This window comes from Acetobacterium sp. (assembly GCF_030652775.1).
Classification (GTDB): domain Bacteria; phylum Bacillota; class Clostridia; order Eubacteriales; family Eubacteriaceae; genus Acetobacterium.
On record NZ_JAUSPS010000049.1, the window covers coordinates 1 to 57,671 of the forward strand.

The following is a 57,671-nucleotide window of genomic DNA, read 5'->3' on the forward strand; positions in this document are numbered from 1 at the left end:
AAGTGATAATGGTAGCCACCAGTACCGCCGAAGTCGCCATGATATCGTTGCGGCTGTCAATGGCAGTTGCCATCAGGGTCAGCGAATTAATGGTTTTTCCGATTTTTCGATAAAATAAGCATTGCCACAGCTTGATTAAAATCGCCACAACCAAAACGACCACACTGATCATGCTGAACTGGGGCATATCCGGATGAAGAATTTTATCAACGGAACTTTGAATTAGCTGCAGCCCTAGAAACAGAATGATAAAAGAAACCACCAGACCGGATATGTATTCCATCCGCTGGTGACCAAAGGGATGGTCGGCATCTGCCGGTTTGCTGGACAGTTTAAACCCCATCAGCATCACCAGGGACGAACCGGAATCGGATAGATTATTGACCGCATCAGCGGTGATGGAAATGCTGTTAAATAGCAAGCCCACGGTTATTTTGATGATAAACAGCAGTAGATTTGACCCAATCCCCATAATACTGGCCAGTTTTCCGTAGTTCTCCCGAACACGGGAATTACCGGTATTTTCATAATTTTTAATCATTTTTTTTATTAATATATTTGTCACAAAGCTATTACCTTTCTAGCTTAATTTGGAATAATTTGATTCACGCATTGCATTTGATCCTACGCCTGAAGCTCAGCATTGCCAACCGTTGATTGGTTCTTGCTGGTCAAACTGACCCGCAAATTTCGGTGAAATAGTCTATCCGAACATTATACCCTAAAATCATCAAATCACCAAACAAAGAGAAAAAAATCCCGGTTTTTCGGGATTTTCGTCGTTAAGCGCTCATTTTAAAACATACTTTAAGGATTCAATGATGCTGTGGGCAGTCAGGGTACTCTGACCAAAGTTTGCGGCATAGTAATCACCGGCCTTGCCGTGATAAAATACCCCGGCTCGGGCAGCTTCAAACAGATCGACGTTTTGCCCGGCAATACCGGCGATCATCCCAGCCAGCACATCGCCGCTGCCACCGGTGGCCATGCCTGGATTTCCAGTGGAATTAAACCAGATTTCGCCATCGGTTCCAAAAACCATGGTTCGATAGCCTTTTAATACCACCACCACCTGATATTCCATGGCGAATTTCTGAGCGTAGCCGATGGGATCTTTTAAAATATCTTCCCGGGGCACATCGATGAGTTTGGAAAACTCGGCGAAATGAGGGGTGATAACCACCGGGGTTTGCGACTCTTTTAAAACATCCCTCACCACCGCCAGATGATGAAGGCCATCAGCATCAATCACCACCGGCAGGCTTCCTTCCAGCAAATGCTCGAGAATAAAGCTGTAATTCTTAGCCCGGCCAATACCCGGTCCGATTAAAATCACCTTTTTGCGATCATGTTTGATATCATCCGAGGTGATATTACAGTCATAGGTTTTGATCAGGGCTTCTGCCGGTGCCCGGGCGACCACCGGGATATAAATATCCTGGGGCACATAGCAGGTCACCAGACCGCCGCCACTTTTCAAGGCTCCTTCAATCGACATAATCCCGGCACCGCTCATACCCTTGGAGCCGGCGATCACAACCACGGAACCGTAATCATATTTATGGGTATTCTTTTTTCGTTTCTGGGGAAACTTCAGATCACTTTCCTGGGTATAGTGTTTTTCATTGGGAATACTGTTTTCATCAACTCCGATATCAATCAGGACGGTGTCGCCGGTGTAATCCGGGCCGTCGTTTAACAGACAACCGGTTTTGTAATTCTGAATGACAATCGTTTTATCGGCAAAAATGGCGTTGCCGATATTAAGACCAATATCCCCCCGTAATCCCGATGGAATATCAATCGCTATTTTCACTTTGTCAAAATCATTGACGATATCAAAGATGCGATGATACTTTTTCGGAGTTTCTTTGTCCACCAGACCAGTCCCGAAAATTGCGTCAACAACAAGGGTGGCACGTTTCATGATCAGACTCAGATCCTCTAAATCCACATCTTTCAGTAAGGTACGGATGGGGATATTTTTTTCTTCTAATCGTTTCAGACTGATGCGATTATCCTCCGACAGCTTTGTTTCGTCTTCGGTCAAAAAAAGATGGACGGTATAACCATCTTCGATCAAGGCTCGGCCGATGACCAGCCCATCACCGCCGTTGTTACCCGGTCCGCAGAGGATGATAACCTGGGCATCTTCGTCAAGATCTCCCTTTATAATATCGGCACAAGCATAACCGGCTCGTTCCATCAGTTCAATGCTGGGTGTACCGGCGGCTACGGTGTGGCGATCCATAACAGCCATTTCTTTTGGTGTTACTACTTTCATTTCTTTCCTCTTTTCCCATGTGTGAAAATAATCTATTGATTATTTGTCATTATATCAAATAGAAAACATTTGTAAACCATAAAAACACTCGCTGCCAATGAAGGCGGCGAGTGTTTCATGTTTACCATTATCTTAATGCATCCAGTACTTTGATGGTTTTGGCATCAATTTTTCCAGTTTCGTTAAGGCCGTTGGCTTTTTGGAAAGCCTTAACCGCTGTTTCGGTGGCATCATCAAAGGTTCCAGTGGCTGATTCAGCGGCCAGATATTTTTGAGTCACTAAAATTTGCTGATAGGTTTGCAGCACCTTGCCGCTATCACCTTTTTCAAATTTAATATCTTCAGCTACCAACGAAATAATGGTGGAACGATCCAGCTTGCCGGATTGTTCCAGACCCTTCATCGCCTGATAGGTTTTAATCGCTGTCTGCACCTCTTCGTTTAATTGATTGGAGGGCTGACTGATCAAAAATCCCAGTGAATATAAAATCTGCTGATATTCCAGGATCTCAGCATTGGTATCGCCAAGAGCATACTCAGTAATCACAATAGTGGTTCCATCATCTGTCTTAATTTCACTTGTCTTCTGGTCATCATCATCTACCTTATCCGCATTGATGGTCAGGTTTGCCGGCTCCATGCCCACCGCAATGGAAAAAACATCAGCAATCCCTTTTTCTTCAATGGAAAGCTGATCGGCTGCCGAATAGACGTCTTCGATAACAAAAGATGAGGTTAAAAAAATCAGGAAAAGTGTAAAAACAATGTAAAGAATCACATCTTTAAACCGTTTAAAGGGAGTTTGCTTATTCATCATCCTCACCTGTCCAGTTGTGCCATACTGCCTGAACATCTTCGTTGTCATCAAACATATCAATCATTTTTAACATTTTTTTGATTTCGGTCGCATCGGTCAGCTCAACTTCGGTGGCCGGGATCATTGCGATCTCGGCCGAGGCCAGCTCATAACCTTCATTTTTCAGGGCATCACAGACCTGCCCAAAATCGGCCGGTTCGGTACTGATTTCGTAGCCTTCATCGGCGGTTTCAATATCTTCCGCACCGGCATCCAGGGCTAGCATCATCAGGGCTTCTTCATCAATATCATCCGTTTTTTCGATCATAATCTGACCTTTTTTGGTAAACAGGAATCCCACACAACCACTGGTACCCAAATTTCCGCCATTTTTATCTAAGGCGTGGCGGACATCTCCAGCGGTTCGGTTTTTATTATCGGTCAAGGTTTCAATAATCACCGCAACCCCACCTGGTCCGTATCCTTCATAGGTAATTTCTTCATAAACGCTGCCCTGTAACTCGCCGGCACCTTTTTTAACGGCCCGATCAATGTTTTCATTGGGCATATTAGCAGCCTTCGCTTTGACAATGGCTTCTTTCAGTTTTGCATTCATTTCCGGATCGCTGCCACCCTCCCGGGATGCAACCGCAATATACTTTGCTAACTTGGTAAAAATTTGACCACGTTTCGCATCTGCTTTTCCTTTTTTGTGTTTAATAGTCGACCATTTTGAATGTCCAGACATCGACAACCTCCTTGATTTATATATCATTTACAATTTGTTATTATAACATATTGTCCTTTTTTCACAAACATGTTTTTTGTTTCTTAAACCTCAGCCTCAATTTTATTCACTTCAGATTCCAGTTCTTTTCTTAATAGAATCAGCTGGATGATATCCTCCTGGGCAAAAAGATCGTCAAAGATCTTTTCATAGTGGGACGCCTTTTTGCCGTGGTTCAGCTTATATAAATGTCCGATATTGTCCAGAATACTGGTGACTAAACTTGATTTGAGACCAAATAGCCGCTGCGCACTTTGAATTTCTTCCCGGATCGATGACATTTCCCGATCCACATCGTTCACAGCATTGGCAGCATTTATCAATCTTGTTTTGATGTCTTCCGGAATGTTTTCTTTGTATTTATAATTTAAGGAATGTTCAATAATGGACCAGAAATTCATGGCCAGGGTACGGATCTGAATTTCCACTAAAATAGACTGATTTCCAGACACGCAAAAAACCGGGTAGCGGATGATCAGATGATAGCTTTTATACCCACTGGGTTTAGCTTCACTGAGATAATCCTTTACCTTAACAACTTCCATATCACAATTGGTTCTTTTTCTGATCAGCTCGACGACTTCGTAAATATCATCCTCAAACTGACACATAATCCGAATCCCGGCGATATCCTGAATCGTTTCTTCCAAGGATTCAATATCAACGCCATAGTTATGGATTTTTTCCAGAATGCTGGCCACGCTCTTGACCCGGCCATAAACCGACTCAATCGGAGAATATTCGCCAATTTTTTCGTACTGCTCTTTTAAACTTGTAAATTTTAAAACGATCTCATCGACTGCCTGATGATAAGGGATGAGAAATTCCTGCCAATATTTAGTTCCCAAGGACTTTACCTCTTATTATTCATCCCAGCGAATTTTCTTCCCTGGTAATTATTTTCCTGCTTCATGCGAGCTTCTAGCTCATCTTTAATTTTCCACCAGCTAGTGTTCCAGTTGGTAATAACTGAGTCTTCTTCTGGAACCCGACCAATCAGTCGCTGAACAACAATCTCCGGATCTAAATACTCCAAAAATAAGATTGCCCGGGTGATATAATCATCCTTTGTCAGAAGCATCACCTTTTTTTCATCATACCACTTTTTTAAAACGGTATTTTTTTCAATGTATAAACTATGACATTTTACAAAATTAGTTCCTTTTTGGGAAAGAATCTTTGCCCCGTTGATAACGTCTTCTTCCCGGTCCCAAGGCAAATCCAGGATCATATGCGTACAGCTTAACAAACCAGCTGCTTTGATCCGATCGATCGCCTTTTCATAGTCAGCCAGGGTATGTCCCCGCTTTATAATTTTCAGGGTTTCTTCATTGACGCTTTGCAAACCCAGTTCGATGGTCACGTCGATGGCCTGTTCTTTTTTGATCGCAGCTAGAAAGTGGAGTTGTTCATCGGTGATACAATCCGGGCGGGTCGAAATGGAAATCTCCACCACATCCGGACGGATGGCTTCCTGAATCCACTTGCAAAAATCTGGAAATGCGCAGTAGGTGTTTGAAAAACTCTGAAAGAAGGGGATAAATCGTTTTGCATGATAGCGTTTTCCGATATAGGCGATATTCCTCTCGATTTGCTCCCTGACGGACAGCTGGTCGGACAAGGTTTCATTTCCACCGCCTTTGGTGCCACAATACACACAGCCCCCGGTTCCTTTTGAGCCATCACGGTTGGGACAGGTCACCGGAATATTAACCGGAATTTTATATACTTTTTCCCCGTACCGTTCTTTAAGCCAAACCGAATAGATATTATACAGATTTTCTGTCATTATTTTTTTTAATTTCCTTAATTAATTAGATTAAATAGACGAACCCTTTTATTACTAATCAGGTTCGTCTGAAACTTTTATATTAATTTCGTGACACATTCGGGCAATTCTTCTTTTTCACAGCTTAAACTGAGAACGAACTTTATTTCATGTTTTTCGTTAATCTGTTGTATTTTCTCGACGATTTTGCAAATGTCCGCTGGGGTTTGATAATCAATCAGTCTCAATGTATTATCAATAAAAACTATTTTTACATCATAGTTCTCTGCAATGACCCCGCTGATAAAGCCAAATAGTTGATCTGATCCGACGATGCCAAACTCCTCCAGGTTTGTAAATCTGATTTTAGTATCTACTTTTACTCGATATTTGTCTCTGTCGTTAAGAAAAATGATATCCCCTTCGCAAGTCTCCAGCTCAGTGTTTGCCATGTCAATCATTTTTTTTGTTTTGCCGCTTCCTTTTGAACCGTATACAAATTCAATCATTTTAGACACCTCATTTCATATTGATAAGTTCATTATAAGGGTAAGTACCAATAATTTCAATCATTTTTAAAGAAATCAGCATAACATTTCAAAATATTATGCTATAATAAATAAAATTAGCCTTAAGGAGGTCATCGTTTGAATAGTTCGGAAAATTATGAATCCCTTGTATCCCTTTTTGATAAACAGTTAGCATTCGCTCAGAACCTTCAAAAAAAGATTATTCCTTCCCCAGGGTCTTTTGTTTCGGATCATTATCAATTTTACAGTTATCTCAAACCTTTTCGCAAAGTTGGTGGTGATTTTTATGATTTTCATTTTCTGGACAATGGAAAAATCAGTCTTTTAATCGCTGACGCAACCGGCCATGGTATCGACGCCGCAATGATCACCAGCATGATAAAACTGAGTTATTCCTATACTATGAAAGATAATCAGATCAATCAGTCTCCCAGCCTGGTGTTAAAACAGATTGAATCCGATATCAGTCAGCAAATGGATAATACCTTTTTTACCGCCATCGCCCTGATATTAGACCCTAAAGAAGATATTTTATATTTTGCCAATGCCGGTCACCCGGATGCCGTTCTCTTGAAAGCCAACCAAAAGATTGAATTACTCAAACCCAACCTCCCGATGCTGGGATTGCAGCAGTTTATGACGACTATGCACTATTTTGATATGCGTATCAATTTCTCCAAAGGCGATAAACTGCTACTCTTTACCGATGGTCTTGTCGATGCAAAAAATCCGAACCGGGAGGACTTTTCGATGGAACGGGTGGTGTCGGTCATTAAAAAGAATGCCGATTTGCTGATCAACATTTTAGGCAGTCATATTATTGATGCCTGCGTTGATTTCAAACAGGAACAGGCTCCCTCGGACGACGTCTGTATTTTGGGGATTGAGGTCGATGACTAGTTTTCTAATGGAAATCTAATCATATCTGACTAAACTAGTGGTATACGTTATTTGGAGATTTTTGAAAAAAATCTCAAGAAAGGACGGATTACCATGTTAGAACCTAAACGAATACTGATCTTAACCTGTTCCCACGGGTCGGGCCATAAAATGGTAGCCCAAACCCTTAAAGAGAGTTTTGAAGCTCGCGGGCATCTTGTCTCAGTCCAGGATCTGTTTGATAAAACTAATCCTACCCTCAACCGGATGATAGAAAAATCCTATCTGCTTTCCTATTCCATTGGCAGCAGTTTTTACGAACGCGTTTATTACGACGTGGAAGAATATGCTCATAATAAATTTATGTACAACCTCTGGCATTTCACCAGTAAAGCATTGTTGAAAATGATCGCTGAATTTAAGCCAGATTGTATCATCAATACCTACGGCTATACTATTTCATCGATCCTTAAAGAAGAAAACTACCCACACATTAAGCTTTTTACGGTAGTCACTGATTTTTGCATCCCCAAACCATGGATCCATCAGGATACCGACCGCTACTATGTGGCCTGTGACAACGTTGAAAACACTTTGGTATGTGAAGGGATTCCCCAGGAAAAAATCTTAAAAACCGGAATTCCCATCCGCGACGCTTTTTATGCCCGGGGCAACCGTAATACCATCATTAGTAAGTATAATCTGGATCCCCATAAGAAAATCCTGATTATTTTTGCCGGAACCTATGGGGTTCTTAAAAACATCAAAGAGATCTGTCATCGCACCGATCTGATGGAAAATCTTCAGACCATTGTCATTTGTGGCAAAAATCAGAGCCTCCAGCAGGAGCTTGAAATGGAAGATTTGCCAAATACCCGGATTTTTGGTTTTGTTCCCGATATTCATGAATTTTATTCCGTCGGTGATTTGATGGTAACCAAGCCCGGGGGTATTACCCTGAGTGAAGTGGTGACCAAAAAAATTCCCGTGATTTTATATAATCCCACCCCCGGCCAGGAAGGCGAAAATGCCGATTGGTTTAAACAACAGGGTGCTGCCGTTGTTGCCAATAATTTTAATGAGCTCATTCTTGCCATTGATGCCCTCAAGGAAAATGAAATCAAACGTTTCTCAATAAAAAACAGTCTGGGTAGAATCGACAATGGTCATGCAGCCAGCCTGATCACCCAAGACGTTTTAACCCAGTTGAATATGCCTGACGTGATTCCTTACCTGACAGAATCCATTTAAACACAGCGAAAGATCTTTTTAAGCTTCTTCGTTTACTATTGACCTATCAATTAAGCGTTACTGTTGGTCTGAGTTGTAAGAACTTAATCTTAAAAGATAACCGATTGAAAAGAGGAATTTAATGTGAAACCACGAATTATCAGCGACAGCTCATGTGATTTGCCCAAAGATTTTCTAGAAAAGGACGGTATTGATTTTTCACTTGTTCCTTTGAAAATAATTGTCGGCAATCATGAATTTATAGATGATGAAACCCTGAATACCAAAGAACTGATTGCCGCCATGAAGGCCGAAAAAACAGCAACCTCTTCTTCCTGCCCGTCCCCCGAGGATTTTGCGGCTGAGCTGCGAAAGAACAAAGAAAGCTATGTGATCACCATGACCTCCGGCTTAAGTGGCACCTATAACAGTGCCCGGGTAGCCAAAAACATGGTTCTTGAAGAAGATAACTCCCTGAAAATAAGCCTCTTTGATACCCATTCAACCTCGCCAGTGATGATTTTGATGGTGATGAAGCTCCGCGATCTCATCAAAGCTGGTGAGATGGATTTTGACACCATCAGTGAAAAGCTGGCGCTCTACCTTGAGTCCTTGAACCTGCGCTTTTTACTTCAGGATTTATCCAACCTGGTTAAAAGCGGACGAATGAACCGGGTGGCTGGCGCTGTGGCTTCGGTTCTCTCGATTATGCCAATTTTCAGATCCGATGATAAGGGTGAAATCCAGCTGGTAACCAAGGCTCGCGGCATTAAAAAAGCGCTGTCCGGTCTTGCCAACATGGTGGAGGAAAAGGTCAAGACTCAACCGCAGTTTCCCGTGGTCATTACCCACTGCAACAACTTAAGCCAGGCCGAAACGCTCAAAGATCTGCTGGAGAAACGGTTTGATCTCAAAGAAATTTATATTTTCCCAATGCACGGCTTAACGACTTACTATTCCAATGATAAAGGCCTATTAATGGCATTCTAATCTTTACCTTAACTTTTGTATAATGCATCACTTAAAAAAAAGACTTAAACCTGATCATTTGGTTTAAGTCTTTTTGTCTTTTGTTTATTCTTTTGCTTGGATCTAATCCGCCCGGCGGTACTCATCCATGGCCTGGTTTACCAGTAAATCGGCCTGATTGTTATAAGGGTTTTCCGCATGACCCTTAACCTTATGAAAGGTCACCTTGTGGCTGTTGACCAACTGATCCAGTTCCATCCAGATTTCTTTGTTTTTTAAAGCCCCGGCTTTTCCCCGGGTCCAGTTCTTCGCCTTCCATCCACCAATCCAATTCTGCAGATAGGCGTTGACAACATAGGCCGAATCACTGTAAATATGCACTTCGCAGGGCTCCTTTAACAGCTTTAAGCCTTCAATCACGGCCACCAACTCCATCTGGTTGTTGGTGGTGTTTTCATAGGCCCGCTTGTACTCTTTGGTCACGTTTTTCTCGGGATAAATCAGTACGCCGCCGATGGCGCCGAGATTTTCCCCTTCCTGGCCATTGCCGCGGCAACCGCCATCGGTATAGAGATGAATAACTTTCATCGTTGCTATTTTACCACGATGTTGAAAATCTTTCCCGGGACGTATATCTCTTTGACAATGGTTTTACCCTGGGTATAGGCGACAATGTTCTCCTGCGCCAGAGCAATGGCCTTGGCTTCGTCCTTATCGGCGTCAACGGGAATGGTAATGGTTCCCCGGACCTTACCGTTGATCTGAACGGCCATTTCAATGACATCATCCACGGTTTTGGCTTCGTCATATTGGGGCCAGGCCGCATCATCCAAGGTTCCGCCCATTTCCAAATTCTGCCAGATTTCAGAACTGATATGAGGTGCCACCGGATAGAGCAATTGCAAAAACGTCTTAAAAGCATCCCTGGTAATCGAACCTTCCCGGTTGAATTCATTTAATAAGGTCATCAGAGCGGCAATCGCGGTGTTGTATTTCATTTCTTCAAAATCATCGTTAACTTTTTTTATGGTTTTATGTATAGCCGATTCCATAGTTTTGCCATAGCCAGCTTCCTCACTGACCATATCCTGAAGTTTCCAGACCCGATCGAGGAACCGTCGGCAGCCTTTGGCGCCGTTATCCGACCAGGGCGCAGATTTTTCATAATCCCCGATAAACATAATATAGGTTCTCAGAGTATCGGCGCCAAATTCTTCAATGATGACGTTGGGGTTAACCACATTACCCTTGGATTTCGACATTTTTTCGCCGTCGTTGCCAAGAATCAGACCCTGAGCCGTTCGTTTGGCATAGGGTTCGCGCACTGGCACACAGCCGATATCAAACAGGAATTGATGCCAGAACCGGGAATAGAGCAGATGTCGGGTAACGTGTTCCATCCCGCCGTTGTACCAGTCCACCGGCATCCAGTATTTGAGTTTTTCCGGCGAGGCAAAAGCTTCATCGTTTTTGTTATCAAAATAGCGTAGGAAATACCAACTGGAACCTGCCCATTGGGGCATCGTATCGGTTTCTCGTTCCGCCGGACCACCACACTCAGGACAGGTCGTTTCATACCATTCCGGAATGTTCGAAAGCGGCGATTTCCCGGTATCGGTAGGGGCATAGCTTTCCACAACTGGTAATTCTAGTGGCAGCTGATCCTCCGGCACTGCTACCATCCCGCATTTGGGACAGTGAACAATCGGAATTGGTTCGCCCCAATAGCGCTGACGATTAAAGGCCCAGTCCTTCATTTTATAATTAATGGTTCGTTTACCCAGTTTTTCCTGTTCCAGAAAATCGATCGTTTTCTGGATGGCATCCTTGACTTCCATGCCGTTTAAAAAGCCGGAATTGACCATTTCACCAGAATCAGTATTGGTATAAGCGGCTTCGCTGACATCCCCACCCTTAATGACTTCAATGATCGGTAAATCAAATTTTTTGGCAAAATCCCAGTCTCTTGTATCATGGCCGGGAACCGCCATAATGGCCCCGGTGCCGTATCCCATCATGACGTAGTCGGCGATGAATATGGGGATTTCGGTGTTGGTCACCGGATTAATGGCCTGAATGCCTAAGATCCGCACCCCGGTTTTATCCTTGGCCAGCTGAACCCGCTCAAATTCGGTTTTGCGTTTGGCCTGTTCCTGATAATCTACCAGTTCATCGAGATTGGTAATGACTTCTGACAGATCCTTAATCAGCGGATGTTCAGGTGCAATAACCATAAAGGTCGCCCCAAAAAGGGTGTCTGGTCGAGTCGTAAATACCCGCAGCGCCTTATCGTAGCCGGCAATCGTAAAGTCAACTTCGGCACCCACCGATTTGCCAATCCAGTTTTCCTGTTCCAAACGGATCCGGGGCAGATAATCGACGTCATCCAAACCTTTGAGCAGTTCTTCGGCGTAGTTCTTGATTTTCAGAAACCAGACGTCTTTTTCCATTTGCACGACTTCACTACCGCAGCGGTCACACTTGCCGTCGCGGAAATCTTCGTTGGACAGCACCACCTTGCAGCCGTTGCAGAAATTAACGTAGGTCCGGTCTCTAAAGGCCAGACCATGTTTAAATAACTGTAAAAAGATCCATTGTGTCCATTTATAATATTTAGGATCAGTCGTATCGATCTCTTTATCCCAGTCAAAGGCATAACCAATCCGTTTTAACTGATTGGTAAAGACGGCAATGTTTTCATCGGTCACTTCCCGGGGATGACGACCGGTTTGAATGGCGTAGTTTTCGGTGGGCAAACCAAAAGCATCCCAGCCAATCGGAAAGAGGACATTAAAGCCTTCCATTCGCCGTTTTCGGGCAATCACTTCCAGCGAAGTATAGGCGCGAACATGACCGACGTGGAGCCCCACGCCAGATGGATAAGGAAATTCAACCAACCCGTAAAATTTTTCTTTCTGTGAGTTTTCTTCCATCCGAAAGGTCTCATTTTCTTCCCAATACTGCTGCCAGTGCGCTTCTATTTTCTTATGCTCATATGTTGACATATTTCCTCCATTTACTCGTTGGTAACTTTTCTTTATATCAAACAACCTTCTAACAGATTTTCTCTATTTTGCTGGTTCGCAGACAGTTTTCTGCTGCGAAAAAAAAATCCGCTCCCTATAAGGGACGAACTTTTTCTTGTCTCCTAACGATCTTCATCCCTCATTATAAATAAGGGGGGAACCGCTGTCAATGATTTGTGCTTTTTTTTCGCTTATGGTATACTGTAAAGCAGAAAACTGCAAAGGAGCATTTATGTATCCCTTACTGAAAATTAACCAGAAAAAAATATTAGATAATACCAAAGCTATCATCAATCGGACCAAAAAACTGGGGGTTGAGGTCACCGCTGTCACCAAGTGTACCGGCGGCAACCTGGAAATTGCTCAGGCCTTCCTTGATGGGGGCGCCACCTCGATTGGTGATTCCCGCATTAAAAATCTCAAAAATCTGGCTCCGCTGGCCTGTGAAAAATGGCTGATCCGGGTTCCCATGCCCAGTGAGGTCAATTATACCGTTGCCTATGCCACCCTATCGGTAAACAGCGAAATGAAAACCATCCGGCTGTTAAACCAGGCGGCCAAAGCCCAGGGTAAAACCCACGGCATCCTCTACATGCTTGACCTTGGCGATCTTCGTGAAGGTCTTTTTATCGGCGATGGAAATCCGACAACAGCTGAAATCGAGTCATTGATATCAGCCTCATTCGCAAAACTGGATCAGGATCTTGAGGAAATTGGGGCGATGGAAAACATCTGCCTGCGGGGCATCGCTACCAACGCCACCTGCGTCGGTGCCACCATCCCCACCCCTCAGACCTTTGGCGCCTTTTTCAAGGTCAAAACAGTGATCGAAAAAAAATATCAGCTCCCCTGCGAGATCGTCTCCGGCGGTAATTCGAGTGCCTATTATCTGGTCGATAATGAAACCCTGCCCGCCGAAATCAACAACCTCAGACTCGGTGATGTGATCCTTTTTGGTCGCGAATCGGCCTATTATCACTGCTATGATTACCTCCATCAGGACGCCTTTATTCTGGATGTGGAAATCCTCGAGCTACAGGACAAACCGACCTACCCAGTGGGTGAAATCGGCCGCAACGCCTTTGGCGAAATCCCCGCCTTTGTGGACAAGGGGATCCGGCGACGAGCCATATGTGGCCTTGGGCGCCAGGACACCGACACTGATCATATCTTTCCGCTGGTTCCCGGACTGACGATCGTTGGTTCCAGCTCCGACCATCTGGTTATCGACGTCACCGACGCCGAGATCGCCTTTCAGGTTGGTGACATCATCAGCCTGCGCTGCGACTATGTGGGGGCGCTTCACGCTGCCACCTCCGATTATGTTGAAAAAATAGTTATCAACCAATAAATATAAAGAGAATTAGACAAGGAGAATTATTGATGAAAGACGAAACCACCTACCGGATCCCCTTTGACATTCTGGAAGCATTCATGACCGATGCCTTAAAAGGCATTGGAGTTCCTGAAGAAGACGCCAAAGTTTGTGCCGACATTCTGATCGCCTCAGATAAACGGGGGATTGATTCTCACGGGATCGGCCGTTTAAAACCGATCTACTATGACCGGATCAAACAAGGCATTCAAAATCCGGTCACTGAATTTGAAGTGGTTAAAGACACCTTCACCACCGCCGTCATTGATGGCCATGATGGCATGGGTCATGTGATTGCTAAAAAAGCCATGCAAATGGCCATTGACAAAGCTAAGATCTATGGCATGGGAATGACCGTGGTTCGGAATTCCACTCACTATGGTTTTGCCGGCTACTATCCGCTGATGGCCATCGAAAACAATATGATCGGGATGACCGGTACCAACGCCCGTCCGTCCATTGCCCCAACCTTTGGAGTCGAAAACATGCTGGGTACCAACCCGATCACCGTTGGTGTGCCTAGTGATGAACCCTTCCCCTTTGTCCTGGACTGCGCTACTTCGGTTTCTCAACGGGGCAAAATAGAAGTCTATGACCGCGAAAACAAAGATCTACCCGATGGCTGGGTCATCGACCGCCAGGGCAACAGCCGAACCGATACCAAACAGATCCTCATCGATTTAGTCAAAGGCGAGGCGGCTCTGACACCTCTGGGTGGCATCGGCGAAGACACTGGCGGCTATAAAGGTTATGGTTATGCCACCTTTGTGGAAATTCTCTCGGCCGCCCTCCAAACTGGCTCGTTCCTAAAAGGTCTGCTCGGTTTTGACGCCAACGGTAAGGCTCAACCCTACCATCTGGGGCATTTCTTTATCGCTATTAACATCGAAAACTTTACTGAGCCAGAATCATTTAAAAAAATCACCGGCGATATTTTGCGAGACCTGCGAGCCTCAGAAAAAATGCCCGGTCAAGAGCGGATCTACACCGCCGGCGAAAAAGAGTACGATGCCTGGCTGGATCGCAAAGACAAGGGTACCCCAGTCAACGATGCCCTGATTAAAGATATCCTCGACATTAAGGCGGAGCTGGGTCTGGATCAATACCACTTCCCTTTTGAAAAATAATTTAGCATTAGTAATTTGTATTAATCATAATAAACAAAAAGAAACGGCTTTGACACCGTTTCTTTTTGTTTATTCTAATTTTTAATAGGTTTCAACAAATAGTTCAAAATAAGACTGGGCATGTTTACAGGCCGGGCATAGATCAGGGGCTTCGTTACCTTCATGAATATAACCGCAATTGCCGCATTTCCATTTCACTTCAGAGAACCGTTTAAAGGTTCGGCCAAGCTCAATGTTTGCCGCCAATTTGAGATAGCGCGTTTCATGTGCTTTTTCAGCAATACACACTTCCAGCCAGGTTTCAGCAATTTCATCAAAGCCCTCCTTTTTTGCGATTTCCGCAAATTTAGGATAAAGCTCATGCCATTCTTCATTTTCTCCGGAAGCTGCATGTAATAAATTGTTTTTAGTATCCCCAAGGGCTACCGGGAAAGTGGCATTCACCGGAATCTCAACAGCTTTGCCGGATGTGTATTCATTGACAGCAATGTGTTTGTAGAACAATTCACCATGTTCTTTTTCATTGCCTGCTGTTTCTGTAAAAATGTCACTGATCTGAATATAACCCTCTTTCTTTGCGATCGATGCAAAATATGTATACCGCATTCTGGCCTGACATTCGCCGACAAAAGATGTCATTAAATTAACTAACGTCTGTGTTCCTTCTAATTTACCCATTTTTTCCTCCTTTATAATGATTATAAACTTACTGTTATTATATACCAGCTTTTGCGGAATTGAAACATTTTTAATTATTCTGATTTATTTAATTGGTCTATAAATTGAATAAGTGCCTGGGCAGCCACGAACGGACCATCCTGTTCAAACCCGGGAATACCCAGCTGGGTCCGGATCATCCCGATTTGAACCCCCGTTTCGCGCATCTTTTTAAATGTTTTCCTCGCAATCTTTTCATGTTCTTCTTTTAACTGCACGGCGCCAAAGGGATTGGCAAAATAGGTGGTTGTGATTCCCACTTCCCCGGTGGTGCCCTTGGCCATTCGTTTACCCTCGGAAAAGACCGCATAGGCCTCATCCAAATCATCAAACAGCTCGATGGGCGGAGCGTCTGCGCTGATTTTTTCGTAGTTATTAATATAGAAGACAAAATCCACCCGGGTCGATTTTGATATTTCTTCATAAGACATCTGTGGCACAATGACCCGGGCATTAACAATATTCGGGTTCATAAAAATACTGCGATCCATGGTGCTGTAAGCATACCCAGGCTGGAGATCATCCAGTCGAACAAAGGCACCAATTTCGGTTCCCACTGCCATCAGTTCGCCTTCCTTATTAAAGTGGAGAGAACCCATATCGTCGATGAGTATGTCAAAATCACAGGCCAGTTCTTTAGGAAGTTTGTTGATGGCTTCCAGCGTTTCTGATTTGCCGGCGCCGCTGTCACCAATCAGCATAATATTTGCTGATTTGCGGCCGCCAATCCGGATTTTAGCAAAAGCGCCGTGAACCGGCATGGCTTTCTTTTCAATCTGAATGATATTATGGAGGGTAAGCATCATTTTCTTCATATAACCAAAATAGTCAATCTGAGGGCTGTCAGGAATCAGACCATAATAGACATCATCCTCTTTAGCAACAAAACCAAGCTTTTCGTCATCTTCGAAAAGCACCTCATCCAGTCCAAAGAAAACCACTGCATCCGGTTTTTGTTTGGTAAATTCTTCAGGCGTGGCCATTTCAAAGAGGTTGAACAAACCAGCACCTAGCGCTAGATATTCTTTCTGAACATAGACGATGGACAGCAACCGACCAACCTTCATGGGAATCGCAAACCATTCGTCACAGTCCAAGTAGAATTTCTGCAAAATGCGCTTGTCTTTGACCGGAAAGATCCCATCCCGTTTGCTGGACTGGGTATAGAAAATAACCGGCGGTTCAAAAATCGCTTCCCATACATAGGGTACCTGGTACAGCGAATCATTTTTACTTTTGACGCCCCGGTCAAATTCAAATTTGTCTGTTAAAAAGGCCACCTGAGCCCCGCTGGGCAGCTGCCGGTAAATGCTTACGCTCTTCCCGGTGACATTGAAATGGATATTACGATAGAGATCCAGTACCATTTTTTTAAACGCATCATTGTTGGATGCTAGCGAATGAGCCTTAGAACGCTTTGTTTTTTCATCCGAACTGTATTCATCGGTTTTGATCATAAATCGCTGAATACTTCGCCAGTAGTTATAAAACCCTTCCAAAAATCCCAGAAATAGTTGAGAATATTCTTCGTAGGTGAATTGAATGTCAAAATAACCGGAGCAGATGATTTCGTCCAGTGAATTAATATTCAGCAGATAAACAAAATCGATAAAAGCGATTTCGTTGAATTCGCCTTTATTATTTTCAAAAGGCTCCAAGGTCTTTAACAGATAGGATTTTTTTACGGTTAATTCATCAATAAATGTTTTTACCAATTTTCTGAACAGGGTCGATTTGATCAACTGACCAAAATTTGTAAATTTTAAATCGCCTTTAATTAAAGCCGTCCGTTCTAAATTAATGTTTTTTGATTTCATTGTATCCTCCTACTTTATAATCTCCAGTAAATCATTAATGCTGGCAATCAGGTGGGTAGCCCCGGCCTGTCTCAGTTCGTCTTCGCTGCCGCAACCGTAGGTCACACCGACGGAATCAATGCCCACTTCGCTGGCGCCGATAATATCGTAATGACGATCCCCGACCATTAAGACGTCAGCTAAATCCAGGACATCATTATCTTCCAAAAGATTGGTGATGATTTCTTTTTTATTACTGCGGGTACCATCGTTATAGGTACCATAAATGCAATCAATCGGGATATCAAGCTCCAGACTGTTAATTATTTTTCGGGCATTGGTTTCATTTTTTGTTGTGGCCACGCCTAAAAAGCAATCCTTTTGATAGAGGGTATGAATCGTTTCTTTGACACCCTCATAAAGCTGAGCCTGGTACATCTGGCCATTACCAACATATTCTTCCAGATAGAATTCATAGCCTTTCCTTGCTTCATCCAATGAAAACCCATAAACTTCTTGAAAGGTTTTAAGCATCGGGGGGCCAATTAAAGAATTAATGTCTAAAACTTTCGGATCGGGAACATTCATTTTTTCTAAGGCATATTCGAAGGAACAACGTATGGTTTCTCTCGAATCGATGAGGGTTCCGTCCAGGTCAAATAGTATATGTGAATATTTCATCATTTCTCCTTTTGCACAGGTTTCTTTATGCACCGTTGACAACTTCTTGTTTGTATTAATTATAATATAGAAAAGAAAGTCCAACAAGACAAACTTACTCTTTACTGGATTAAATCGTTTAACACATATAATTTTTCTTTGATATTGCTCCATTTAAAAGTATCCCTTAATTTCATTGTAGCTGGTTTGGGGACGTGATATAATACCAATAATAAAATTGTTTAAGGAGGATTATTAAAAATGATTGCTATTCCAATTATTCTCGGTCTTATTGTGATCATCGGTCTATGGCTTGTTATTTCTCGAAATAGCTTCGTCAGCATCAAAAATCAGGTCGAAGAAGCTTTTTCCACCATGGATGTTTATCTTAAGAAGCGATACGATCTGATTCCCAACCTTGTGGAAACCGTCAAGGGTTATGCTACCCATGAATCTGAAACTTTTACCAAGGTAACCGCAGCGCGGACAGCGGCGATGAATTCAACCAGCATTGACGAAAAAATCGCCAATGAAAATGCTTTATCCGGCACCTTGAAAAGTCTCTTTGCTGTAGCTGAAGCCTATCCCCAACTCCAGGCAAATACAAATTTTCTGGATTTACAACAACAGTTAAAAATGCTGGAAGATGAAATTGCCAACTCCCGAAAATACTACAATGCGGTTGTCCGCACCATGAATACTAAGGTTGAATCCTTCCCCAGCAATCTGATTGCCAGTATGTTCGGATTCAAAAAACAACCTTTCTTCGAAGTTGGTTCTGCTGAAGAACGAGAAAACGTTCAGGTTAAATTTAACTAGTCCGCTCAGATTTATTCGTAAATTCATTTATTACAGCAATCCTGACGGTGCTTTTACAGTGCCGTCAGGACAAACTTTTAGGAGGTAAACCATGTGAAAAAGCAAAGCACCCCGATACTACTTGGCCTTCTTGGCCTTCTTCTTTTAGGAATTATTTTTCCCGGAAGCACCTTTGCAAAGGAATCTTTTGATATTACTCAGTTTGATGTTACCATGAACGTTCAGGAAGACCATGCCTATCAAATTGATGAACGTTTAACCGTTGCGTTTTCTCAACCACTTCATGGAATTTATCAATTTATTAATTATAAAGGTACCTTTTATCGGGAAATTGATGGTCAACCTGTTGAAACTCCGTATAATGCTCGATTAACCAACATAACCGTTCCAGGATGGAATTACGAAACTTCTACCGAAAACGATAGCTACATAATAAAAATAGGTTCTGGTGATAAATATGTTAGTGGAACTCAGATATATCCAATCTCTTATACTTGGAACCCTGGCGATGATAAAATTGACTCTATGGATGATGTTTATTATGATATAATAGGTCATCAAACAAATACCAACATTCTCGGTGGACATTTCGTAATTAATATGCCAAAAGAATTTGATGCAAAAAGCGTAACGTTTTTAACCGGTTCTTATGGCAGTGTCGATACAACTGCCATTGATTTTGCGGTAAGTGGTACCACCATTGAAGGAACGCTCAACCGTCCACTCTCTCCCGGTGAAGGTGTAACACTAAGAGTAGAATTACCTGAAGGATATTTTGTCGGCGCCTTCACCGGTGACGAATTCATACCGTTTATGTACATCATTTTTGGTCTGTCGCTGCTTGGCGGTGCCTTAATTTGGCTTTTCACTGGCCGAGATAAGAAACCGGTCGAAACGGTGGAGTTTTATCCGCCCCAGAACTTCACCCCATCGCAAATCGGCTTTATTGTGGATGGTGCCCTGGATAAACCAGAGGTCATGTCGCTGCTGATGTATTGGGCCGATAAGGGCTATATGACCATTGAACAGGTGGATAAGAAAAAGTTCATCTTCCATAAAATCAAAAATTTGCCGAACACTGCCGAAGATTTTGAACATACCCTGTTTAATAACATTTTTGATCAAAAAGACAGCTTTTCGACAGTCAGTGTACCGGCCAGTTTTTACGATGCCATTGTGGCAACCAGGGAACAGATTAAAGGCTATTTCGATATTCCGGAGAATCAGATCTTTACCGCCGCTTCTAAGGTTGGTCTGGTCGTTATCAGTATTTTTATGGCTCTGCCGCTGCTGGCTTATGCCATCAATGGCGCCTATAAGCTTGGCATGTTGACTTCTTTTTTCGAAGGAATGATCTTTATCGGCATTGTTTCCTGTTTTGCGGCTGCCCCCACCGTTTTCGGGGCTAATATCATTACGTCAGCCCTGCGCAACCGCAACGGCGTGGCCAGAAAAAGAACCGTTGGCCGGATCATTCTGGGAGTCGTTATCCTGATTGTGGCGGCGTTAATTTTGATTGTTGTTAATATCTTACTGGAATACACGTCCCTGCTTCCAGCGCTGCTGGCTCTGCTGGCTACCTATGGCACCGCCTTTTTCCAGATAATTGCAACCCAGAGAACCGAAACAGGACGCCTGTGGCTGGGTCAGGTTCTCGGTTTTAAGAACTTTATTGAAAAAGCCGAAAAGGATCGGATTCTGGCTCTGGTCAACGAGAATCCTCAGTATTTTTTCAATATTTTGCCCTATGCCTATGTGTTGGGAGTGACAGATAAGTGGGCCAAGAATTTTGAGTCCATTGCCATCGAACAGCCCAGCTGGTATTATGGCACCACATACGGCAATAATTTCACTTCCCTATTGTTCGTTTCAAGTTTAACACGAAGTATGAACAGTATCGCATCAGATATCATTGTTCCACCTAACTCCGGATCTGGTGGATCCGGCGGTGGCGGATTTTCCGGCGGCGGATTCTCCGGTGGTGGTGGCGGTGGTGGTGGCGTCGGTGGCTGGTAATTGCCATTCCCCCGACATCGTAACCGACTGAATTTACAATCCGCTAAGTTGACCCTTTTACTCAACATCAGCATCTCATCAAATATAAAACGCCGGATCATTTTTATGATCCGGCGTTTTATCCAGTTTCCGCACTAAACACTTTTGTTTTCGGCCATTTGTTTAATAATTTCGCTTGCCAGGGTTTCGGTGATAACCAGATGTTTGAAATATCCGGTTTTTAAGCCACTGATCACTGAATCAACGTTGGCCTCCTGAGGTACAAAGCCGATAACATCTCTGACCCGGGCTAACAGATTTAGGGGAATTTGAATCGCATAGTCATCATCACCCTGAATCAACTCCCCTTGAGGATTAAAAAAATACGAGAGCAAACATCCAACTGCTTTTTCTTCGATCAGTGTTCTTCCAAACCGCTGGGCTGAACCATGGTCCGGCACTGAGGGAAAGCTTCCCAAGGTTATCAATGCCGTTGTAGTTCTTTTCCAATAATCTTCAATTCGCTTAAAATCATCCGACGCCATCACGCGAACCTGCTCCTCCGCTGTGGTGGGAATAGCCGGGCAATTCAGGAATTCACCTTTACAACCACTTTTCTGTGAAAGCTCTTTAACCAGATCATCCGGGTGGTAACCCCGTTGGGGTGCCGTAGTTGCACCGATCAGCGGGCAGATTATTCCGCCGTTAATGCCCTCATCGTTTTGTTGGGGCAACGCATCAATAATTTTATCCATATTATAACCCCAGCCCAACCCCAATATCTTTGTTTTGGGTAGAAAATCCAGCAGCACATCAGCGCCGATTTGATAAAGATCATCCGGTAATGTAACCACACGACAGCTTTTCAGGTTAAAATGGTGGCATAATTCATGTCTTATTCCCCTGATGGTGCGATGATATGAAAGAACATCGATCTTAACAATTCCTGCTTTTCTGGCCTTATTTAAAAGGTAACTGACTGCCGGACGGGATATATCTAAATCACTGGCGATTTCAGACTGGGTTTTATTTTCCTCATAATATAATTGCGAAACATGTATCAAACGACACAATTCTTTTTCTTTCAACAAAATCACCTCATCCTAACGCTTTAAATGCCTGTATAATATATCGCATCTGCGGGCTTTTGTCAATTTTGAATACCTCAATTTCAGACCTTCTTGCTGGCTAGGTTTTCATAGTTTTTTAGTCCAAGGGAATCAGGATCGTGCATTTAAATCGGTCATCAAGAATCTGAGTGACCATGTTACCTTCGTAGTTTTTTAAAACCTGTTTTACATTAGAAATGCCGTAACCACTTTGTTCCTCATCAATTCGTTTGCTGCTAACCATGTTGTTCCCCGATTTTTGGATGGTCTTTTCATCAATGGTGTTCTCAATGTCAATGAGCAGACTCTCCCGCTTGTAGTACATATTAAACTTGATTATTTTATCCTGATCCTGTCGTGAATCCCGCAAACAGCCCTCAATGGCATTGTCCAGGACATTCCCTAGAATGATGGATAGATCAATGCTGTTCATTTTCAGGTTTTCCGGGATGGCAATGTAATGGACAAAATTAATCTTATTGTCAGCGGCAACCTTGATTTTATAATTCAACAGGGCATCCACCACATTATTTCCCGATCGATTATGATCCACCGCATTCTGAAGCAATTCATGGAATTGAAGTAAATAATCCTCAATTTCATCGCAGGCCTGATTTTTGATTAAATACTGCATGGTGATGACATGGTTGTTCATATCATGCCATAATCCTCTCACCTGATAATTTTTTTCGAGCATTTCTTTATAGTGTTTCTGTTGGAGCTCCAGCTGAATATTAACATTCTTGTATTCATTTATATTTTTGGATTCATGATCCAATACTTTTAAGATAACAAAAATAACTACATTAATGTATACCAGGGCACCCAAAGAAGCGATTCCAACTAAATGCCTACCTGCGACATGAACATCAATAAAATAAAGGTTCAAACCAACAATTAAACTGATAACTGGAATACTTAAAAGGACAATGTTCCGAATGACTAACGAAGTTTTCATTCCATCGATCCTACCAAATACCGGGTGAAGGCATCATATACTTTCTGATTCCGTTTGGGACTGATTGGTATCATCACGCCATTTTTCAATACCACTGTTTTTGTTTTGATACTTTTGACATTCTTAAGATTAACAATGTAAGATCGATGACATAAAACAAAGCGCAATGAATTCAATTCCTTTTCCAAAGCTGAAATCGTGTAGTAATATTCATACTCTGCTTCAAAGGTGGCCACTTTTATCTTTCTACCGAGACTCTCAAAATATAATATCTCATCACTTTTCAAAAATATTTTTTCATTATTTATTTCGAATTCATAAAAACTGGTCTTTGCTTGGCTAATGTCATTTTCCAGCTTTTTTAAAACATGAAATAGTTTTTCTTCCGGAAATGGTTTTAGTAAAAAGTCACTAGCATTAACCGAATAACCTAATACGGCATACTCAATTAAAGATGTGGTAATAATAATATGAACCTCATTATCCGTTTTTCTGATCTCATTTGCGATCTCAATACCATCTTCATTATCTAAACACATATCAAGAAAAATAATATCATAATTAATCCCTTTGTTACTTGCTTCAATGAGTTCATAGCCAAACTGAAATGTGGTTAAATGATAATCCGTTTCAAATGGATATCGCCCAATCAAATCGACAAGTATATTTTTATGTTGTTCCTCATCTTCGCAAACCGCAATTTTTAACATTTTTCACCTTTTATTTCAGCCAAAATCATACTTTTCAATTGAATTATTATAACGTATAAAAGCCTGTGATACAATCTTTTACGCTTATTTAACCAGTCAGTTTTATTTTTGATGACATCATATTCTGTTTTCATGACATCATTATTGTTTTAATCCATAAAATTTGCTAGTATTAAATGATCCATCCAACCAATTTTAGTTCAGTTTACAGTGTAAACTGTCTGTTTATGCTGGGATTGTGATGGCAATGATTCAAAACAAACTCTGATACTAAAAGGAACCGACATGACTCTGAAAAAGTTTATTAATAAACCAGAAAACATCACCTCTGAATTACTTGAAGGTCTGGCTCTTGCCAATCCATTAATTCTGGAGGTAAGGCCTAACAATCTCGTTGTCAACAAAGGGCTCAAAACTGCCAGCCGCGTCACCATCGTTACCCTGGGGGGATCCGGTCATGAACCAGCACTGGAAGGCTTTGTTGGTGAAGGCATGATCGATATTGCCGTAGTTGGTGATGTTTTTGCTGCGCCTGGTTATAAAGCGGTTCTTGAAGCGCTACGGCTTGCTGACAAAGGCAAGGGAATTCTGTTAGTTGTTTTGAACCATGCTGGCGATATGCTGGCTGGAACCCGAACCATGGAAGAAGCCCGCAAAGCTGGCATTAATGTATCCATGGTTGTTACCCAGGAAGATGTGGCCTTCGCTCCTCGTTCAGAGGCACACCGACGTCGGGGCCTGATGGGATGCGTGCCTCTGTATAAAATCGTTGGTGCTGCTGCCGCCCAAGGAAAATCGCTCTACGAAGTAACCGCCATTGCTCAGGATTTTGCAGATAACATGGCAACCATTGCGGTGGCCTGTAAAACTGCCACCCATCCCCAGAATGGTTCGGCTTTTGCCGTACTCGGGAATGACGAAATGGAGATTGGAGTGGGTCAGCATGGCGAAGGCGGTGGTAGCCGTCAAGAAATGAAAAATGCCGATGAAACTGCCATCCTTATGTCAGATTTGCTTATTGCTGATTTAAATCTCTGTACTGGCGAGGAAATCATGGTCATTGTCAATGGCACCGGTTCCACAACCATCATGGAGATGCTGATTATTTTCAGATGCGTTCACAAATATTTAAGTGCCAAAGGGATCAAAATTGTGGCAAATTGGGTTGAAGAAGTTCTGACCGTACAGGAACAAGCCGGATTTCAATTATTTTTTGCCCGCATGAATGCTCAGAACCTCTGGTTTTGGAACGCAACGGCACGAACACCTTACTTAGTGCGATGATTGAACAAATTTTTAATAAATCTCATTTCTTGCCTGCACCTCTGATTCGAAATACCGTAATAAAAAAAACAGCAGCCAATCTAAAGGTGATTGGTTGCTGTTTTCTTTTCTATGAAACTAATTATTTCACTATTGGTCTTTATCCCTGGTGAAATAAAAACAAAACTACTGGTCTGAAATGACCCGATTAATTAAGTCTTTTATTATTGACACAATTCTATCGCCAGTGTCGCAGCTCCCCCGGCATCTTTAGCATAAGCATCACATCCAGTACGATCACTGAATTCCTGAGTAATAGGTGCCCCACCGATCATGATTTTTACCTGATCCCGGATCCCAGCGTCCTCAAACGCTTTAATAATTTTAGGAACTTCTGGCATTGTCGTGGTCAGTAGTGCTGAACAGGCGACAATGTCAGCTTTATTTGCAATGGCGGCTTCCACAAATATTTCAGCAGGCACATCAACGCCGATATCAATCACCTTCAGGCCCCGGCCTTCCAGGAGCATCCCAACCAGATTTTTTCCGATATCATGCATATCTCCCTGGACGCTGCCAAGAACAACGGTACCAAGGGATTTAGCATCCTGATCCGTCAACAGCGGCTTTAATACTTTCGAACCCTCCATCATCGCATGACAAGAACAGAGAACTTCCGGAATATAGAGTTCGTCCCGACTAAATTCATCACCTACAATAGCCATCCCTGCCATCATGGCATCGAGGACTTCCTGGGGAGTTATTCCGGCATCGATAGCCTCCTGGACCAGTCCAGGCATGGCAAATTCATCACCATCATACAATGTTTCTGATATTTTCTTTAACATTTCCATTTTAATTCCTCCCTTACTCCAGGTTAATGGGATAGTTTCCATATTCGCAAACACATTTTACCATGTGCACCAGTTTTTCCGCACTCACATCGCCCTGAACGTTATGAGCCGGCGCCAATAAAAATCCCCCGCCGGGAGCCAAGGCTTTAATCGCATCTTGCACCTCTCGGGTGACATCGTCGATTGTTCCAAAGGGCAAAATATTTTGAATGTCGATGTTGCCATGAAAAACGATATCCTTTCCAAAAGCTTCTTTTAATTCGTAGCGATTCATATCCTTTGCCGCAGGTTGCACCGGATCAAGGATATCCACTCCGCATTCAATTATATCCGAAATAAAAGGTCTGACCGATCCGCAGGTATGCAACATAATTTTTGCTTCTGGATTGTATAGGTGTAGTGTTTTTTTTGCATGCTCCCAAAGTTCCTTAAGATGAGGTTTAACCACCTTTCTAAAGGTTTTTGGAGAAAGCAACGGACGATCCTGCATTCCCAAGTCCTCGCCGCTGAGTCTTAAAATATCAACGTATTCTCCGACCTCGGCCATAATCACCTCGTTAGTCCGCTTTTGAATCTGACAGATTTTATCCATCAGGGCATGAGCGAATTCCTGATTGTTGATGATATCACGGTACCACTGTTCATGACCCCGCATATAGGTTGCCAATTCAAATACGGCCCCCGCAAATTTGGCTAAAATTGCTAAATCGGTAGTTTCCCTAACTTCTTTCATTTCTTCCATTAATCCAGCATAGCGTTTGGGATCTTCGGGATCAGGCCAAACATAGGTTTCGAGATCCTCAATCGTGGCATGAGCCAGCGGCGGATTAACCAGTTCAAAGTAGAAATGGCCGCCATCAATGGCTGTTTTTTTCCAATAGCATCCCCATTCATCGGTGAAGCTGCCGTCATCAAAACTTTTACTATGAATGGAGTTCCCAGAACGTGGGGATATATAATACATGTCGATTCCCAATTTTTTTATCATTTCAATGGGCATCTGTACCTCGGTCCAGCGTCCCATCCGGGGCGTCTCGGGAAGGTGCATCATATCCAAAACTTTTTTCATATCCCGGTATACATCGATGGTCAGTACCATGTCCACCGGTACTCGATCCGGTTCTTTGTGATTGACTGCTGTCATGACTCTTTCTCGTGAATTCATTTTATACCTCCCTATTCAAAATCATCGCAATGATTAAATTCATTTACGATGCTATCCATATCTTTGTTGTTAGTTTTCATAACCAGAAGAAATCACAATCCAAATCTCTTCTGGTTCATGGCAACAGACAACAAGCTCGGGCACTTTCACAATTGCATATACTTTAGCGATTTATCATTATACTGTTATGAATTAGCCTAATAATTCCAATTCATTGATCGTTTAATAGCTTCCTGCCATCCAGCATAGGCTTTGCTTCTTTTTTCTGCCGCTATTTCCGGGATGAAGCTGGCTTCAATGGTGAGCGCTGCATCAAAATCGGCTTCTTTCCATAGACCGACGTAGAGTCCGGCCATTTCAGCAGCACCTAAACTGGTTGCTTCCACTGAGAACGGTCGATCTACCTGAACATCCATCATATCGGCCATCATTTGCGCCAGCAAGTTATTTTTCGAGGCCCCACCGTCAATCCGGATGGTTTTCATTTTAATACCGGCTTCATTAGCCACAACGTCCATAATATCTTTAAGTCTAAAGGCGATACCTTCCAATGTGGCTCTGACCAGATGGGCTTTTTTCGTCCCACGAGTGATTCCAAAAATAGTGCCTCGGGCATAAGGATCATGATAAGGGGCGCTCAATCCAGTCAGTGCCGGAACAAAGTATACCCCGTTCGTATCTTCAACTGAGCGAGCCAGATCTTCGGTTTCGCTGGACTCGGCAATCACTTCCAACCCGTCTCTTAACCATTGCACGGCGGAACCGGTAACAGATTCATAACCTTCTAGAGCATATGTCATCACATCTCCGAGTTTCCAGGCAATGACCGTGTTAAGACCCTGGTCGGAAACCACACATTCTGTGCCAACGTTGATATCTAAAAATGAACCGGTACCATTGGTGATTTTTCCGGTCCCTGCAGTACGGCATCCCTGGGCAAATAATGCGGCATGCTGATCGGCAATAACACCGGTAATCGGAATTTCCGCACCCAGAATATCTTTTTGTGAAACCCCATAGTCCCCTGAATCTGTGATAATTTCCGGAAATATTTTTCGATCGATTCCCAGATAAGTTAAGAATTCGTCATACCATTCTCCGGTTCTTAAATCTAGGCTCCCCATAACCGAAGCATTAGAATAACTGACGGCATGTTTTTTTCCACCCGTTAACTTCCAAATGAGCCAGGTATCGATGGTGCCAAAAAGAGCTTCTCCGGCTTCAATTTTTTCTTTGATCATGGGAACATTGTTAATATACCAATTCAGCATCATTGACGAATATACCGGTCCTAAAGTCCAGCCGGTCGTCTTTCGCACTTTTTCGCCCCAGTCTCCAGCATTGAGTTCCTGACAGAATGCTGCGGTTCTCGTATCCTGCCAAACGATTGCATTATGTAAGGGTTCTCCGGTTTCCTTGTCCCACACCAGACAGGTAGCCCGCTGATTGGTAATCCCGATACAGGCAATTTCTTCAGGCGAAATCATGGCCTCGCCAATGGCTTTTTTACACATTGCCACACTTTTTTCATAAATTTCCATTGCGTCATGCTCAACCTTGTCTTCGCTTGGGGTGTACTGTGTGAATTCCTCATAACTCTGAGCAACAATTTGCAATTTTTCATTGAAAATCAAAGCTCGGGTGCCGGTGGTTCCTTCATCAATAACGAGTACATACTTTTTCATTTCTTTCTCCTTTGAAATCATTTGGTTTGAGCGATTGCAAATATGCTTTTGCTTTGGTAGTGTTTACTCGGAACGTTATCAAAACAATATAAACCGAATTCTTCAACTTTTGCAATGCCTCGATTTAACTGGTTTAAAAAATCAACACCATTCCATCAGTAATATACTTTCTCATAATGTCATACCCCAAAACTAATCCGAGGTATCATTCGTAATATAAATTATTTTACTATCTTTATTCGTCAATATATCATGATTATTAAACGTTGTCAATAATTTCGCATTTACTTTATAGTGTTTTTATATCGACTTTGTATGCACTTTATATCTTCATGTCGATTTTTTCATGCTATTTAAACAAGCCTTTCATTGTCTATCTTGTTTTTTTTTGCGATTTTGCCAATTTCTTTTTCAACCATCATATGCAGGCCACGATTCTAAAAAAACTGCTGGTTACTTTTGACACCCTAATCCCTTGTTCCTTACGAAAAATCATTGTAAATCATATAGTTAATTTTTAACCTGGATTTAAGTCAAAATAAAAAAACGCATCGTTTGTATCGATGCGTCTCTAATACTATTCAAAAGGCCATGTTTGAATTGATTGTGTCTATATTATTTCTATATTATTACTTTTGCAATATTCCTGATATATTTCGGGAGTCTTATCATCCAGTACAAAACCATCAAAAACATTCAAATCGACCATTTTTGTCAGAGAGACCTTCTCAAATTTCGAGTAATCAGCCATCAGGTAACACTTCCGACTGATTTCATAAATTGTCTGATTGATTTCAATTTCTTCAAAAGCACCATGAGTAATTCCTTTATCGATGGATACCGCCATAACCCCCATAAAAGCTTTGTCTATATTAAAACTTTTCAAAAATTCATTGGCTTCCTTCCCGTAAAATGCACCTGAAAAACTTCGCAGCTTTCCGCCCGGCATATAAACAGTGATCCCTGAAATAGTGGAAGCTTTTAATGCCACCGTGAGAGAGAGCGTAATTAAATTGAGATCCTTAATATCTTCAAGATAGTCAAGTACCAGTTCGACGGTGCTGCCAGCATTTAAAGCGATGGTATCACCATTTTCAATAAGTCTTGCCGCTTTTTCTGCAATTAACCGCTTCTCTTCGATATTCTGAGTTCGCTTTTTAAAGATATCCATTTCTGACGTCGTCTGATAGTTTATTTTTTCTTTTCTGAAAGCTCCGCCATAGGACAAGGTAATCCCATATTCCTCAGCAAGATATTTTAAATCCCGTCGGATAGTTGCCTCGCCTACACCATATTTTTGAGAAAGACTAGCAACTTTTACCGAGCCTTTATTCATAACTGTATTAAGTATTTCTTTTCTTCGATCTATATGTAACATCTGTGTTTCTCCTTATAAGAATCCCTTCTGCATTTCAACCTAACAAGATTTCTACTGTTATCAAGGACACATTACTCTTGATTTGTCAGAACAAATTTTTAAAATTAATCTTTGCTCTAAATTGTACCTACAAACCCACATTATAGCAAGCATAACATCATGAAAACAGCTTTAGAGCTAGGTATCAATTTCACTCATTTTGGTTTAGTACTTCCTTTGCTGTTTGTTCGGTAATCACCAGATGCTTGATATAACCGGTTCGCAGACAGCTGATGACCGCACTGGTATTGGATTCCGGGGGAACAATCCCGATGACATGTTTGATTCGGGTCAACAGCTTTAGGGGTATCTGGATGGCATAATCGTCATCCCCTTCAATCCGCTCGCCCTGAAGATTAAAAAAATAAGACAGCAGACTCCCGACTGCTTTTTCCTGTGTGAGTTTCTTGCCAAACCGCAGCGCCGTCCCATGATCCGGAACCAGCGGAAAACTGCCCAGGGTAATTATGGCAGTGTCAGTTTTCCGCCATCGCTCCAGAATTTCTTGATAATTATTGGTATTCATGAACAGTTCCTGATCCTGCTCGGTGGTGGGAAAAGCCGGACTAATCAGATATTCCGCCTGAAGCCCCGTTTTATGGGACAGTTCGGTAGCCAACTCATTCGGGTGATAACCCCGATGGGGAACGGTGGCTGTTCCAATCAGGGGGCAGACAATACCATGAGCTGTTGCGCCGCTATTTGTCCGGGGCAGGGCTTCAATCATTTTGTTGATATTATATCCCCATCCCAGAGCCAGGACCTTGGTTTTCTCAAGAAAATCCACTACGATCCCAGCCGCCTCCTGATGAAGGTCTTCTGCCGCCGCCACTACATGGCAGGTTTTCAGATTAAAACAGCGACAAAGGTTCTGACTCAATCCCATGTTGGAGTGCTGATACGAGAGGATATCGATTTTTACAATCCCTTCTTTCCTGGCTTTGTTTAATAAATTACTCACCAACGGTCTGGAGATATCCATTATCCTGGCAATTTCTGCCTGGGTCTTATTCTCTTCATAATATAATTTTGAAATTTGGATGAGTCGCAATAACTCTTTCTCTTTCATTTGTTCACTCCTATTTCTTAACCTGTCAGTGTTTCTATTGTCTAATATATAACAATATCTATCATATGTCAATATATTGTCAAATAACTGATTATTATTAAATATTATCTTGTTCTGATGTAACATATGCTAATTATGTTTGACTTCCCCATTGACACTTGCTATACTAATTAAAAAGATGCAAACGATTATGGGGGTGCAATAATGCCGATAAAACCATTGAAAATCAAAAGCCTGTTCCTTGCTGCCGCCCGGGAAATTGCCGATCATGTTGATATTCTGACTGATCTGGATTGTGCGCTGGGTGATGGAGATCATGGCACCACTATGAAGAAGCTGACAAAAGTAATGACTGCTGAAATCGAAACCTGGAATGACACCACCAACCTGAAAGCGGGGTTGAAATCGCTCAATGATGCTCTGGAAGATGTCAGCGGCGGTTCCGCTGGCCCCTTATTTGGCGCTTTTATTTATGGCATGGCGGAAGCAGCCGATCCCGATGCCCCATCCACCGATGCCTTTATTAAAAGTATCCTGCTTGGTGCCTATGACGAATTTTTTGCCACTTCCAAAGCTGTTGTTGGTGATAAATCAATGATGGATGCCATCTTCCCTGCCACTGAGGTGATCCGCAGCTCAACCGATGATATGAAAACAACCCTCGAAAATGCTGCTCAAGCGGCCCGGACCGGATCTGACAATACCGCCGGGATGCTGGCAAAATTTGGACGGGCCCGTTATATCGGAGATCGATGTTTAGGTCATAAGGATCCCGGTTCAGTTACCTTCGCCTATTTTTACGAAGGACTGGCCAAAGGATATTTAGCATAAATTTCATAATCTGAAGGGAGAAAAAAATGTACGAAATCATGCACGTTGGTGTTCCCGTTACGGAACCGGTATTGGAAGAGTTTTACGCTGAGGGATTAAAGGTTTATATCTCGGGACCGGACAATAACCCGCTCAAATTTGAGTATCTGAGATTTGAAGAAGGCACCCCATTTCATCCGGATGTGGTTAATTTTACCCACGTTGCCTATAAGGTTCCCAATATTGATGCCTTTATCAAGGATCACCAGGCGATCGTTTTGAACGAACGAATGACGGTTGATGAACATCTGGACATTGCCTTTGTCAAAGTCGATGGCACGGTGATTGAACTAATGGAAATGAAATAACGACTCCATTTAAACTATCCACAATAATAATTTAAGGGGGAAAATACAATGACAATGAAAAAGTTTATTAACAATCCTGATAACATTACGGCTGAATTATTAGAAGGTCTGGCTCTGGCAAACCCCAAAATTCTTGAGGTGACTGACCACAATCTAATCATCAACAAGGGTCTGGCAACTGCCGATCGGGTCACCATTGTCACCATCGGCGGAGCTGGTCACGAGCCGGCTCTGGAAGGCTTTGTCGGCGAAGGGATGATCGACATTTCGGTGGTTGGGGATATTTTTGCCGCACCGGGTTACAAGGCTGTGGTGGAAGCTCTGAAACTGGCCGATAAAGGCAAAGGTGTGCTTTTTGTGGTGCTGAACCATGCTGGCGATATGTTAGCTGGTGACCGAACCATGAAAGAAGTTGAAAAATTGGGACTAAACGTCATCAAGGTGGTCACCCAGGAAGATATTGCCAATGCGCCCCGCTCCGACGCTGCCAACCGACGTGGTCTGGTAGGCTGTGTACCCCTGTATAAGATCTGTGGTGCCGCTGCCGCCCAGGGCAAGTCTTTGGTAGAGGTCGCCGCCATTGCCCAGGATTTTGCGGACAATATGGCCACCATTGCGGTGGCTTGCAAAACTGCCACCCATCCTCAGAATGGGGCATCCTTTGCTGATCTCGGCGAAGATGAAATGGAAGTAGGCATGGGTCAGCATGGCGAAGGCGGTGGCGGACGCCAGAAAATGGCCACTGCCGACGAAACCGCAGTAATCATGGCCGAGGCTCTGGTCAAAGACCTGGATCTTAAATCTGGCGAAAATGTTATGGTCATCGTTAACGGAACCGGTGCCACCACGATTATGGAAATGCTGCTGGTCTTCCGTCGGGTTCATAAATATCTCAGTGAAAAGGGTATTAAAATTGTCGCCAATTGGGTTGAAGAGGTTCTGACGGTTCAGGAACAGGCTGGCTTCCAGCTGTTCTTTGCCCGGATGACTCCGGAAAACCTGGCTTATTGGGAAACCCCCGCCAAAACCCCTTATTTGAGTCGATAGTTATGGCAGATCAGGATTCAATCAAAAAAGCCAAAGACTTCGGATTTGACCAGCCCATGAAAAAACGGAATTTTCATGTCAAAGGGATGGACGATGTGGATTGGGGAATGAAAACCCGGCTGTCAAAAATATTTAATCCTAACAGCGGTCACACTGTGATGCTGGCCTTTGATCACGGTTATATCATGGGGCCTACCCAGGGATTGGAGCGGATGGATCTTGCTATTCCACCGCTTCAGGACTATGCGGATGTCCTGATGGCTACCCGTGGTGCCCTGCGAACCTGTATCCGGCCAGATCACGGCAAGGCCATTGCGCTGCGCTGCTCGGCCGGAAGTTCGGTCTTAAAAGAGGATATGAGCAAGGAAATCATTGGCGTCAACGTCGAAGACGCTATCCGGATGAATGCCACCTGTATGGCGATTCAGGCCTTTATTGGATCTGAAAACGAATGCCAGAGCATTGAAAATATTATCAAAACCGTCGATGCCGGTAACCGCTACGGCATCCCCACTCTAGGCGTTGTCGCAGTGGGCAAGGATATGGAACGAACCACCAAATATTTTTCTCTGGCCACCCGGATGCTGGCTGAATTCGGGGTGCAGATTGTCAAAGTTTATTATTGCGATAACTTTGAAGAGGTCACTGCGGCCTGTCCGGTACCCATTGTCATCGCCGGCGGCAAAAAGGTTCCCGAACAGGAAGCTCTGGAAATCACCTATCAGGCCATTCAAAAAGGCGCTGCCGGAGTAGATATGGGTCGAAACGTCTTCCAGGCCGACAATCCCGCTGCGATGATTCAGAGCATCCGCAAGGTTGTTCATGATGGCTTCACCGGCACCGAAGCCTTTGAATTTTACACCGATCTTTCTTCTCGTTGATCCATAAAAAAACTGTTATCGATGGTTTTCCGTCGATAACAGTTTTTATCTTTTTTATTTTTCTAGTCATTCCATTGGCAGTGAACCACATCGTCCCGATAATCTCGAATCACCAATAATCCGACTATTTCTGCTGCCGCTGCCAATTCATCGATGCTGATGGTCTCGCAACGAATATCTGCGGCCCGTCCCAGCAGATGAAAGGAGTGTTTTGATCCATCTACTTCGACATTACGCTTTTCACAGCGCACCCCGGAGATGATCTGCACCGTTTTTTTTAATTGTTTTTCCAACCCATCAATTTTTTCAACCAGCGTCGGATTCAACGATACGGAAAATCCATCGCAATATCTGCCCTGGCAATCACAGCGGTAGCATTTCCGATTAACAGACTTTTTCGGGCTAACCTGATCCTGTTCTTTTAGTAAATAAAACAAATCTTCGCTATTGAGCTTCTGATGAACCCGTGGACCTTTGGGGATCGTCTTCTCCATTGTTTAGGAATCCAGCTTAAGAACCGCCATAAATGCTTCTTGCGGTACTTCCACATTACCAACCTGACGCATGCGCTTCTTGCCCTCTTTTTGTTTTTCCAGCAGTTTTCGTTTACGGCTGATATCGCCACCATAACACTTGGCCAAAACATCTTTACGCATCGCCCGGATTGTTTCGCGGGCGACCACCTTGGTGCCAATGGCGGCCTGAACTGGGATCTCAAACATCTGCCGGGGAATTTCTTCTTTTAATTTTTTGACAATCAGTCGTCCCCGATTTGCGGCTTTTTCGCGGTGAACAATAAAGGATAGCGCATCCACCAGTTCGCCATTTAGCAGAATATCCAGTTTAACCAGATCAGACGGTCGATATTCTTTGATGTCATAGTCAAAGGAGGCATAACCCCGGGTTCGGGATTTAAGCGCATCAAAGAAATCATAAATAATCTCATTAAGGGGCAATTCATATTTCAGAATGACCCGGTTTTCTTCGACGTAATCCATGGTCAGATAAACGCCCCGTCGTTCCTGGCACAATTCCATAATCGCCCCCAGGTATTCAGACGGCACCATGATGTCAGCATTGACAATTGGTTCTTCCATGGTTTTAATTTCAACCGGATTTGGCAGATTCGCGGGATTATCCACCCACAATTCGGTGCCATCGGTTTTAATAACCTTATAAATAACACTAGGAGCGGTGGTGACCAGATCCAGATTGAATTCCCGTTCCAGTCGTTCCTGGATGATTTCCATATGAAGTAAACCGAGGAATCCACAGCGGAAACCAAACCCTAGCGCCATCGATGTTTCGGCCTCATAAAGTAGCGAGGCATCGTTTAATTGCAACTTAGCTAACGCTTCTTTCAAATCTTCATAACGCGAACCATCGGCCGGATAAATACCACAGAATACCATGGAGGTTACTTTTTTATAACCTGGCAAGGCTTCTTTAGCTGGGTTATTCGTTTCAGTGATGGTATCTCCGACCCGAGTGTCCCGGACATTTTTTATTCCGGCATTAACATAACCTACATCGCCGGCACATAGTTCATCGATGGGAATCAAACCACTGCCAAAAACCCCGACCTCATTGACTTCAAAGGTTTTACCGACGGCCATCATATCAATTTTCATACCCTTGCGGATTTTTCCCTGAATGACCCGAACCGAGGCAATAACTCCCAGATACTGATCATAATAGGAATCAAAAATCAAGGCTTGTAGTGGTGCATCTACATCGCCGATTGGTGGTGGCACTTTTTTGACAATGGCCTCCAATACTTCCCGGATATTAAGACCGGCTTTGGCTGAAATCAGCGGCGCATCCTGGGCTTCAATGCCGATGACATGTTCAATCTCATCCTTGACTCGCTGGGGATCGGCACTTAACAGGTCAATCTTGTTAATAACAGGGATAACCTCCAGATTGTTCTCCAGGGCTAGATAAACATTGGCAATGGTCTGGGCTTCAATACCCTGGGAGCCATCTACAATCAATAAGGCACCTTCACAGGCAGCCAGGCTTCGGGACACCTCATAGGTGAAATCCACATGACCGGGCGTATCAATCAGGTTTAAAATGTACTCTTCGCCGTCATCGGCAGTATACAGCAAGCGGACGGCCTGAAGCTTGATGGTAATTCCCCGCTCCCGTTCAATATCCATATTATCCAAAAACTGTTCTTCCATATCCCGTTTGCTCATCATCCCGGTGTCTTCAATCAGTCGATCCGCCAAGGTTGACTTGCCATGATCAATATGGGCAATGATGGAAAAATTTCGTGTATGTAATTGTTTGTTTGTCAATTTTTTGTCCTCTACTTTCAAATCTATATCAATGGCTGAACTATTCTGTAAATCCCTTATTTTTATACCTAGATCAATATTCTATCAAGAAATATTTTTTTTGTCACGTTTTTTCTTGATAATATTCTTTAAATGTGTTAGAATTGCTATGTTATAAATAAATGAGGGGGGTGAACCCATGGCTAACATTAAATCGGCTATGAAACGAGCTAAAACAAATGAAATCAGTCGTCTGCGAAATAAGATGGTAAAAACTAATCTTAAGACTTCTGTCAAAAAATTTGATCTTGCAGTTACTGAAGGTAACGTTGAAGCAGCGCAGGAAGCTTATCGTTTAGCATCAAAGAAAATTGATATGGCTGTTACAAAAGGTGTTTTACATAAAAACACAGCAGCACGTAAAAAAAGTACTTTGGCTAGAATTATCAACAAGATGACTGCTTAATTACCTCATTTATATATTCCCAAAACCCGTGTCTCTAGGGTCTATCCAAAGATGTACTTACTCAGGTACATCTTTTTTTGCGTGAAGGCAAAGAGGCAATCACAAGCTCGCTTGTAGTTGGCGACTGCCCACGAATCAACGATGGAGCAGAATCGTGGTTTATTGCCCAAAAGCCACCAACCTTCGTACCGATGTGTTAGATTATCAAAAAGATAACCTAGTACCGACAATTGTTACATCATGTTGTACGCATCGGGTCGGACATGGCGATAGCCTGTCCGATCCCGCAGCGAACAACAGATTAATAATTGGTCGGTACGGTAGTATATCGACAACCTCTCGCATCGGTACGAAGCGATCGGGATTTATCTGATCTTCATCAAAAATAATTCCAGGGCAAAATTCTGATCAATTTCCCCCAGTTTCATCTGGGCATCGAGATCTGCACCGATGACCATGATCTCCCACAAATTGTCGATGGGATAATTTTTGCCGTTTTTTAATATCTTATTGACAATAAAAGGGGCCAGTTTCATTTCCACCGCCACCGTTTTGGCCGGCAATCCCCGGCTGCTGTAAATCTTAACCATCAGGAGCATCCGGATTTGGCGCAACAGCAGACTGAAAACCCCAAAGGGGGATTCTCCTTCCAGATAAAAATGGTTGAGCATCAACAGAGCCTGATCTTTTTGGCCGCTGACCGCATAATCGATCAGTTTGAAGATCCCTTCTTCAATGGACTGGGGCAAGATCAGCAAGATATCTTCTTTACTTATCTCATTACGATCACCGGTGTAATCAATCAGGCTGTTGAGTTCGTTGTCCACCATCTCCATGGTTTTTTTCTCATTTATTAAATACATCGACCGCGAAATAAAGAGTTCCAATTCGGCACGGTTGATTTTTTTTTCGGCATTCTTGACCCGGCGGATGATCCAGGCCTGCAGATCACTGGCATCGAGTTTCTCAAACACCACCAGAGAGCCAGCTTTGGTCAGATTTTTGTACAGTTTTTTGCGCTTGTCCGGCTGTTCCCAGTAGATAATTAACAGCGTCGACGGACAGGGTTTCTCCAGATAGGCCGCAATCCGATCCAAATCCTTTTTATCGCTAATCTTATCTAATTGCGCCTCTTCCCGGACAATGACCATCCGCTTATTGCTCATCATCGGCAGCGTTTCGCAGGTGGCCAGCAGTTCTGAAATATCCAGATTCTTATCACTGTAGGTGGTCAGATTTAAGGGTTCCAGGCCCTTGGCCAGTTCTGTGCCGATCAGCGTTTTTTCCATCATATGGCCAATGTACTGTTCCGGGCCGGTGAATAAATAAACCGGACTGATCTCCTGATTTTTCACACATTTATTGAGTTCTTTATAATTCACAGCATTTCTCCATTAATTTACGTTAAGTCTTGTTATTATATTGATATTATTTGATAATTTTTGAATTTTCATTCGCATAATTCTTGATCTGAATGAATTCTCCGTTGCTGGTAATTTCCACGGCGCCCTTTTGATCGGTTCGCAATACCGTGATTGCTTCCTCGTCCAGACGATCCATCACCTCATCGCTGGGATGGTTAAAGGAATTATTTGCGCCCACCGAAATCACCGCTGTTTCCGGGTCAATCGCCTGAATAAATTCCCGAGTGGATGAGGTTTTGCTACCATGATGGGGGATTTTGATGATCTGAAATCCCTTTTCAGTACTAAGGGCTTGTAATTCTGCGGCCAGCTGTTTTTCGACCTCGGCTTCGATATCACCGCATAACAGCAAATTGATATTTTGATAGGAAACCGTCATCACCAGCGAAGCATTGTTCTGCTGGTCGTCCTCTTTAGGAACGATCTGTCCTTCGGGATTATACACCTTAATGGTCACGCCGTCACTCCCTTCAATCACCGATCCCTTTTTTAATAAGGAAACCGGAACCAGCTGCTGACTCCGGAGTTTTTGATTATTTGTCTGGACACTCATAAACAGATTCTTGACCGGATAGCCATCAAAGACCAGTTCTTCAACGCCCTGGCTGTGATCGACATGATTATGGGTTAAAAAGATGGCATCCAGTTCCCGGATATTTTTAGAATACAAGGCCGGATACAGCACCTGGTCTGAAACCCGGTTGGATCGTTCAAACAGATAGCCGCCGCCATCGACCAGATAATTCAGCCCGCCCGGGGTCTCAATCAAAATACTGTCACCCTGACCGACATCCAGAAAGGTGACCACCAGATTTCTGGGAAACAGCGGGGTTGCCATCACGATCAGCACTAGCACCAGTCCCAAACTCATTACCGTGTTTCGGACGTAAGGCTGGCGGAGATAAAAATAGCCTGAAATCAGAAAGACCAGCAGTAAAAACAGCCCGGTTTCAGCCAGAGATAATCCGCCCCGGTTGACCCACAAAAAATTGGCAACCGCTCCCAGATCATTGATGCCATTCAGTACCACGATGATCGATTCCCCTAAAAACGTCACTGGTACCGACAAAATGGGGGCTAAAAAAGGAGCGATGGAAGCAATCACCAGAAATCCCATCCCAGCCAGCAGAAATACGCCGATCAGCGGTACCACCAGCAAATTGGAAAAGAAGCTTATCAGCGTAAAGCTGTTAAAATGATATAGCAGAATCGGCAGAGTGCCCACCGTGGCACAAAAAGTCAGAACCAGTCCCTGAACCACCGGTCCCGGTTTAATTTTATGATGCACCCGCTTTTTATTGCGATGTTTTTCATAAGCGTACAACAACGGACCATAAAACAGGATAATCCCCAGCACCGCTCCCATGGATAGTTGGAATCCGGCCTGAAAAAGCTGGGCCGGCCAGATAGCTAGAATCACCAGTCCGGCCAGACACAGCAAATTCAAAGCATCCCGTTCCCGATGAATTCCCTGTCCCCAGGTCAAACACAAGAGCATGATCGACGCCCGAATCACCGGCGCTGCAAACCCGGTGAGGGCAACGTAAAACAACAAAGCCGGAGCCAGAAAAATCATCCAGTAGCGCTTGTTGATTTTTACGGTCATAAGAAGAAAAGACAGTGCCAGGAACACATACCCGACATGAAGTCCGGACACCGATAAAACATGGGTGACGCCGGCATCCTGAAAGCTCTTTGCGAGATCCTCATTGATATTTTTTTCACCAAATACCACACCCTTGAGTAAATCTGATACATCTTGTGAAAAACTGGCATCCGATTGATTCTCAAGGGCTCTTTTGATGCCCAATATCTGATAATATAATGTTGTTTCCTGACCGATTCGTTCAACATTTTCCGGCTTGACCGTCAGCAACCCGTCTATTGACTGAGATTTGAGATATAGTGCATAATCAAAGCCGCCAGGATTTCTTTTGCCGGCCGGTTGCGACAGTTTGCCCTTTAATAATAGCAGATCGCCGGGAGCAAAGTCCAGTTGCAGCTCTTCCTCGGTCTTTGACACTTCATGCTCCCCTATCGTGTCCTCATCAGCCTGAAAATAGATGGCCGCCCTAATCCCTGTTGCATTCTCGCAACGATTGTTTTCATCAGCGGTAGTGACTATTTCTTTAGCTGTCAGATTGATACTCAAACGATTTTCGGTGCGGATCGGGTAATCAGTGACCACTGCGATGAGGGAGACATCATTCTGATAATAGTTTTCCAGCGGATCCGTCTCCGGGAAGGCTCCGTAACCCCAAAATACGCCTACCCCAAATAAACTAAGGACAAATACCATCTGGATTATTTTGATATTACTCAGCAAAAACGGCATCACCGCCATTAGGCCAACAAAGCCCAGCAGCGCCCAAATCGGTAAGCGGTAATAAACTGCGACAATCCCCAGACAAAGGGTGACAAATCCCCATAATAATGGTCGCTTCATTTAACTAGACTTAACGGGTCCATTATTGCCAAGTATCGTTAATTTCATTTTCAATACCCCTTTATCCAACGATTTTTATCTTAATTATACACTGATTATCTTTTTTTAGTACCGGGAACGCTGTTTTTTTTAAGATATTTTGTTATAATGAGAAAATAGATTAAAAGACAACTTGAAAGAAGGGATCGCTAATGATTGATTTAACTACCAATGGATTTTATGCATCCGATGAGGCGAAGCTGACTTATTACGAAACCCCCTGTCCGACCGAACCAATGGGCGTTGTGCTGATCGTTCACGGCATGGCTGAACATGCCCGACGCTATCGTGAATTTATGGATTTTTTATATCAAAATCACTACCTGGCAGTCATCCACGATCAGCGGGGCCATGGCCAAACCGGCAAAGACTCTGGTGACCCGGGTTTTTTTTCTGCCGGCAATGGCTGGAAACGGGTTGTCTCAGATGTCAAAGAAATCTCCGGTATGCTCAAAGATACCTACCCGCAGCTGCCGCTGTTTATCGTCGGTCACAGCATGGGATCGGTGGTAACCCGAACTGCGGTCATTGATTACTCCGAGCTCTATCATGGGGCGGTTATTATCGGCACCACCGTGGGTATCAGCAATTTTATGCGCAAAGCCGCCAGCGTTATTGCCCGCCGGGAGATCCGAAAAAAGGGTGAAAAAACGCCATCCAAACTGCTGTCCGACCTTTCCTTTGGCAGCTATAATAAAAAATTCAAACCCAACCGAACCGAATATGATTGGATCTCTATGAGCAAAACCAATGTGGATGCTTACATAAAAGATTCCCTGTGCGGTTTCACCTGCAGTGCCGGATTTTACCGGGATTTATTTTACGGTCTTGACTATACCACTAAAGATGCCAATCTGAAAAAGATCCCCAATGATTTCCCCTTCCTTTTTTTAGCCGGACGGGATGATCCTGTTGGCGGCATGGGCAAAGAGGTGACTAAACTCACCCAGCAGCTAAGGAGAGCCGGGGTTTTGGATGTTGATCTGATTCTTTACCCGCTAATGCGACATGAAATTCTTAACGAAGATAAACGCAATCTTGTCTATGAGGATGTGCTGCGGTTTTTAAACGCTCATTCATTATCTAAATAAAAAGGAGGTCCAACGATGACTCAGAAAATATATGTCTTCGGACACCGGAATCCGGACACCGATTCCATTTGTTCCGCTATTGCCTACGCCCATTTAAAACAGGCTCTGGGCCACACCCAGGTCTTTCCGGCCCGGCTAGGACCAATTAATAAAGAAACCCAGTTTATCCTGGATACCTTTCAAATCGATTTACCCGAACTGATCAAAGACGTCAAACCTCAGGTTTCGGATCTGGTTCTCACCGATTTTTCAATGGCCTGTGAAAATAACTCAGTGTCTAAAACCATGAACCAGATCATTGATCACCCCGGCCGCTCCCTACCTGTCATTAGTGACGAAGAAAAACTCATCGGCATGGTTTCCCTTTCCGACATTATCCCAGCCTACACCGATGCTTTTTCTAAATCCCTGCTTCGGGACAGCGAAACCCCACTGGATAACATTATTGAATTGCTGGAAGCCCAGGTTTACGGGTCAATCAAGTCCGAGATGGTTCAGGGAGATGTTTATACCATCACCGAAATCGAGGATGACCAGACCTTAAGCAGCCAGGACATTCTGGTCACGGTTCAGCAGAAGCTATATATGAACCGCGCCTTTGCCACCGGTGCCGGGATCATCATTGTTTCCAATGCGTCACCGGACATCGTCTTCCATATTCCCGATGACTATCAGGGGGCTGTTCTGATTGTGACCTTCGGCCCCTTCGAAGTCATCCGACTGCTCTGCCAGGGGATTCCAATCAAAAACTATTACCAGAAAAATCATCTGGAGTATTTCATGACTTATGAAACCATTGATGATGTCAAAAAGAACATGCTGACCTCTGAACATGAACGTTTCCCGGTGGTAAATGTCGACGGAAAGGTCATTTCAACCATTTCACGGAGTAACCTCATCGACTTCAGTCGAAAAAAAATAATTCTGGTCGACCATAATGAACGGAACCAATCGATTATCGGGGTGGAAGAAGCCGAAATCATTGAAGTTATCGACCATCATCGGGTGGCCGAAATACAAACCGCCACACCACTGTACCTTCGCATTGAACCGGTTGGCTGTACAGCTACCATCGTTGCAAAAATGTACCATGAAAATAAGATCGTCATCCCCAAAGATATGGCTGGACTGATGCTTAGTGCGATCATCTCAGATACGCTATTATTTAATTCACCTACCTGCACCAAAGACGACCGTACCGTGGCCCGGGAATTGGGTAAGATTCTAAATATCGATGTTAAGAGTTATGGTGAAAAGATGCTGGTAGCCGGCAGTAATTTAAAAGAAATGCCCCCATCAGAAATCATCTCCACCGATCGGAAATTGTTCACCATGGGCTCTTATAAAATTGGTGTATCGCAAATTAACACCGGCGACTTCCGGGGTATTTTTGATAAACTGGATGGGGTTCTGCAGGAAATGAACAAACTATGTGCTGAGGAAAGCCTGGATCTGGCCATTTTAATGGTTACCGACATTATTTTAGGTGGCTCCGAGCTGATCATCGCCGGGGAGGCTAAAAATCTTGCTCAGCTGGCTTTTGGTTTCCAGCCGGGAGAATTCAGCAAGTACATGAATGGTGTTTTTTCGCGAAAAAAACAGATTGTACCACCGCTGATGAACGCCTCTGCTTATTAGTATATTGGTGATAAAGATGCTTACAAACAAATCCAAAATAAACACTGGCCTTCGCTTGTTGATTTTACTCCTACTCTCTGGTTTGATACCACTGATATTAACCGGTTGTGTGGAAAAAGAACTGATCAACGATCCCACAACCGGTTCAATATTGCCTACCAAAAATTCAGAATCCCTGATGGATGGCCAGTACTCTGCCGCTACAAAATATTATGATGCCAGAGGTTATGCCCAGCAATTGAACATTTTAATTAAAAACGGAGTAATTACCCGGGTCAATTTAAAAGAAATCGATAAAAACAAAGCCGATCGCCTGACTGTCGAGGGTTCTGATAAAACCTGGGCCAATCTGGCTGTCGCTAATTTAGGTTCCCTCTATCTCCGTCTCTATAATGAACTGATGCTTTCCCAGAATCCTGATGAAATAGACGCTATCTCTGGTGCGACTCAAACATCTGAACGATATGTCAAATTATCCGTGGCAATTCTAAATAATGCCACGAAAGGTGATCACGAACCAATAAAAATTGACACCCTCGATACTTATTCAATCACCAGCGCCGCTGATCACGATGGTTATCAGGGATTACTTCAAGCCTCTTTTAATGGATCAACTTTAGTCTCCCTGAATTATGATGAAATTATAACGGAAGACGGAAAATCAAAACGTAAATCAACTGATCCCTCAACAAGCACAGAATTTAATGCTTTATTTGACACAATAACCGAGACCGCAATTACCAGTCAATCACTGGAATCCCCATTTCCAGCCAATGAACCATCCCCTGAAAAAGCCAAATACGGAGAATGTCTGCGCCTTTTGAGAGAGGCAAGAGCGCCCTTTTGATGCTTTAACCCTTTAAGATTTATTCCTTAAATTCAACCGCAAATCTTGACAAATGTTAAAGACGTGTTATAATAAATCAATAGGCAGTGCATTTATGCCAACAATTCTAAACTGAAAGAAGGTGAAAAAATGGAAAATAATACTTTTGGTACTCGATTAAAGGCGTTGCGGATTTCAAAACGATTAACTCAGGAGAATTTTGCCAATCTTTTCTATCTTAACAAAAGCTCCATTTCCAAGTATGAAAAAGATAAAAATCTACCGGAAAACCAATTACTGATAAAGATCGCTGATTTTTTTGAAGTTTCTGTTGACTATTTATTGTGTAGAACCGATCAGCCAAAGCTTTTGCCCAGCAACCCCAAACCGATGACCTGTGAAGAATTTTTAAAATCTTACGTTTTTTCCAACGAAGAAGTGGATTCCTTTTCTTCTTACTTCTCTTTCCCGGAAAGCTATAAGCAAGAAGTCCTGGATTTTATTAATTTCAAAAGTACTAGCGGAAAGTAAGTCAAAAACTACGAAAATTATGTTTAAATAACTTGTTATAAAACAAAAGAAACACGCCAAACGTGTTTCTTTTTTAATTTATTTTTTGATTGATCTCTTTTGATCAATGGATAACCGTCTCTGCATGGCAGTTTTTTTTGCAAAAATATAAGAGTCTGATTCAAATCAAACTCTTACCTATTTTACAGCTAATCTTTTATTCGCCCAACAGATAGGTTAAGGTAAATAAACTATCTGTGATGTTCACATTTTCGACAACAACATCACTGGGAACATCCAAATCCAGGGGACTAAAATTAAGTATGCCTTTCACACCTAATTCAGTTACCTGGGTCGCCACCTTCTGTCCCACCTCCCGGGGTACACACAAAATGGCAATGTCAATTTCATTCGCCTTGATAAAGGCATCAAGCTCTTCCATATGTTTTACAACCACACTACCAATAACCGTACCAACCGTTAATGGGTCAACATCGAATACGCCTTTTAGAATGACGCCTTCCCGTTTAAACCGTTCATAGTTTGCAATGGCATGACCCATATTACCACCACCGATAATAATGCAATTATATTCGCTATCAAGACCAAGGATCTCCTTGATAGCCTCCTTTAATTCCCCGACATTATAGCCATAACCCTGTTGGCCATAACCCCCGAACGAATTTAAATCCTGTCGAATTTGAGAAGCTGTCAATCCCATTAAACTTGCTAATTCCCGGGATGATATTTTTTCGATATCATTGAGCTGTAAATCACTTAAATATTGGTAATACTTTGGCAACCGTTTAACAACGGTCATCGATACTTTCTTTGAGAAGCGATGCATGATAACTTCTCCTTTCTTTCGGATAATCGGTTAATTATATCAATATGTAGCAATTACGTCAAATTATTCATTTTATTTTAGGGCTTTTTTTGATAGAATAGTAAAAGTAAACCTAAATAACAGAACAAAAACGAAAAATAGGTGAAATAATGTTAATCAATATAGAAAATTTACATTTTAGTTATGGCATCCATGAAATTTTTAATGAACTAAATCTATCCATTAATGAAAAAAAACAGATCGGTCTCGTCGGCCGGAATGGAACTGGTAAATCAACCCTGCTCAAGCTGATTACCGGAGAACTGGTTCCCGACACCGGGCGAATCAGCAAAAAAAATGGGTTGACCATCAGTTATTTATCCCAAGAATCCAATATCGCTGAAAACACTACCTTAATTGAAATGCTCACTGATGTTTTTAAGCCACTGATCGAGATGGAACAACGAATGAAACATATCGGCGATGCCATTGCCCACTCTGCGGGCGAGGATCAGGAAAAACTGATGCTGGAGTTTGGGGAGCTTCAGGAAAGCTTCGCTGAAAAACATGGTTACGAATATCCCAGCCGGATCCGCGGCGTCATCAATGGCCTCGGTTTTAAACCTGAAGATCAGGACAAAGCCTTCTCGATGCTCAGTGGTGGTGAAAAAACCCGGGCTACCCTGGGTCAGATCCTCCTTCAGGAACCGGAACTGCTCTTATTGGATGAGCCCACCAACTACCTGGATATCGATGCTTTGCAATGGCTGGAACAATATCTGAAGAATTACCCCGGAACCTTTATCATCGTCTCCCATGACCGCTATTTTATTGACAAGGTCTGTACTTCAATCATTGAGGTGACGCAGCCGAACGTTAAAGAGTATAATGGGAATTATACCCAATATGCTGTTAAAAAACGCCAGGATATGATGGAACAAAACCATCAATTTCAACAGCAGATGAAAGAAATCAAACACCAACAGGAAGTCATTGACCGGTTCCGGGCCTACAACTCCATCAAAAGCTCTAAACGGGCTTCCAGCCGGGAAAAAGCGCTCAGTAAGATTGAGTTGCTCGACAAAGTCGAAACTGCTCATAACAGCCATTTCAGCTTTATCCCCCGGGTTAAAAGCGGCAATGACGTTTTGGCGGTGACCGGAATTAAAAAATCCTTTGGTGATCGTCTGCTTTTTCAGAATATGAACTTTGAAATTCATCGGGGCGACAAAATCGGCATCATCGGACCCAATGGCGCCGGTAAAACAACTCTCTTTCGCATTTTGCAGAAAAAGTTAGCCGCCGATGCCGGCGAAATCCGTCTGGGTCAGAAGGTTCATATCGGCTATTTCGATCAGGAACATCAGGATCTGAAGAAATTCTACAATGAAAATCTGCTCGAAGCCCTGTGGGATGTTGATTCAAAACTAACGGAAGGTGAACTGCGAAATATCCTGGCGGCCTTTTTATTTGTCGGCGATGAGGTCTTCAAACCGATCAACACCCTGTCTGGCGGCGAAAAAGCCCGTTTGCTGCTGGCCCGGCTGATGATTTCCCAGTCTAATTTCCTACTGATGGATGAACCGACCAATCATATTGACATGGATACCAAAGAAATTCTTGAAAATGCCTTGAGTCAATATGAGGGCACGCTACTGTTTATCTCCCATGACCGGTATTTTTTGAACCGGATTTCAACTCAGATCTACCAGTTTTCAGCTGATGGAATGGAAATTCATTTGGGCAACTACGACGATTATGTAAAACATAAGACCGATGCCTCAGAACGGGAAGCTGTTCTGGCTGAAGAAAACAAAACGATTGTAACCAAAACGCAACAGAAAACCGATCGTAAGAGGCAAAAAGAAGAGGAAGCCCGTGTTCGACTCTTAAAGAAACAGGTTAAGGAAATTGAAGAAGCAATTCTGGTGATGGAACAGAAAATCGAAGCCATTGAAACAACTATGTGTGCCCCGGATTTCTATGATAACCTCACCCTGGCCGCAGAAATCAATCTGTCCTATGAGGATTTCAAACAGCAATTGTCTGAACTTACCGATTCCTGGGAGATCGCCTTAATGGCCCTGGAAGTCGAGTAATTTTAGCGATTAGCTCTGAATTAAATAAAAAATTGTTAGCACAAAATTTTGATAAAATAAAATTTTCACTAAATATCTGGAGGAAAAAATGGAACTGACAACTAATGAAAAAAGAGTGTTAAATACCTTGTTTAAAGAAGTCAAAGGCACTACCCGCAATACCATGCTGATTGCTCTTTATGCCGCTAAACCCACCGATGACGAATCGCCGGATGCCCAGGCCATGATCACATTGTTAAACGGCCTGATCATCAAACTATCAGAATTGGAACCGCCTGAAATGGAAATTTTATTCGCTGGCATCCCCTACGATGTTGACTAAACTGCGCTAAAACCAGAAAACAAAAGGCAGCCTCGCAAGAGACTGCCTTTTTGATTGCTTTAATTTAATTATGCTAGTTCTTTACTAATGTAGCCTGAGGCTTACATCATTGGCATTCCGCCCATACCGCCTGGCATTCCGCCCATACCAGCATCTTCGCTAGGAAGATCAGCAACAGCTACTTCAGTGGTTAAGAACATTGCTGAAACACTGGCTGCATTTTGAATCGCCGAACGGGTTACCTTGGTTGGGTCAATAATTCCCGCCTTGAACATATCAACAAATTCGCCTTTAGCAGCATCATAGCCAACGCCAACTGCTTTGCCAGCCATTTGTGAAACGATAACAGAACCTTCAAGTCCGGCATTTTCAGCAATTTGGCGCATTGGTTCTTCGATCGCTCGACGAATAATATAGGCGCCAGTTTTTTCGTCACCTTCCAGAGTTTCGATTAAAGCATCAACCTTTGGAATCGCATTGATGTAAGCTGTACCACCGCCGGATACAACGCCTTCTTCAACCGCTGCCCGAGTCGCATTTAAGGCATCTTCAATACGGTATTTGATTTCTTTCAGTTCAGTTTCGGTGGCTGCACCAACCTGGATAACAGCTACGCCACCAGATAATTTAGCCAAACGTTCCTGTAATTTTTCTTTATCATATTCTGAAGAAGTTTCGGGAATCTGAGCTTTGATCTGACGAATTCGTTCTTCAACAGCATCTTTGTTTCCGCTTCCTTCAACAATAATGGTATCTTCTTTATCAACTTTTACCTGACGAGCACGGCCTAATTGTTCAATAGTTGTCGTTTTTAATTCTAAGCCTAATTCGTCAGAGATAACTTCTCCGCCGGTTAATGCGGCAATATCAGCCAGCATTGCTTTACGTCGATCACCAAAGCCTGGGGCTTTTACAGCGACACAGTTAAAGGTTCCCCGTAATTTATTAACAACCAGGGTGGCCAGTGCTTCGCCTTCAACGTCTTCAGCAATGATTAACAGTTTGCTGCCAGACTGTACGATTTGTTCTAAAACTGGTAAGATTTCCTGAATGTTGGAGATTTTCTTATCAGTGATTAAGATATATGGATTATCAAGGATAGCAACCATTTTTTCAGTGTCTGTTACCATATAAGCTGATAAGTAACCACGGTCAAATTGCATCCCTTCGGTAAATTCAAGTTCAGTACCCATGCCTTTGCCTTCTTCAACAGTGATAACACCGTCATCGCCGACTTTGTCCATGGCTTCGGAAATCAGTTTTCCAATTTCGGCATCAGCTGCAGAAATGGATGCAACCTGGGCGATTGCTTCTTTACTTTCGATTTTTTTACTGTTCGCTTTTAACTCTTCAACAACAGCTATAACTGCTTTTTCAATCCCTTTTTTCAGTACCATTGGGTTTGCGCCGGCAACAACATTGCGGTTACCTTCACGGACAATTGCCTGAGCCAATAAGGTTGCTGTGGTTGTTCCGTCACCAGCGACGTCGTTTGTTTTGGTAGCAACTTCTTTAACCAGCTGAGCACCCATATTTTCAAAGGCATCTTCCAGTTCAATTTCTTTGGCAATGGTTACCCCATCATTGGTGATGGTTGGTGAACCATATGATTTAGCTAAAATAACATTTCTTCCTTTTGGTCCTAATGTCACCTTAACGGTATCTGCTAATTTATCTACACCAGTAATCAGTGCTGCTCTGGCGTCTTCACGAAATCTAATCTCTTTAGCCATATTATTTTCCTCCTGTTTTTTTTAATTTTATTATTCTACGATTGCTAAAATATCAGCTTGACGAATGATTAAGAATTCTTCTTCTCCGATTTTAACTTCATTACCGGAATATTTGGAATAGATAACTTCATCATCCACTTTTACGTCCAATGGCACTTTTTTGCCATCGATAATTTCTCCAGTTCCAACTGCAACTACTTTACCCTGCTGTGGTTTTTCCTGGGCAGATCCTGGTAAAACAATTCCACCTAAAGTTTTTACTTCTTCAGCTTTAACTTTAATTACTACTTTGTCACCTAAAGGTCTTAAACTCATTTTTTCCTCCATTTGATTATATTGGGTACGCTGTACCTTTTATTTCATTTATTAGCACTCATTCATCTTGAGTGCTAATAGTATTTTAAATGATTTACAGTTTGATTGCAAGTTTTTTTTCCCATTTTTACAATCTTAATTTTTTTTAAGATTGTTTTAATTTTTAAAGAGGGTACTATTCTCTTTATATAAATGCGTTTACCCTTTTATCATCAGGTCTTATTCGCTGTAAACTTTATTGTCGGGTTCCAATTTTCAGACCCGGGATGCCGTTGAGGCTCAGGTCACTTTCTTCCCCATTTATATAATTATAGTAGGCCATGGAGCCAATCATCGCAGCGTTGTCGGTACATAGAATCGGATCAGGATAGTACAGGGTCATGCCCGCTTCGGCAGCTGCCTGTCCCATCATTTTTCTCAACAGGGAATTACAGGACACGCCGCCAGCCATACAGATGGTCTTCATACCGATGCTGTTAGCACAGGAAATGGTTTTGCTCACCAATACCTCGATGACAGCCAGCTGAAAAGATGCCGCCACATCATCGGGATTGATCGCTTCATTTTTCATTTTCTTGCCGTTGAGGTAATTCAGCACTGCTGATTTCAAACCGCTGAAGCTGAAATCATACCGTGTTTTATCCAGCATCACCCTGGGAAAAGCGATAGCCTCCGGGTTGCCATTCTTGGCCGCAGCATCAATCGCCGGGCCACCGGGATAACCCAGCCCCAAAACCCGGGAAATTTTATCAAAGGCCTCGCCGGCGGCATCATCGATAGTTCGACCCAACACTTTAAAGGTCTGGTAATCTTCGACCAAGACCAGATGACTGTGGCCGCCGGATACCACCAAGGTTAAAAAGGGCGGTGTGAGCTCCGGATACTGGAGAAAATTAGCAGCGATATGGCCTTCAATATGGTGTACGCCAATCAGCGGCTTCCCCAGACTATAAGCCATCGCTTTAGCGGTGGAGAGACCAATCAGCAGTGCCCCCACCAGACCCGGACCATTGGTCACGGCAATGGCGTCCATCTCGGCCAGGGAAAGCCTGCTTTCTGCCAGGGCTTCATCGATGATATAGGGCAGTTTGGTGACATGGTTTCGGGAGGCAATCTCCGGCACCACACCCCCATATTTTTGATGAATATCAATCTGGGAATAAATCCGATTGGTCAATATTTTCCGGCCATCTTCGACAATGGCCACGGATGTTTCGTCACAGGATGTCTCAATACTAAGAATTTTCATGTTTACCTCGATTAGAATTACATTTTTTTATTCGCTTTTTTTCATTAAACAAGACCAGCCCTGATCCCAGAGTGGTGAGTCCCAGGGGCATCAGGATGTAGATGACCATCCGGCCGATCATTGCGAAGAAGAAGGGCTCGGGGACAATCCAGATCAGTCGGTCGGTGGAGGGGTTCATTATCCATAAGTCGTTGGCAAAAAACAGCTGATGGAAAAGAATGAAGGTGTCGTTGAAATTAAAAATAAAACTCGCTCCAACTATCAGCAATATCACCATAAAAATGGCTGAGCCATAGAACAAGGCCTTGATGATGGCCTTATTATTATATTTCAATAGTATCAGAAAGGCTATCAGTGCCAGAATCAGGGTGGCGTCCCGAAGGCCGAGAAAGAATAACAGCAGATCTCTGACGTCATCCATATGGGTGATTTCTTTGTCATTGAAAATGGACACATGATCCACAACGTTTTTGGCATTTTCCGGCGCCAAACGGGCTTTGATGTCAAAATCCTGCCGGTCTCCTTTGAGGTAACTGATGATTTCATTAACGACCAGATCCATATCCGGAGGATAAATACCGGTATTTTCTGTGACCTGATTTTTCCTCATCTGATCCATGTAAAAAGCTTTGTCAAACACCACCGCTTCAATACCGCTGATAAAAGTAATAACCGGAACCAGAACTCCCAGCAGCACTGCAACTATTTTGATGGTTTTATTCAAGTCCATACCTCCACATGATGATTCCGTCCATTCCCGTACCATAGTAGTCTTTTCGTCGGCCTTCCCGGGTAAACTTATTTTTAAGATAAAAATTAATCGCCGGCTGATTATCCCCTCTAACCTCCAGGGTCATCCCCACACAGCCTTTTTCCAGCGCCAGCGCCAGCATCGCATTCATAATCCTTTGCCCAACCCCGGTCTGGCGATAGGTTTCCCGCACTGCGATATTAGTAATGTGCGCTTCGTCAAGCACCTGCCAGAAACCGCCAAAGCCAATAATTTCGCCATCCACTTCGGCGACAATATAATTGGAAAGGATGTTTTTTGTTTCCGCCTGATAGGAATCCTCGGTCCAATTATGTGAAAAACAGGCCTGATCCACCTTAAAAACTCCGGCTACATCCCGGGATTGCATTAAACGATAACTGATCATCATTTTTTATGCTCTTCGGCGTAAGAAGGCCGGATATAAAAGGGTTCCACTTCCCGATAATGGCTGGTCTCCCCTTTTAATGCTCGTTCTAAAACAAGGGTTCCCGCTGACGAGGCCCGATTCATATTGAGATAGTTGGGGACGATCCGGGCGGTTGGGATGGCTTCTTGCAGGATTTGTGAAAACCGGGGCAGGCCATCGCCTAAAAAATAGATAGTCTCATTTCTCGCTTTTAGAAAAGCAATGAGATCATCTATTTCCATCACCGCATCGGCCATATCCCGAACCAGATGGCCGTCTTCAAAATGAAAAACCCCGGTATATGTCTGGTTTCGCTGGGCATCCAGAACCGGGCAGATCAGGCCACCGGCAAAGGGAATATTCATGGCCAGACTTTCCAGCGTGGATACCCCCACCACCGGTTTATTCAGGGCCTGGGCAAACCCCTTAACGGTCGCCATACCAATGCGCAACCCGGTAAAGGAACCGGGACCGGATACGATGCCAAAAACATCAATATCCTGAATGGAAAGACCCCCATCACTGAGTAAATGATCGATAGCAATCATCAGTTTTTCCGAATGTTTTTTTTGATGATTGATAATCATTTCGCCGACTAATTTTTCTTCATTTAATATTGCAACTGATGCCACAATGGTGGATGTATCAATGGTGAGTGTATTCATCTTTTATCTTTCCTTCTTAAATTATATTATACTGAATTATACTAAGGTATTTGAAAATAATCCCTCAGCTTTATAAATAGAAGGTACCGATTATTGATTGTAAAATAATCGGTACACGTTTTCTTCAATCGTCTTACTTCTTTTTATGTTTTGCCAGGGCTTTGAGATCCCGATCGATACGCTTAAGCTTTTCGTCGGAAAAAAACTCATCAGGCAGTAATTTCTGCGCCTTATCAAAACAGATTCCCATTTTGATCGCCATTTGCAGATAGTCACTTTCAAAGGTTTCTTCGCCAAAATAATTTCTGAGAATCTTCATGACATCCTCGTCCTCGACCAGATCCCGGACTTTGGACTGAACGCAGAGGTATTCTTCCTCATTACCGCCGAAAAGACTTTTAAAAAAGCCCTTTTTCTTCTCGGTACAATTAACCAGTTTCTCAAAGGTAATCCCTTCCAGGGACTGATCCGAATTGACCAATTCGATAATCTTATCAATACACTCTTCGCTAAAGATTCCATTTGAAAATTCAACCAGTTTGCGTAGCGGTGTATTGGCCAGCATTGTCATAAAAAATTCGTCTTCTCGGCTCTGATCATCCCCCATAATCTCTTCAAAACCAGAAAGTAGCAGTTTAAAGATAGTCTGTCCCCGCTCTGTTTTTTCGAAATCACTGAGATAGGATAAGGGGTTGATCGGATGGATCAGATCTTTGGTAATCTGAACCGGATAGATAATCGGTAAATCCCGGCTGGATGACCCGATATAAATCTGGTGGCTACCCGACTCATGTTCCCAGGATTTGGTGGTAGGATTGTAATAGTTAAAGTCACTGAGTCCCAGCTCAAAGCAGACCTCGGCCGATCGCCCGCCGGGGATGAAGACCTTTTTAAAGCCACGAAGTTCCCGCAGCGGTCGCAGGATAGCAGTATCTGACTTACCGGTATAAAGTTGAATAATTTCTTTGCCATTTATTGCTCCGGTATTGGTGATCCGGCATTTAACGGTGACCGTTTTTTCGGCATCGATTGTTAGCTCATCTTCATCAATGGGCTCGTAGTTAAAATGCGTATAGCTAAGCCCAAATCCAAAGGGGAAGCGGACTTTCTTTTTAGTAAAGTCATAATAACGATAACCCACAAATATACTCTCGCCGTAAACAACCTCATCATGAATTCCCGGAAAATTAATGTAAGCCGGAGTATCTTCCAACCGCATCGGAATGGTTTCCGCCAGTTTGCCACAGAAATTATTTTCTCCTATTAAGAGTTTGGCAATGGCATCGCCGCCGGCCTGACCGCCTAAAAACATCTCAACGATGGCCTTGGGCTGGTGTTCCCAGCTCATATCCACGACACCGCCATTCTGAACAATTACCACCGTTTTAGGTTGGACCTCGCAGATCTTGTGAATCAGGGCAATCTGTTTTTTGGGCAGCTGCAAATGGGTACGGTCATAACCTTCCGATTCGTCATGATCCGGCAAGCCCAAAAATAACAAGGCCATCTCCGAGTTTTTCGCTACCTCCACCGCCTGCTCGGCCAGATGGAACTGCTCCACTACCTCATCATGAATATAGCCCTGATGAGGGAACAGTTGAATTTCGTCGCCCACCAGTTTTTTTATTCGTTCATAGGGTGAATCGATATGGAAGGGATTAATTTTTGAACTGCCGCTGCCCTGATAGCGGGGATCAAAGGCCATACTTCCGATAATCGCCAGCTTCTTGATTTTGTTCCGATCAATGGGCAGAATATTTTCTTCATTTTTAAGCAGCACCATACTTTCCACCGCTGCCAATTGGGCGATTTTATGATGCCCCTTTGGTTCAATTTCCAGATTAGTGGCATAGTTTCGGCGGTTTTCCTTGGCCTGAAAGGAAAACCGGATCAGCCGCTCCACCATTTCATTTATAATAGTGACTTTCAGTTTCCCTTCTTTGATCCGGTCAAATATCTTCTGATTATTGACACCACCATTACCAGGCATTTCCAGATCCATTCCGGCAAATACCCCTCGGACTCGGTCATAGACAGCCCCCCAATCGGACATGACGATCCCATCAAATCCCCACTCGTTCCTGAGCAATTGAGTCAGAAAGTAATGACTTTGAGAGACAAACTTGCCATTAATGCTGTTATAAGAACACATCACCGCCATCGGTTTTCCTTCTTTGACGGCGATCTCAAAGGGTTTTAAATAAATTTCCCGCAACGCCCGGACATCAATTTTTTCGTCCACGGTCATACGCCGGGTTTCCTGATTATTGGCCAGATAATGCTTGACCGTGGTTCCCACGCCATGATCTTTGGCTCCCATGATAAAACTTTTTCCCAATCGTCCTGACAGCAGCGGATCTTCTGAAAAATATTCAAAATTACGTCCACACAGGGGTGATCGCTTGATATTAATGCCGGGTCCTAAAATCAGGTCGACGCCCATACTCCGTGCCTCCAGCGCAATGGTTCGACCCAAAAATTCAAGCAGCCCTTCATCCCAGGAACAGGCGGAGAGCACCGCCGGCGGAAAACAGGTGGCTGGTTTACCCTGGGGAATCCCCAGCGCTCCTTCATTTTCAATCACCCGCATACCATGAGGACCATCAGCCATATACACCGGCTCGATGCCATATTTGGAATAGCCCACGGTTTCCCAGTCGGTTCGACCCGAACAGAGGGATACCATTTCTTCCAGACTCATATTTCTTCGTATCTTTTTAATTAATCCTTCATCCATGATAAATCATCTCCTTAATGGATTAACCAAACTAAAGCAATAACATTTGATTTTTTCTAAGGTTTGAGTTTGTCGCTAAGCTGCCGTACCGACCAATTGTTAATCTTTTTTATGCTATTTGTACATTAATCTTGTTTTTTGCTCATTGCTAATGATTTTTTCGCACAGGCATCAACTGCTGAAATTACAGCGTCTCTGAAGCCTTTGGCTTCTAGAACCCGGACGGCTTCGATGGTGGTTCCCCCGGGGGTACAGATCTGATCTTTCAGTTTTCCCGGATGTTCGCCTGATTCGAGGACCAGTTTGGCGGCACCGTAAACCGCCTGAGCTGACAAGCGATAAGCCTGATCCCGAGGGAAACCATGGAGTACCCCGCCATCGGCCATAGCTTCAATCAGTAGCATCGTATAAGCTGGTGCTGAGCTGGCAATTCCGGGCACCACGTCCATCAGCTTTTCACTGATGACTTCAACTTTACCAAAGCTTTCAAAAATCCTAATAACATCCTGGGTATCTTCTGCTGTCATATGTCCATCCGGACAAAGGGTCGAATCGGATTCTCCCACAAATGCCGGGGTACTGGGCTGAGTTCTGATTACTTTAACATCCCTGCCCAGAAACTCCTTAATGTCTTCAAATCCAACACCCACCGCAATCGAGATAATAATTACCGATGGTTTGATACTGCCGGCAATTTCCTCCAGCACCTTGCTATATAAAAAGGGTTTTACTGCCAAAACCAGATAGTCGGCCTGTGCCGCCACGGACGTATTGGAATCTTGAATATTAACCCCATACTCTTCCCCCACCTGAGCCCTTGCCGCTTCTGAGGGATCAAAACACAGAATATTTTCCGGAAGGAATAATTCACCCTTCACCAAACCACCAATCATGGCCTTTGCCATGTTTCCGCAACCGATAAAACCAATATTATTTTTCACGTTAACTCCTCAGTCTTATGCTAATCAGCTGTTTGCATACCTGCCACAAGCGATGCGTTTATCCTAGGATACGCATGGTCGCACCAGTCATTGCTATGCTGATTGATTTTTAGTGCCAAGATTCTTTAATCTTTATACCCTCTATTTTAGACTTTAATTCAACCCAGTGCAAACCTAAAATGGAAAAACCCACTAATTCTTAAATTAATGGGTTTTTCATATGATTTTCGCTTGTCTGTTTTATAAATCTGGTTCGACGATTTCTTTGGTACCGTTACGAATCTTCGAAATGGTGAAAATGATCAAGGCCACCCAGATAAATCCGAAACCAATCAGATCCACCGCTGAGAAAGCTTCACCATAAAGAAATACCCCGAGGAACAGCATAATTGTGGGGGTAATGTATTGAAAAAAGCCCAGCAGTGAAAAGGATATTTCCTGGACCCCTTTGGCATACAGCAGTAACGGGATGGCAGTGACCACGCCCGCCAACACTGCCAATGCTGCCACCATCGGATTACCCAATGCAACGACCCCTTGTCCCTGGCTTTCGATATAAAGAATCGTCACAAAGGCAAATGGTGCCACCACAGCGGTTTCCAGAATCAAAGAAACAATCGGGCTGGCATTGAGCTTTTTCTTAAATACACCATATAAGGCAAAGGTGAGTGCCAGAACAATAGCCACCACCGGAAATTTACCGATTTTCAAGGTGATGAATACAACCCCGACCAGAGCCAGTAAGACCGACAGACTTTCCCACTTATTGAATCGTTCCCCAAAAAAAAGG

The 57,671-nt window shown here is 43.3% G+C and carries 53 protein-coding genes (1 of these 53 running past the window's edge); 19 read left to right on the forward strand and 34 right to left on the reverse strand.

Going from position 1 to position 57,671, the window contains the following annotated elements; all coding sequences use genetic code 11:
- From Q7J41_RS08410 to Q7J41_RS08440, 7 genes are all read right to left on the reverse strand, one after another.
- On the reverse strand, window positions 1–565 hold a 565-nt coding region (locus tag Q7J41_RS08410; RefSeq protein WP_304887074.1), incomplete at its 3' end, for a cation diffusion facilitator family transporter.
- A 225-nt stretch (window positions 566–790) separates the two neighbouring features.
- Window positions 791–2,284 carry an NAD(P)H-hydrate dehydratase gene (locus Q7J41_RS08415; RefSeq protein ID WP_304887076.1) on the reverse strand — a complete coding sequence of 498 codons (1,494 nt, stop codon included), beginning with the start codon at window positions 2,282–2,284 and terminating at the stop codon, window positions 791–793.
- A gap of 127 nt (window positions 2,285–2,411) precedes the next feature.
- The gene (locus Q7J41_RS08420) at window positions 2,412–3,098 is read right to left on the reverse strand and encodes a peptidoglycan-binding protein (protein ID WP_304887078.1); all 687 of its coding nucleotides are present in this window, start codon (window positions 3,096–3,098) and stop codon (window positions 2,412–2,414) included.
- The gene (locus tag Q7J41_RS08425) at window positions 3,091–3,828 is read right to left on the reverse strand and encodes a YebC/PmpR family DNA-binding transcriptional regulator (RefSeq protein ID WP_304887080.1); all 738 of its coding nucleotides are present in this window, start codon (window positions 3,826–3,828) and stop codon (window positions 3,091–3,093) included. Before Q7J41_RS08425 ends, Q7J41_RS08420 begins: the two co-directional genes overlap by 8 nt.
- Before the next feature lie 83 nt (window positions 3,829–3,911).
- Entirely contained in the window at window positions 3,912–4,715 is an 804-nt protein-coding gene (locus Q7J41_RS08430; protein WP_304887082.1) for a GTP pyrophosphokinase family protein, read from the reverse strand.
- Between the two features lie 5 nt (window positions 4,716–4,720).
- Window positions 4,721–5,656 carry a TIGR01212 family radical SAM protein gene (locus tag Q7J41_RS08435; protein ID WP_304887084.1) on the reverse strand — a complete coding sequence of 312 codons (936 nt, stop codon included), beginning with the start codon at window positions 5,654–5,656 and terminating at the stop codon, window positions 4,721–4,723.
- A 77-nt stretch (window positions 5,657–5,733) separates the two neighbouring features.
- The gene (locus tag Q7J41_RS08440) at window positions 5,734–6,144 is read right to left on the reverse strand and encodes a hypothetical protein (protein ID WP_304887087.1); all 411 of its coding nucleotides are present in this window, start codon (window positions 6,142–6,144) and stop codon (window positions 5,734–5,736) included.
- Window positions 6,145–6,282: 138 nt separating this feature from the next.
- On the opposite strand from Q7J41_RS08440, the gene Q7J41_RS08445 reads away from it, so the two are divergent.
- The 3 genes from Q7J41_RS08445 (at window position 6,283) to Q7J41_RS08455 (ending at window position 9,264) form a co-directional block, all read left to right on the forward strand.
- Window positions 6,283–7,065, forward strand: a complete 783-nt coding sequence (locus Q7J41_RS08445) for a PP2C family protein-serine/threonine phosphatase (RefSeq protein ID WP_304887089.1) — start codon at window positions 6,283–6,285, stop codon at window positions 7,063–7,065.
- Between the two features lie 93 nt (window positions 7,066–7,158).
- Window positions 7,159–8,295, forward strand: coding sequence for a glycosyltransferase (locus tag Q7J41_RS08450; RefSeq protein WP_304887091.1), 1,137 nt, complete (start codon window positions 7,159–7,161; stop codon window positions 8,293–8,295).
- A 123-nt stretch (window positions 8,296–8,418) separates the two neighbouring features.
- Complete coding sequence (locus Q7J41_RS08455) at window positions 8,419–9,264, forward strand: DegV family protein (RefSeq protein ID WP_304887093.1); 846 nt, start codon at window positions 8,419–8,421, stop codon at window positions 9,262–9,264.
- A 102-nt stretch (window positions 9,265–9,366) separates the two neighbouring features.
- On the opposite strand, the gene Q7J41_RS08460 is transcribed toward Q7J41_RS08455, so the two are convergent.
- The gene (locus Q7J41_RS08460) at window positions 9,367–9,831 is read right to left on the reverse strand and encodes an RNase H family protein (RefSeq protein WP_304887095.1); all 465 of its coding nucleotides are present in this window, start codon (window positions 9,829–9,831) and stop codon (window positions 9,367–9,369) included.
- 5 nt (window positions 9,832–9,836) lie between these two features.
- A complete protein-coding gene (gene leuS, locus Q7J41_RS08465) occupies window positions 9,837–12,248 on the reverse strand; it encodes a leucine--tRNA ligase (RefSeq protein ID WP_304887097.1) in 2,412 nt (803 codons plus the stop codon).
- Between the two features lie 253 nt (window positions 12,249–12,501).
- Here leuS and Q7J41_RS08470 point away from each other — a divergent pair, with 253 nt between their 5' ends.
- Together Q7J41_RS08470 and Q7J41_RS08475 are read left to right on the forward strand one after the other, a co-directional pair.
- Window positions 12,502–13,620 (forward strand): alanine/ornithine racemase family PLP-dependent enzyme, encoded by a 1,119-nt coding sequence (locus Q7J41_RS08470; RefSeq protein WP_304887099.1) that lies wholly within the window; start codon window positions 12,502–12,504, stop codon window positions 13,618–13,620.
- Between the two features lie 32 nt (window positions 13,621–13,652).
- Entirely contained in the window at window positions 13,653–14,771 is a 1,119-nt protein-coding gene (locus Q7J41_RS08475) for an Ldh family oxidoreductase (RefSeq protein ID WP_304887101.1), read from the forward strand.
- An 81-nt stretch (window positions 14,772–14,852) separates the two neighbouring features.
- Here the strand turns inward: Q7J41_RS08475 and rbr are convergent, their stop codons facing one another.
- The 3 genes from rbr to Q7J41_RS08490 form a co-directional block, all read right to left on the reverse strand.
- Complete coding sequence (gene rbr / locus Q7J41_RS08480) at window positions 14,853–15,449, reverse strand: rubrerythrin (RefSeq protein WP_304887103.1); 597 nt, start codon at window positions 15,447–15,449, stop codon at window positions 14,853–14,855.
- A 74-nt stretch (window positions 15,450–15,523) separates the two neighbouring features.
- A complete protein-coding gene (locus Q7J41_RS08485; RefSeq protein ID WP_304887105.1) occupies window positions 15,524–17,305 on the reverse strand; it encodes a hypothetical protein in 1,782 nt (593 codons plus the stop codon).
- A 9-nt stretch (window positions 17,306–17,314) separates the two neighbouring features.
- The gene (locus Q7J41_RS08490) at window positions 17,315–17,965 is read right to left on the reverse strand and encodes an HAD hydrolase-like protein (protein WP_304887107.1); all 651 of its coding nucleotides are present in this window, start codon (window positions 17,963–17,965) and stop codon (window positions 17,315–17,317) included.
- A gap of 240 nt (window positions 17,966–18,205) precedes the next feature.
- Here Q7J41_RS08490 and Q7J41_RS08495 point away from each other — a divergent pair, with 240 nt between their 5' ends.
- Window positions 18,206–18,763, forward strand: a complete 558-nt coding sequence (locus Q7J41_RS08495) for a LemA family protein (protein ID WP_304887109.1) — start codon at window positions 18,206–18,208, stop codon at window positions 18,761–18,763.
- 93 nt (window positions 18,764–18,856) lie between these two features.
- The gene (locus Q7J41_RS08500; protein WP_304887111.1) at window positions 18,857–20,779 is read left to right on the forward strand and encodes a DUF2207 domain-containing protein; all 1,923 of its coding nucleotides are present in this window, start codon (window positions 18,857–18,859) and stop codon (window positions 20,777–20,779) included.
- 134 nt (window positions 20,780–20,913) lie between these two features.
- Here Q7J41_RS08500 and Q7J41_RS08505 read toward each other — a convergent pair whose 3' ends face one another.
- The 3 genes from Q7J41_RS08505 to Q7J41_RS08515 all read right to left on the reverse strand — a co-directional run bounded on the left by Q7J41_RS08505 (window position 20,914) and on the right by Q7J41_RS08515 (window position 23,535).
- Entirely contained in the window at window positions 20,914–21,846 is a 933-nt protein-coding gene (locus Q7J41_RS08505; RefSeq protein ID WP_304887113.1) for a sugar-binding transcriptional regulator, read from the reverse strand.
- Between the two features lie 118 nt (window positions 21,847–21,964).
- On the reverse strand, window positions 21,965–22,825 hold the full coding sequence (locus Q7J41_RS08510; protein WP_304887114.1) for a sensor histidine kinase: 861 nt from the start codon (window positions 22,823–22,825) through the stop codon (window positions 21,965–21,967).
- On the reverse strand, window positions 22,822–23,535 hold the full coding sequence (locus Q7J41_RS08515) for a LytTR family DNA-binding domain-containing protein (RefSeq protein ID WP_304887115.1): 714 nt from the start codon (window positions 23,533–23,535) through the stop codon (window positions 22,822–22,824). Before Q7J41_RS08515 ends, Q7J41_RS08510 begins: the two co-directional genes overlap by 4 nt.
- A gap of 285 nt (window positions 23,536–23,820) precedes the next feature.
- Here Q7J41_RS08515 and Q7J41_RS08520 point away from each other — a divergent pair, with 285 nt between their 5' ends.
- Window positions 23,821–24,819, forward strand: coding sequence for a dihydroxyacetone kinase subunit DhaK (locus Q7J41_RS08520; RefSeq protein WP_304887117.1), 999 nt, complete (start codon window positions 23,821–23,823; stop codon window positions 24,817–24,819).
- 203 nt (window positions 24,820–25,022) lie between these two features.
- Here Q7J41_RS08520 and Q7J41_RS08525 read toward each other — a convergent pair whose 3' ends face one another.
- The 5 genes from Q7J41_RS08525 to Q7J41_RS08545 all read right to left on the reverse strand — a co-directional run bounded on the left by Q7J41_RS08525 (window position 25,023) and on the right by Q7J41_RS08545 (window position 30,988).
- Window positions 25,023–25,652: a B12-binding domain-containing protein gene (locus Q7J41_RS08525; protein ID WP_304887119.1), complete on the reverse strand. Its 630-nt coding sequence runs from the start codon at window positions 25,650–25,652 to the stop codon at window positions 25,023–25,025.
- Between the two features lie 13 nt (window positions 25,653–25,665).
- Window positions 25,666–26,817, reverse strand: a complete 1,152-nt coding sequence (locus Q7J41_RS08530) for a uroporphyrinogen decarboxylase family protein (RefSeq protein WP_304887121.1) — start codon at window positions 26,815–26,817, stop codon at window positions 25,666–25,668.
- A 197-nt stretch (window positions 26,818–27,014) separates the two neighbouring features.
- Window positions 27,015–28,502, reverse strand: coding sequence for a glycerol kinase GlpK (locus Q7J41_RS08535; RefSeq protein ID WP_304887123.1), 1,488 nt, complete (start codon window positions 28,500–28,502; stop codon window positions 27,015–27,017).
- 610 nt (window positions 28,503–29,112) lie between these two features.
- Entirely contained in the window at window positions 29,113–29,880 is a 768-nt protein-coding gene (locus Q7J41_RS08540) for a DeoR/GlpR family DNA-binding transcription regulator (RefSeq protein ID WP_304887124.1), read from the reverse strand.
- A gap of 190 nt (window positions 29,881–30,070) precedes the next feature.
- A complete protein-coding gene (locus Q7J41_RS08545; RefSeq protein ID WP_304887126.1) occupies window positions 30,071–30,988 on the reverse strand; it encodes a sugar-binding transcriptional regulator in 918 nt (305 codons plus the stop codon).
- A gap of 204 nt (window positions 30,989–31,192) precedes the next feature.
- Here Q7J41_RS08545 and Q7J41_RS08550 point away from each other — a divergent pair, with 204 nt between their 5' ends.
- The 4 genes from Q7J41_RS08550 to lsrF are packed head-to-tail and all read left to right on the forward strand — an operon-like array spanning window position 31,193 to window position 34,094.
- A complete protein-coding gene (locus Q7J41_RS08550; RefSeq protein ID WP_304887127.1) occupies window positions 31,193–31,819 on the forward strand; it encodes a DAK2 domain-containing protein in 627 nt (208 codons plus the stop codon).
- Between the two features lie 26 nt (window positions 31,820–31,845).
- Window positions 31,846–32,166, forward strand: a complete 321-nt coding sequence (locus Q7J41_RS08555; protein WP_304887129.1) for a VOC family protein — start codon at window positions 31,846–31,848, stop codon at window positions 32,164–32,166.
- Between the two features lie 48 nt (window positions 32,167–32,214).
- Window positions 32,215–33,213, forward strand: coding sequence for a dihydroxyacetone kinase subunit DhaK (locus tag Q7J41_RS08560; RefSeq protein ID WP_304887130.1), 999 nt, complete (start codon window positions 32,215–32,217; stop codon window positions 33,211–33,213).
- A 2-nt stretch (window positions 33,214–33,215) separates the two neighbouring features.
- Entirely contained in the window at window positions 33,216–34,094 is an 879-nt protein-coding gene (gene lsrF / locus Q7J41_RS08565) for a 3-hydroxy-5-phosphonooxypentane-2,4-dione thiolase (RefSeq protein ID WP_304887132.1), read from the forward strand.
- 62 nt (window positions 34,095–34,156) lie between these two features.
- Here lsrF and Q7J41_RS08570 read toward each other — a convergent pair whose 3' ends face one another.
- Window positions 34,157–34,588: a D-Ala-D-Ala carboxypeptidase family metallohydrolase gene (locus Q7J41_RS08570; RefSeq protein WP_304887133.1), complete on the reverse strand. Its 432-nt coding sequence runs from the start codon at window positions 34,586–34,588 to the stop codon at window positions 34,157–34,159.
- A gap of 3 nt (window positions 34,589–34,591) precedes the next feature.
- The gene (gene lepA, locus Q7J41_RS08575; RefSeq protein ID WP_304887135.1) at window positions 34,592–36,397 is read right to left on the reverse strand and encodes a translation elongation factor 4; all 1,806 of its coding nucleotides are present in this window, start codon (window positions 36,395–36,397) and stop codon (window positions 34,592–34,594) included.
- 178 nt (window positions 36,398–36,575) lie between these two features.
- Between lepA and rpsT the strand changes: the two genes are divergently transcribed.
- Complete coding sequence (gene rpsT / locus Q7J41_RS08580) at window positions 36,576–36,842, forward strand: 30S ribosomal protein S20 (protein ID WP_304887136.1); 267 nt, start codon at window positions 36,576–36,578, stop codon at window positions 36,840–36,842.
- Window positions 36,843–37,207: 365 nt separating this feature from the next.
- Here the strand turns inward: rpsT and holA are convergent, their stop codons facing one another.
- Window positions 37,208–38,224, reverse strand: a complete 1,017-nt coding sequence (holA, locus tag Q7J41_RS08585; RefSeq protein WP_304887138.1) for a DNA polymerase III subunit delta — start codon at window positions 38,222–38,224, stop codon at window positions 37,208–37,210.
- Between the two features lie 46 nt (window positions 38,225–38,270).
- On the reverse strand, window positions 38,271–40,712 hold the full coding sequence (locus tag Q7J41_RS08590) for a DNA internalization-related competence protein ComEC/Rec2 (RefSeq protein ID WP_304887139.1): 2,442 nt from the start codon (window positions 40,710–40,712) through the stop codon (window positions 38,271–38,273).
- A gap of 191 nt (window positions 40,713–40,903) precedes the next feature.
- Between Q7J41_RS08590 and Q7J41_RS08595 the strand changes: the two genes are divergently transcribed.
- The 4 genes from Q7J41_RS08595 (at window position 40,904) to Q7J41_RS08610 (ending at window position 44,837) form a co-directional block, all read left to right on the forward strand.
- Entirely contained in the window at window positions 40,904–41,842 is a 939-nt protein-coding gene (locus Q7J41_RS08595; RefSeq protein WP_304887141.1) for an alpha/beta fold hydrolase, read from the forward strand.
- A gap of 15 nt (window positions 41,843–41,857) precedes the next feature.
- Window positions 41,858–43,480, forward strand: coding sequence for a putative manganese-dependent inorganic diphosphatase (locus Q7J41_RS08600; RefSeq protein WP_304887144.1), 1,623 nt, complete (start codon window positions 41,858–41,860; stop codon window positions 43,478–43,480).
- Window positions 43,481–43,496: 16 nt separating this feature from the next.
- The gene (locus Q7J41_RS08605; protein WP_304887146.1) at window positions 43,497–44,327 is read left to right on the forward strand and encodes a hypothetical protein; all 831 of its coding nucleotides are present in this window, start codon (window positions 43,497–43,499) and stop codon (window positions 44,325–44,327) included.
- Window positions 44,328–44,456: 129 nt separating this feature from the next.
- Window positions 44,457–44,837 carry a helix-turn-helix domain-containing protein gene (locus Q7J41_RS08610; protein WP_304887148.1) on the forward strand — a complete coding sequence of 127 codons (381 nt, stop codon included), beginning with the start codon at window positions 44,457–44,459 and terminating at the stop codon, window positions 44,835–44,837.
- A 196-nt stretch (window positions 44,838–45,033) separates the two neighbouring features.
- On the opposite strand, the gene Q7J41_RS08615 is transcribed toward Q7J41_RS08610, so the two are convergent.
- Window positions 45,034–45,663, reverse strand: coding sequence for a redox-sensing transcriptional repressor Rex (locus tag Q7J41_RS08615; RefSeq protein ID WP_304887150.1), 630 nt, complete (start codon window positions 45,661–45,663; stop codon window positions 45,034–45,036).
- A gap of 149 nt (window positions 45,664–45,812) precedes the next feature.
- Here Q7J41_RS08615 and abc-f point away from each other — a divergent pair, with 149 nt between their 5' ends.
- Together abc-f and Q7J41_RS08625 are read left to right on the forward strand one after the other, a co-directional pair.
- Window positions 45,813–47,741, forward strand: coding sequence for a ribosomal protection-like ABC-F family protein (abc-f, locus tag Q7J41_RS08620; RefSeq protein WP_304887152.1), 1,929 nt, complete (start codon window positions 45,813–45,815; stop codon window positions 47,739–47,741).
- A gap of 88 nt (window positions 47,742–47,829) precedes the next feature.
- Window positions 47,830–48,063, forward strand: a complete 234-nt coding sequence (locus Q7J41_RS08625; protein WP_304887154.1) for a hypothetical protein — start codon at window positions 47,830–47,832, stop codon at window positions 48,061–48,063.
- A gap of 101 nt (window positions 48,064–48,164) precedes the next feature.
- Here the strand turns inward: Q7J41_RS08625 and groL are convergent, their stop codons facing one another.
- The 9 genes from groL to rarD all read right to left on the reverse strand — a co-directional run.
- Complete coding sequence (gene groL / locus Q7J41_RS08630) at window positions 48,165–49,796, reverse strand: chaperonin GroEL (RefSeq protein ID WP_304887156.1); 1,632 nt, start codon at window positions 49,794–49,796, stop codon at window positions 48,165–48,167.
- A gap of 30 nt (window positions 49,797–49,826) precedes the next feature.
- Window positions 49,827–50,111: a co-chaperone GroES gene (groES, locus tag Q7J41_RS08635; RefSeq protein ID WP_304887158.1), complete on the reverse strand. Its 285-nt coding sequence runs from the start codon at window positions 50,109–50,111 to the stop codon at window positions 49,827–49,829.
- A gap of 235 nt (window positions 50,112–50,346) precedes the next feature.
- Window positions 50,347–51,360: a tRNA (adenosine(37)-N6)-threonylcarbamoyltransferase complex transferase subunit TsaD gene (gene tsaD / locus Q7J41_RS08640; protein WP_304887160.1), complete on the reverse strand. Its 1,014-nt coding sequence runs from the start codon at window positions 51,358–51,360 to the stop codon at window positions 50,347–50,349.
- Window positions 51,347–52,084 carry a TIGR01906 family membrane protein gene (locus Q7J41_RS08645; RefSeq protein ID WP_304887162.1) on the reverse strand — a complete coding sequence of 246 codons (738 nt, stop codon included), beginning with the start codon at window positions 52,082–52,084 and terminating at the stop codon, window positions 51,347–51,349. The genes tsaD and Q7J41_RS08645 overlap by 14 nt, the downstream gene beginning before the upstream one ends.
- Complete coding sequence (rimI, locus tag Q7J41_RS08650; protein WP_304887164.1) at window positions 52,077–52,520, reverse strand: ribosomal protein S18-alanine N-acetyltransferase; 444 nt, start codon at window positions 52,518–52,520, stop codon at window positions 52,077–52,079. Before rimI ends, Q7J41_RS08645 begins: the two co-directional genes overlap by 8 nt.
- Window positions 52,517–53,203 (reverse strand): tRNA (adenosine(37)-N6)-threonylcarbamoyltransferase complex dimerization subunit type 1 TsaB, encoded by a 687-nt coding sequence (gene tsaB / locus Q7J41_RS08655; RefSeq protein WP_304887166.1) that lies wholly within the window; start codon window positions 53,201–53,203, stop codon window positions 52,517–52,519. The genes rimI and tsaB overlap by 4 nt, the downstream gene beginning before the upstream one ends.
- Window positions 53,204–53,336: 133 nt before the next feature.
- Window positions 53,337–55,940 (reverse strand): glycoside hydrolase family 3 C-terminal domain-containing protein, encoded by a 2,604-nt coding sequence (locus Q7J41_RS08660; protein ID WP_304887168.1) that lies wholly within the window; start codon window positions 55,938–55,940, stop codon window positions 53,337–53,339.
- Window positions 55,941–56,065: 125 nt separating this feature from the next.
- The gene (gene proC / locus Q7J41_RS08665) at window positions 56,066–56,881 is read right to left on the reverse strand and encodes a pyrroline-5-carboxylate reductase (protein WP_304887170.1); all 816 of its coding nucleotides are present in this window, start codon (window positions 56,879–56,881) and stop codon (window positions 56,066–56,068) included.
- 240 nt (window positions 56,882–57,121) lie between these two features.
- Window positions 57,122–57,671: the 3' portion of an EamA family transporter RarD gene (gene rarD / locus Q7J41_RS08670; protein WP_304887172.1), read on the reverse strand. Its footprint extends 338 nt past the window's final position; only the last 550 of its 888 coding nucleotides appear in the window; its start codon lies beyond the right edge, outside the window; it ends in the stop codon at window positions 57,122–57,124.

Coding starts and splice junctions, on each gene's coding strand:
- Q7J41_RS08525 (WP_304887119.1), bottom strand. CDS start 25,652: ATGGAAATGTTAAAGAAAATATCAGAAACATTGTATGATGGTGATGAA.
- groES (WP_304887158.1), bottom strand. CDS start 50,111: ATGAGTTTAAGACCTTTAGGTGACAAAGTAGTAATTAAAGTTAAAGCT.
- Q7J41_RS08535 (WP_304887123.1), bottom strand. CDS start 28,502: ATGAAAAAGTATGTACTCGTTATTGATGAAGGAACCACCGGCACCCGA.
- Q7J41_RS08435 (WP_304887084.1), bottom strand. CDS start 5,656: ATGACAGAAAATCTGTATAATATCTATTCGGTTTGGCTTAAAGAACGG.
- Q7J41_RS08475 (WP_304887101.1), top strand. CDS start 13,653: ATGAAAGACGAAACCACCTACCGGATCCCCTTTGACATTCTGGAAGCA.
- Q7J41_RS08610 (WP_304887148.1), top strand. CDS start 44,457: ATGGAAAATAATACTTTTGGTACTCGATTAAAGGCGTTGCGGATTTCA.
- Q7J41_RS08590 (WP_304887139.1), bottom strand. CDS start 40,712: ATGAAGCGACCATTATTATGGGGATTTGTCACCCTTTGTCTGGGGATT.
- tsaD (WP_304887160.1), bottom strand. CDS start 51,360: ATGAAAATTCTTAGTATTGAGACATCCTGTGACGAAACATCCGTGGCC.
- Q7J41_RS08495 (WP_304887109.1), top strand. CDS start 18,206: ATGATTGCTATTCCAATTATTCTCGGTCTTATTGTGATCATCGGTCTA.
- rpsT (WP_304887136.1), top strand. CDS start 36,576: ATGGCTAACATTAAATCGGCTATGAAACGAGCTAAAACAAATGAAATC.
- Q7J41_RS08510 (WP_304887114.1), bottom strand. CDS start 22,825: ATGAAAACTTCGTTAGTCATTCGGAACATTGTCCTTTTAAGTATTCCA.
- rbr (WP_304887103.1), bottom strand. CDS start 15,449: ATGGGTAAATTAGAAGGAACACAGACGTTAGTTAATTTAATGACATCT.
- Q7J41_RS08460 (WP_304887095.1), bottom strand. CDS start 9,831: ATGAAAGTTATTCATCTCTATACCGATGGCGGTTGCCGCGGCAATGGC.
- lsrF (WP_304887132.1), top strand. CDS start 33,216: ATGGCAGATCAGGATTCAATCAAAAAAGCCAAAGACTTCGGATTTGAC.
- tsaB (WP_304887166.1), bottom strand. CDS start 53,203: ATGAATACACTCACCATTGATACATCCACCATTGTGGCATCAGTTGCA.
- Q7J41_RS08555 (WP_304887129.1), top strand. CDS start 31,846: ATGTACGAAATCATGCACGTTGGTGTTCCCGTTACGGAACCGGTATTG.
- Q7J41_RS08595 (WP_304887141.1), top strand. CDS start 40,904: ATGATTGATTTAACTACCAATGGATTTTATGCATCCGATGAGGCGAAG.
- Q7J41_RS08545 (WP_304887126.1), bottom strand. CDS start 30,988: ATGAAAGAGAAAGAGTTATTGCGACTCATCCAAATTTCAAAATTATAT.
- Q7J41_RS08615 (WP_304887150.1), bottom strand. CDS start 45,663: ATGCATCGCTTCTCAAAGAAAGTATCGATGACCGTTGTTAAACGGTTG.
- Q7J41_RS08530 (WP_304887121.1), bottom strand. CDS start 26,817: ATGAATTCACGAGAAAGAGTCATGACAGCAGTCAATCACAAAGAACCG.
- Q7J41_RS08625 (WP_304887154.1), top strand. CDS start 47,830: ATGGAACTGACAACTAATGAAAAAAGAGTGTTAAATACCTTGTTTAAA.
- Q7J41_RS08470 (WP_304887099.1), top strand. CDS start 12,502: ATGTATCCCTTACTGAAAATTAACCAGAAAAAAATATTAGATAATACC.
- Q7J41_RS08570 (WP_304887133.1), bottom strand. CDS start 34,588: ATGGAGAAGACGATCCCCAAAGGTCCACGGGTTCATCAGAAGCTCAAT.
- Q7J41_RS08490 (WP_304887107.1), bottom strand. CDS start 17,965: ATGAAATATTCACATATACTATTTGACCTGGACGGAACCCTCATCGAT.
- Q7J41_RS08540 (WP_304887124.1), bottom strand. CDS start 29,880: ATGTTACATATAGATCGAAGAAAAGAAATACTTAATACAGTTATGAAT.
- Q7J41_RS08425 (WP_304887080.1), bottom strand. CDS start 3,828: ATGTCTGGACATTCAAAATGGTCGACTATTAAACACAAAAAAGGAAAA.
- Q7J41_RS08485 (WP_304887105.1), bottom strand. CDS start 17,305: ATGAAATCAAAAAACATTAATTTAGAACGGACGGCTTTAATTAAAGGC.
- Q7J41_RS08600 (WP_304887144.1), top strand. CDS start 41,858: ATGACTCAGAAAATATATGTCTTCGGACACCGGAATCCGGACACCGAT.
- Q7J41_RS08515 (WP_304887115.1), bottom strand. CDS start 23,535: ATGTTAAAAATTGCGGTTTGCGAAGATGAGGAACAACATAAAAATATA.
- groL (WP_304887156.1), bottom strand. CDS start 49,796: ATGGCTAAAGAGATTAGATTTCGTGAAGACGCCAGAGCAGCACTGATT.
- Q7J41_RS08550 (WP_304887127.1), top strand. CDS start 31,193: ATGCCGATAAAACCATTGAAAATCAAAAGCCTGTTCCTTGCTGCCGCC.
- Q7J41_RS08450 (WP_304887091.1), top strand. CDS start 7,159: ATGTTAGAACCTAAACGAATACTGATCTTAACCTGTTCCCACGGGTCG.
- rimI (WP_304887164.1), bottom strand. CDS start 52,520: ATGATGATCAGTTATCGTTTAATGCAATCCCGGGATGTAGCCGGAGTT.
- leuS (WP_304887097.1), bottom strand. CDS start 12,248: ATGTCAACATATGAGCATAAGAAAATAGAAGCGCACTGGCAGCAGTAT.
- Q7J41_RS08660 (WP_304887168.1), bottom strand. CDS start 55,940: ATGGATGAAGGATTAATTAAAAAGATACGAAGAAATATGAGTCTGGAA.
- Q7J41_RS08415 (WP_304887076.1), bottom strand. CDS start 2,284: ATGAAAGTAGTAACACCAAAAGAAATGGCTGTTATGGATCGCCACACC.
- Q7J41_RS08560 (WP_304887130.1), top strand. CDS start 32,215: ATGACAATGAAAAAGTTTATTAACAATCCTGATAACATTACGGCTGAA.
- Q7J41_RS08440 (WP_304887087.1), bottom strand. CDS start 6,144: ATGATTGAATTTGTATACGGTTCAAAAGGAAGCGGCAAAACAAAAAAA.
- Q7J41_RS08605 (WP_304887146.1), top strand. CDS start 43,497: ATGCTTACAAACAAATCCAAAATAAACACTGGCCTTCGCTTGTTGATT.
- Q7J41_RS08520 (WP_304887117.1), top strand. CDS start 23,821: ATGACTCTGAAAAAGTTTATTAATAAACCAGAAAACATCACCTCTGAA.
- abc-f (WP_304887152.1), top strand. CDS start 45,813: ATGTTAATCAATATAGAAAATTTACATTTTAGTTATGGCATCCATGAA.
- Q7J41_RS08420 (WP_304887078.1), bottom strand. CDS start 3,098: ATGAATAAGCAAACTCCCTTTAAACGGTTTAAAGATGTGATTCTTTAC.